52 protein-coding genes (1 of these 52 running past the window's edge) are annotated in these 55704 nt (G+C 66.9%); 25 read left to right on the top strand and 27 right to left on the bottom strand.

The window, feature by feature from the left end:
* Positions 1-85 precede the first annotated feature (85 nt).
* Complete coding sequence (locus KHP16_RS13875; RefSeq protein ID WP_244835794.1) at positions 86-1327, top strand: Clp protease/crotonase-like domain-containing protein; 1242 nt, start codon at positions 86-88, stop codon at positions 1325-1327.
* 10 nt (positions 1328-1337) lie between these two features.
* On the opposite strand, the gene KHP16_RS13870 is transcribed toward KHP16_RS13875, so the two are convergent.
* Positions 1338-2360 (bottom strand): LLM class flavin-dependent oxidoreductase, encoded by a 1023-nt coding sequence (locus tag KHP16_RS13870; RefSeq protein ID WP_211960424.1) that lies wholly within the window; start codon positions 2358-2360, stop codon positions 1338-1340.
* Between the two features lie 67 nt (positions 2361-2427).
* Positions 2428-3411: an alpha/beta fold hydrolase gene (locus tag KHP16_RS13865; protein ID WP_211960422.1), complete on the bottom strand. Its 984-nt coding sequence runs from the start codon at positions 3409-3411 to the stop codon at positions 2428-2430.
* 89 nt (positions 3412-3500) lie between these two features.
* Here KHP16_RS13865 and KHP16_RS13860 point away from each other — a divergent pair, with 89 nt between their 5' ends.
* Both KHP16_RS13860 and KHP16_RS13855 read left to right on the top strand, forming a co-directional pair.
* Positions 3501-3704: a hypothetical protein gene (locus KHP16_RS13860; protein WP_211960421.1), complete on the top strand. Its 204-nt coding sequence runs from the start codon at positions 3501-3503 to the stop codon at positions 3702-3704.
* A complete protein-coding gene (locus tag KHP16_RS13855; RefSeq protein WP_121492636.1) occupies positions 3682-4140 on the top strand; it encodes a DoxX family protein in 459 nt (152 codons plus the stop codon). Before KHP16_RS13860 ends, KHP16_RS13855 begins: the two co-directional genes overlap by 23 nt.
* On the opposite strand, the gene KHP16_RS13850 is transcribed toward KHP16_RS13855, so the two are convergent.
* Positions 4137-5687: a GMC family oxidoreductase gene (locus tag KHP16_RS13850; RefSeq protein WP_179593619.1), complete on the bottom strand. Its 1551-nt coding sequence runs from the start codon at positions 5685-5687 to the stop codon at positions 4137-4139. The two genes, KHP16_RS13855 and KHP16_RS13850, sit on opposite strands and share 4 nt — an antisense overlap.
* Before the next feature lie 171 nt (positions 5688-5858).
* On the opposite strand from KHP16_RS13850, the gene KHP16_RS13845 reads away from it, so the two are divergent.
* Positions 5859-6629: a GAF domain-containing protein gene (locus tag KHP16_RS13845; protein ID WP_211960420.1), complete on the top strand. Its 771-nt coding sequence runs from the start codon at positions 5859-5861 to the stop codon at positions 6627-6629.
* Between the two features lie 16 nt (positions 6630-6645).
* Here the strand turns inward: KHP16_RS13845 and KHP16_RS13840 are convergent, their stop codons facing one another.
* From KHP16_RS13840 to pcaB, 3 genes are read right to left on the bottom strand one after another with little or no spacing between them, the layout of a single operon-like run.
* Positions 6646-7653, bottom strand: coding sequence for a tripartite tricarboxylate transporter substrate binding protein BugD (locus KHP16_RS13840; protein ID WP_415831079.1), 1008 nt, complete (start codon positions 7651-7653; stop codon positions 6646-6648).
* Positions 7654-7697: 44 nt separating this feature from the next.
* Entirely contained in the window at positions 7698-9095 is a 1398-nt protein-coding gene (locus KHP16_RS13835) for a cation:dicarboxylate symporter family transporter (RefSeq protein ID WP_211960419.1), read from the bottom strand.
* Between the two features lie 43 nt (positions 9096-9138).
* On the bottom strand, positions 9139-10509 hold the full coding sequence (pcaB, locus tag KHP16_RS13830) for a 3-carboxy-cis,cis-muconate cycloisomerase (RefSeq protein ID WP_109584319.1): 1371 nt from the start codon (positions 10507-10509) through the stop codon (positions 9139-9141).
* A 120-nt stretch (positions 10510-10629) separates the two neighbouring features.
* Here pcaB and KHP16_RS13825 point away from each other — a divergent pair, with 120 nt between their 5' ends.
* A complete protein-coding gene (locus tag KHP16_RS13825) occupies positions 10630-11373 on the top strand; it encodes a GntR family transcriptional regulator (protein ID WP_211960418.1) in 744 nt (247 codons plus the stop codon).
* A 12-nt stretch (positions 11374-11385) separates the two neighbouring features.
* Here the strand turns inward: KHP16_RS13825 and KHP16_RS13820 are convergent, their stop codons facing one another.
* Together KHP16_RS13820 and KHP16_RS13815 are read right to left on the bottom strand one after the other, a co-directional pair.
* Entirely contained in the window at positions 11386-12204 is an 819-nt protein-coding gene (locus KHP16_RS13820) for an alpha/beta fold hydrolase (protein WP_121492640.1), read from the bottom strand.
* 81 nt (positions 12205-12285) lie between these two features.
* Positions 12286-13260: a GlxA family transcriptional regulator gene (locus KHP16_RS13815; RefSeq protein ID WP_121492641.1), complete on the bottom strand. Its 975-nt coding sequence runs from the start codon at positions 13258-13260 to the stop codon at positions 12286-12288.
* A gap of 224 nt (positions 13261-13484) precedes the next feature.
* Here KHP16_RS13815 and KHP16_RS13810 point away from each other — a divergent pair, with 224 nt between their 5' ends.
* Both KHP16_RS13810 and KHP16_RS13805 read left to right on the top strand, forming a co-directional pair.
* The gene (locus KHP16_RS13810) at positions 13485-14294 is read left to right on the top strand and encodes an SDR family NAD(P)-dependent oxidoreductase (protein ID WP_211960417.1); all 810 of its coding nucleotides are present in this window, start codon (positions 13485-13487) and stop codon (positions 14292-14294) included.
* Positions 14295-14330: 36 nt separating this feature from the next.
* Positions 14331-15089, top strand: a complete 759-nt coding sequence (locus tag KHP16_RS13805; protein ID WP_109584324.1) for an SDR family oxidoreductase — start codon at positions 14331-14333, stop codon at positions 15087-15089.
* A gap of 41 nt (positions 15090-15130) precedes the next feature.
* Here KHP16_RS13805 and KHP16_RS13800 read toward each other — a convergent pair whose 3' ends face one another.
* From KHP16_RS13800 to KHP16_RS13790, 3 genes are all read right to left on the bottom strand, one after another.
* On the bottom strand, positions 15131-16312 hold the full coding sequence (locus KHP16_RS13800; RefSeq protein ID WP_211960416.1) for a fumarylacetoacetate hydrolase family protein: 1182 nt from the start codon (positions 16310-16312) through the stop codon (positions 15131-15133).
* Positions 16313-16342: 30 nt separating this feature from the next.
* Positions 16343-18124, bottom strand: coding sequence for an IlvD/Edd family dehydratase (locus tag KHP16_RS13795; protein WP_211960415.1), 1782 nt, complete (start codon positions 18122-18124; stop codon positions 16343-16345).
* Between the two features lie 97 nt (positions 18125-18221).
* Positions 18222-19259, bottom strand: coding sequence for a LacI family DNA-binding transcriptional regulator (locus tag KHP16_RS13790; protein WP_373561961.1), 1038 nt, complete (start codon positions 19257-19259; stop codon positions 18222-18224).
* Positions 19260-19590: 331 nt separating this feature from the next.
* Here KHP16_RS13790 and KHP16_RS13785 point away from each other — a divergent pair, with 331 nt between their 5' ends.
* The 4 genes from KHP16_RS13785 (at position 19591) to KHP16_RS13770 (ending at position 24949) form a co-directional block, all read left to right on the top strand.
* Complete coding sequence (locus KHP16_RS13785) at positions 19591-20937, top strand: MFS transporter (RefSeq protein WP_115954607.1); 1347 nt, start codon at positions 19591-19593, stop codon at positions 20935-20937.
* Between the two features lie 249 nt (positions 20938-21186).
* Complete coding sequence (locus KHP16_RS13780) at positions 21187-21729, top strand: (2Fe-2S)-binding protein (protein ID WP_109584328.1); 543 nt, start codon at positions 21187-21189, stop codon at positions 21727-21729.
* Positions 21729-22730: an FAD binding domain-containing protein gene (locus KHP16_RS13775; protein WP_109584329.1), complete on the top strand. Its 1002-nt coding sequence runs from the start codon at positions 21729-21731 to the stop codon at positions 22728-22730. The genes KHP16_RS13780 and KHP16_RS13775 overlap by 1 nt, the downstream gene beginning before the upstream one ends.
* Positions 22727-24949 (top strand): xanthine dehydrogenase family protein molybdopterin-binding subunit, encoded by a 2223-nt coding sequence (locus KHP16_RS13770; RefSeq protein ID WP_211960414.1) that lies wholly within the window; start codon positions 22727-22729, stop codon positions 24947-24949. The genes KHP16_RS13775 and KHP16_RS13770 overlap by 4 nt, the downstream gene beginning before the upstream one ends.
* A gap of 21 nt (positions 24950-24970) precedes the next feature.
* Here KHP16_RS13770 and KHP16_RS13765 read toward each other — a convergent pair whose 3' ends face one another.
* The 4 genes from KHP16_RS13765 to KHP16_RS13750 all read right to left on the bottom strand — a co-directional run bounded on the left by KHP16_RS13765 (position 24971) and on the right by KHP16_RS13750 (position 29894).
* Complete coding sequence (locus KHP16_RS13765) at positions 24971-25585, bottom strand: adenylyltransferase/cytidyltransferase family protein (RefSeq protein ID WP_211960413.1); 615 nt, start codon at positions 25583-25585, stop codon at positions 24971-24973.
* 183 nt (positions 25586-25768) lie between these two features.
* A complete protein-coding gene (locus KHP16_RS13760) occupies positions 25769-27097 on the bottom strand; it encodes a c-type cytochrome (RefSeq protein ID WP_211960583.1) in 1329 nt (442 codons plus the stop codon).
* Between the two features lie 45 nt (positions 27098-27142).
* On the bottom strand, positions 27143-29407 hold the full coding sequence (locus KHP16_RS13755; RefSeq protein ID WP_211960412.1) for a xanthine dehydrogenase family protein molybdopterin-binding subunit: 2265 nt from the start codon (positions 29405-29407) through the stop codon (positions 27143-27145).
* Positions 29408-29438: 31 nt separating this feature from the next.
* Entirely contained in the window at positions 29439-29894 is a 456-nt protein-coding gene (locus KHP16_RS13750) for a (2Fe-2S)-binding protein (protein ID WP_109584333.1), read from the bottom strand.
* Positions 29895-30116: 222 nt separating this feature from the next.
* Here KHP16_RS13750 and KHP16_RS13745 point away from each other — a divergent pair, with 222 nt between their 5' ends.
* From KHP16_RS13745 to KHP16_RS13735, 3 genes are read left to right on the top strand one after another with little or no spacing between them, the layout of a single operon-like run.
* Positions 30117-31553 carry a cytochrome ubiquinol oxidase subunit I gene (locus KHP16_RS13745; RefSeq protein WP_211960411.1) on the top strand — a complete coding sequence of 479 codons (1437 nt, stop codon included), beginning with the start codon at positions 30117-30119 and terminating at the stop codon, positions 31551-31553.
* A 3-nt stretch (positions 31554-31556) separates the two neighbouring features.
* Positions 31557-32564: a cytochrome d ubiquinol oxidase subunit II gene (gene cydB, locus KHP16_RS13740; protein WP_109584335.1), complete on the top strand. Its 1008-nt coding sequence runs from the start codon at positions 31557-31559 to the stop codon at positions 32562-32564.
* A 14-nt stretch (positions 32565-32578) separates the two neighbouring features.
* A complete protein-coding gene (locus KHP16_RS13735; protein WP_109584336.1) occupies positions 32579-32713 on the top strand; it encodes a DUF2474 domain-containing protein in 135 nt (44 codons plus the stop codon).
* A 30-nt stretch (positions 32714-32743) separates the two neighbouring features.
* Here the strand turns inward: KHP16_RS13735 and KHP16_RS13730 are convergent, their stop codons facing one another.
* Entirely contained in the window at positions 32744-33424 is a 681-nt protein-coding gene (locus KHP16_RS13730) for a CGNR zinc finger domain-containing protein (RefSeq protein WP_211960410.1), read from the bottom strand.
* A 193-nt stretch (positions 33425-33617) separates the two neighbouring features.
* Between KHP16_RS13730 and KHP16_RS13725 the strand changes: the two genes are divergently transcribed.
* The 9 genes from KHP16_RS13725 to KHP16_RS13685 are packed head-to-tail and all read left to right on the top strand — an operon-like array spanning position 33618 to position 42547.
* The gene (locus KHP16_RS13725; RefSeq protein WP_211960409.1) at positions 33618-34493 is read left to right on the top strand and encodes an ABC transporter substrate-binding protein; all 876 of its coding nucleotides are present in this window, start codon (positions 33618-33620) and stop codon (positions 34491-34493) included.
* 13 nt (positions 34494-34506) lie between these two features.
* On the top strand, positions 34507-35634 hold the full coding sequence (locus KHP16_RS13720; RefSeq protein WP_109584339.1) for an LLM class flavin-dependent oxidoreductase: 1128 nt from the start codon (positions 34507-34509) through the stop codon (positions 35632-35634).
* A 32-nt stretch (positions 35635-35666) separates the two neighbouring features.
* Entirely contained in the window at positions 35667-36818 is a 1152-nt protein-coding gene (locus tag KHP16_RS13715) for an ABC transporter substrate-binding protein (protein ID WP_211960408.1), read from the top strand.
* Between the two features lie 19 nt (positions 36819-36837).
* Positions 36838-37725: a branched-chain amino acid ABC transporter permease gene (locus KHP16_RS13710; RefSeq protein WP_211960407.1), complete on the top strand. Its 888-nt coding sequence runs from the start codon at positions 36838-36840 to the stop codon at positions 37723-37725.
* Positions 37722-38633: a branched-chain amino acid ABC transporter permease gene (locus KHP16_RS13705; protein WP_211960406.1), complete on the top strand. Its 912-nt coding sequence runs from the start codon at positions 37722-37724 to the stop codon at positions 38631-38633. Before KHP16_RS13710 ends, KHP16_RS13705 begins: the two co-directional genes overlap by 4 nt.
* Positions 38630-39349: an ABC transporter ATP-binding protein gene (locus KHP16_RS13700; protein ID WP_211960405.1), complete on the top strand. Its 720-nt coding sequence runs from the start codon at positions 38630-38632 to the stop codon at positions 39347-39349. Before KHP16_RS13705 ends, KHP16_RS13700 begins: the two co-directional genes overlap by 4 nt.
* Complete coding sequence (locus tag KHP16_RS13695) at positions 39339-40094, top strand: ABC transporter ATP-binding protein (RefSeq protein ID WP_211960404.1); 756 nt, start codon at positions 39339-39341, stop codon at positions 40092-40094. The genes KHP16_RS13700 and KHP16_RS13695 overlap by 11 nt, the downstream gene beginning before the upstream one ends.
* A 16-nt stretch (positions 40095-40110) precedes the next feature.
* Positions 40111-41139 carry an LLM class flavin-dependent oxidoreductase gene (locus KHP16_RS13690; protein ID WP_211960403.1) on the top strand — a complete coding sequence of 343 codons (1029 nt, stop codon included), beginning with the start codon at positions 40111-40113 and terminating at the stop codon, positions 41137-41139.
* Positions 41132-42547: an NtaA/DmoA family FMN-dependent monooxygenase gene (locus tag KHP16_RS13685; RefSeq protein ID WP_211960402.1), complete on the top strand. Its 1416-nt coding sequence runs from the start codon at positions 41132-41134 to the stop codon at positions 42545-42547. The genes KHP16_RS13690 and KHP16_RS13685 overlap by 8 nt, the downstream gene beginning before the upstream one ends.
* A 1-nt stretch (position 42548) precedes the next feature.
* Here the strand turns inward: KHP16_RS13685 and KHP16_RS13680 are convergent, their stop codons facing one another.
* Positions 42549-43688, bottom strand: coding sequence for a porin (locus tag KHP16_RS13680; protein ID WP_167468498.1), 1140 nt, complete (start codon positions 43686-43688; stop codon positions 42549-42551).
* A gap of 148 nt (positions 43689-43836) precedes the next feature.
* Between KHP16_RS13680 and KHP16_RS13675 the strand changes: the two genes are divergently transcribed.
* Positions 43837-44562 (top strand): MarR family winged helix-turn-helix transcriptional regulator, encoded by a 726-nt coding sequence (locus tag KHP16_RS13675; RefSeq protein WP_211960401.1) that lies wholly within the window; start codon positions 43837-43839, stop codon positions 44560-44562.
* Here KHP16_RS13675 and KHP16_RS13670 read toward each other — a convergent pair.
* From KHP16_RS13670 to KHP16_RS13625, 10 genes are all read right to left on the bottom strand, one after another.
* Positions 44548-45510 (bottom strand): hydroxymethylglutaryl-CoA lyase, encoded by a 963-nt coding sequence (locus KHP16_RS13670; protein WP_244835792.1) that lies wholly within the window; start codon positions 45508-45510, stop codon positions 44548-44550. The two genes, KHP16_RS13675 and KHP16_RS13670, sit on opposite strands and share 15 nt — an antisense overlap.
* Positions 45511-45523: 13 nt before the next feature.
* Positions 45524-47137 carry an AMP-binding protein gene (locus tag KHP16_RS13665; protein WP_211960400.1) on the bottom strand — a complete coding sequence of 538 codons (1614 nt, stop codon included), beginning with the start codon at positions 47135-47137 and terminating at the stop codon, positions 45524-45526.
* Positions 47134-47928 (bottom strand): enoyl-CoA hydratase/isomerase family protein, encoded by a 795-nt coding sequence (locus KHP16_RS13660; RefSeq protein WP_211960399.1) that lies wholly within the window; start codon positions 47926-47928, stop codon positions 47134-47136. The genes KHP16_RS13665 and KHP16_RS13660 overlap by 4 nt, the downstream gene beginning before the upstream one ends.
* 12 nt (positions 47929-47940) lie before the next feature.
* Entirely contained in the window at positions 47941-49152 is a 1212-nt protein-coding gene (locus tag KHP16_RS13655; RefSeq protein ID WP_109584349.1) for a CaiB/BaiF CoA transferase family protein, read from the bottom strand.
* Positions 49153-49158: 6 nt separating this feature from the next.
* Positions 49159-49890, bottom strand: coding sequence for an enoyl-CoA hydratase/isomerase family protein (locus KHP16_RS13650; RefSeq protein WP_115954585.1), 732 nt, complete (start codon positions 49888-49890; stop codon positions 49159-49161).
* 5 nt (positions 49891-49895) lie between these two features.
* Positions 49896-50852 (bottom strand): NAD(P)H-dependent flavin oxidoreductase, encoded by a 957-nt coding sequence (locus KHP16_RS13645; protein WP_211960398.1) that lies wholly within the window; start codon positions 50850-50852, stop codon positions 49896-49898.
* 40 nt (positions 50853-50892) lie between these two features.
* Positions 50893-51858 (bottom strand): Bug family tripartite tricarboxylate transporter substrate binding protein, encoded by a 966-nt coding sequence (locus tag KHP16_RS13640; protein ID WP_179593634.1) that lies wholly within the window; start codon positions 51856-51858, stop codon positions 50893-50895.
* A 146-nt stretch (positions 51859-52004) separates the two neighbouring features.
* Entirely contained in the window at positions 52005-52790 is a 786-nt protein-coding gene (locus KHP16_RS13635) for an SDR family NAD(P)-dependent oxidoreductase (protein ID WP_109584353.1), read from the bottom strand.
* A gap of 45 nt (positions 52791-52835) precedes the next feature.
* Positions 52836-54035: an arabinose transporter gene (locus KHP16_RS13630; protein ID WP_179593636.1), complete on the bottom strand. Its 1200-nt coding sequence runs from the start codon at positions 54033-54035 to the stop codon at positions 52836-52838.
* A gap of 14 nt (positions 54036-54049) precedes the next feature.
* Entirely contained in the window at positions 54050-55375 is a 1326-nt protein-coding gene (locus KHP16_RS13625; protein WP_211960397.1) for an amidohydrolase family protein, read from the bottom strand.
* A 124-nt stretch (positions 55376-55499) separates the two neighbouring features.
* Here KHP16_RS13625 and KHP16_RS13620 point away from each other — a divergent pair, with 124 nt between their 5' ends.
* Positions 55500-55704, top strand: partial view of a LysR family transcriptional regulator gene (locus KHP16_RS13620; protein WP_115954575.1) — the 5' end (the start) only. The gene runs 695 nt beyond the window's last position; only the first 205 of its 900 coding nucleotides appear in the window; it begins with the start codon at positions 55500-55502; its stop codon lies beyond the right edge, outside the window.

Raw genomic sequence — 55704 nt, 5'->3', positions numbered from 1 at the left:
AGGGATGGGCGGATGGGGCCGATCGGGGCGAGGACCTGTTAGCACGGGGAGCATACGACTTCTGGTACGGTCAGGCTATCTTGGGGTGACGCATGGCGCATTTATCGTGAATTATTTGACGGCGATAATTTATCGGAATACAATAATTTGCGATAAATGGCCGGTTCTTGCGATGACACAGCCTACCCCTGCTTCGACGCGTTATACGTTCCGCCGCCCCGAGCTCGCGGCTAGTTTTTGTGCGGCCCTCAGTGGCGATAGCCTGCTCGATGCCCGCTCCGGGTTGTTTCTGGCGGCGCCCCGTCGGGTGGGGAAATCGACGTTTCTGCGGGAGGACCTCGTGCCTGCCGCGGAGGCGCGGGGTTGGACGACGGTTTATGTGGACCTTTGGTCGAACAAGGCGCATGACCCAGGGGAGCTCATTGCCGATGCCATCAAGCAAAAGCTTGCGGAGTACGCGGGCATCGTCGGCAAGGCGGCGAAGGCGGTGGGGCTGACGAAGGTCACCGTCATGGGCACGCTGGGGCTGGACCTGACGACCACGGGGTTGCCGGCGGGCGTGACGTTGACTCAGGCCCTCACTGCCCTGCACAAGGCCGCCAAACGCCCGGTCATGCTGATCGTGGATGAGGCGCAGCACGCGCTCACGACCGATAAAGGTCTTGAAGCGATGTTCGGCCTGAAGGCCGCGCGCGATGCGATGAATGCTTCGGGCAAAGCCCCCGACCTGATGCTCGTGTTCACGGGCTCCAGTCGCGACAAGCTTGCGCATCTCGTCATGAACGCCCGCATGCCGTTCTTCGGCTCGCTGGTGACGCCCTTCCCTTTGCTGGATCGCAAGTTCACGGACGAGTACACCGCGAGCGTGAATACGGCGCTGGCGTCCGGCAACCAATTCGAGCCGGATGCCGTTTACGAAGCGTTCGAGATGGTCGGCCACCGCCCCGAACTGCTGCGCCATCTGACCTCGACGATCGCCATCGCCAACGAGTCGCCCTATCTCAGTCAGCGGCTGCGGGACGATGCGGGGCTGGTGCAGGAACGCCTTTGGAGCGAGGTCGAAAGCGAATTCGCGTCGCTGTCGCCGTTGCAGCAGGCGGTCATCCGCGCGATGGCGCTAAAGGAAGGCCAGTTCTCGCCATTCGGTGAGGCCGCGATGCGGGCCTATCGAACCTATCTGCCCGCTGGCGCGACGGTGAACAACGCGACGGTGCAGAACGCCATCGACGCGTTGCGGGAGCGCGAGATTCTTTGGAAGGAATCGCGGGGTACCTACGAGATCGAGGATCAGTCGTGGCTGAACTGGCTGCGTTCGCTGCCGCGCTGACGCATCGCATTTAGCGCCACCCCAGTCCGGGCGCGACGTGCTTGAGGATGGCCTCGAGCACGTGGGCGCAATAGTCGACGCCGAGCTGATTGGGAATCGTCAGCAGCAGCGTATCCGCCGCCGCGATCGCCTCGTCTTTCGACAATTGCTCGATGAGGGCATCGGGCTCGCCGACGTAGTTACGGCCGAAGATCTTCTGGACGTCGTCATCGAGAAAGCCGACCGTGTCGGAGGCTTGCGTTCCACGGCCGAAATACGCGCGGTCCTGATCGTTCACGAGCGCGAAGATGCTGCGGGTGACCGAGACGCGCGGCTCCCGTGTGTGTCCCGCCTCCTTCCACGCTTCCCGATACGCCCGGATCTGCGCGGCCTGCTGGACGTGGAGCGGCAAACCCGATTCGTCGTTCTTCAGCGTGGAAGTCTGCAGGTTCATGCCCAATCGTGCGGCCCATTGCGCGGTGGCGTCGGAGCCCGACCCCCACCAGATCCGGTCGCGCAAGCCTTCCGAGTGCGGCTCCACGCGCAACAGCCCGGGCGGGTTGGCGAACATCGGCCGAGGGGCCGGCTGCGCGAAGCCCTTGCCCCGGATGACCTCGTAGAACGCTTCCGTATGGTCGCGCGCCAGATCGGCATGCGTCTCGCCCTCACTGGGCGCGTACCCGAAGTACCGCCAGCCATCGACCACCTGCTCGCCGGATCCGCGGCTGATGCCGAGCTGCAGCCGCCCGCCCGAGATCAGGTCGACGGCGCCGGCCTCCTCCGCCATGTAGAGCGGATTCTCGTAACGCATGTCGATGACGCCCGTGCCGATCTCGATTCTGTGCGTTCGCGCGGCGACCGCCGCGAGCAATGGAAACGGTGACGAGAGTTGCTGGGCGAAGTGGTGAACCCGAAAGAACGCCCCATCCGCCCCCACCTCCTCGGCCGCCACCGCCAGTTCGATCGACTGCAGCAGCACGTCGCCTGCCGACCGCGTCCGGGAGCTTGGGCTATTGCCCCAATGGCCAAAGGAAAGGAAGCCGATTTTTTTCATGGCGGTGTCGTGTCAGGTAGAGAGGCATGCACCCCGCGAGTCTACCGATTTCACCGCCAGCCTGCCGCTACTTGCAGAGCTTCCGGTCGAGGAACCCACGGATCGTCGGGGCCATGACGTCGAGCTTGTCTTCCAGCGCGAAGTGCCCGGTATCGAACAGGTGCATCTCCGCATCCGGCAGATCGCGCTTGTATGGGTGGGCGCCCGACTCGGGGAAGATCTTGTCGTTCTTGCCCCAGACGATCAACGTCGGGGGTTTGCGTTCGCGGAAGAAGGCCTGGAATTTCGGGTAGAGCGGTACGTTGGTGCCGTAGTCGCGGAACAGGTCCAGCTGGATGTCCCGATTGCCTGGCCGGTCCAGTAGCGCCTGATCGATGGTCCAGTTGTCTGGGCTGATGCGGGACAGGTCGCTCATGCCGTCGGTGTACTGGAACTTCGTCGTCTCCAGCGTGACCAGACCGGCCAGTGCATCCCGGCGGGCGGGCGTGTCCTCCGCCCAGTACGCCTTGATCGGATCCCAGAAGGCGCCGAGTCCCTCGGTGTACGCGTTGCCGTTCTGCACGATCAGCGCCTGCACGCGCTCGGGGTGGGCGATGGCGAGTCGGTAGCCGACGGGCGCGCCATAGTCCATGACGTACATGCTGTATCGGGGCGCCCGCAACATGACCGTGAGCTTGTCGATGATGTCGGCGTAGTGCGCGAAGCTGTAGGTGAACGCCGCGCGGTCCGGCATGCCGCTTTGACCGAAGCCCGGGTAATCGGGGGCGATCACGCGGTACCGGTCGGCCAGCAGGGGAATGAGATTGCGGAACATGTGCGACGACGTCGGGAAGCCATGCAGCAGGAGCACCACGGGCCCATTCGCGGGGCCTGCCTCGCGGTAGAACACGTTGACGCCGTCGATCGACGCGGTGCGGTAGTGGATGACCGGCACGGCCTGCGCGGCGCCCGCGCGTGCCGGCTTGGGGCATGCGGCCGGCGCGGCCAGCGCGGTGTCGGCGGCGGCCAGCGCCACCCCCGTTAGCAGTGTTGTCAGCAAGCGGCGCGTCATGGCAATCCCCCAGCGATCCGTTGTCGTGTAGATACCGTATGACCCGGCTTCGGACAATTCACATTAATTCCCGTGAAAGAGGGCCTGCCGTGACCATGCCGCTGATCGCGGCCGTTAACGAAAGCCTGGATGGGAAGCCTGGATGGGAAGCCTGGATGCACGCATGGATTGTTGGCGATTCCCGGAAGCACCTGACAGATTTCACCGGTTTATCGGCGCGCCGTTACCGTCAACAATGGTTCTTGCCTCTAACGACCTCGCTCGATCCCAATGCCAAGCCTCGCGCGCCATGAACCTCTCCTGTATGCCCTGCTCCGCGCGGTCTTTGGTGTGGTGCTGTTCACACACGGGCTGCCCAAGGCTTTGGGCACTTCGCATGGGTCGATGGCCGACCCCATGGCGGGGTCGGTCCGGCTGATCCGGGACGTGATGGGGTTGCCGTTCGCGCCGGAGTTCGCATTTCTCGTCATGCTGCTGGAAACGGCCGGCGCGCTGATGCTGTTGCTGGGGCTCGGCACGCGATGGATTGCCGGTCTCGTGGCGCTCGAGATGGCGGCCATCAGCTATGCGCTGGGTCCCACGTGGCCGTGGATCGATCGCGGCATCGAGTTTCCGGTGTTGATGGGATGCCTCGCGCTGTATATGGCCGCGCGCGGCGGTGGCGTCTATGCGCTGGATGCGGCCATCGGCCGGCGCATGTCGGTCACCTGCCCAACGTCGCCGCGCTAGATCCCGTATGCGGCGCGGATCTGCTCTGCCGCGCGTTCGCCGATGATGACGCAGGGCGCCATCGTGTTGCCGCTGGTGACATGCGGCATCACCGAAGCGTCCGCAATGCGCAGGCCTTCGATGCCGTAGACCTTCAGGCGGCCGTCGACGACCGACATCGCATCGCGCCCCATCTTGGCCGTGGACGACTGATGCCAGTACGTGACCGCGGCATTGCGCACGTATTCCTCCAGTTCCTTGCCGTGACGCTTGCCCGGCAGCGCCTCGCGCGTGACCAGGCCCTGGAACGCCGGGCGGGCGCCGAGCGCGCGAACCAGTTCGATATTGGCCAGCGCGGTCTTCATGTCGTCCGGATGGGACAGCGTGTTGGCCTCGATGATCGGCACATCGCGCACATCGGCACCCGAGAGCCGCACGCTGCCCCGGCTCTTCGGGTGGGCGAGGCCGGCAAACATCGTCCAGCCGTGCAGCGGGACGTCGAGCGCCATGGTTTCCGCGCTCGGCACCGGGAATTCGACCTGGCAGTGGAACATGTCGGGCAGATGCATGCCCGCATCGCTCGACCAGTACAGCGTGGCTTCCGAACCGCCGTAACCAATCGCCTGCGGCGTGGGGTATTCGAAGATCACGCCGAACGACACATGGTCCTGATGGTTCGCCCCGACGCCAGGCAGATGCTGTACCACGGGCACGCGATGCCGCCGTAGTTCGTTCTCGTCGCCGATGCCGGATTGCATCAGCACCTTGGGCGTGTTGACGGTACCCATCGAGAGGATGACTTCCCGGTTCGCATGGAACACGCAGCGCTCGCCGTTGCGGACGGCTTCCACGCCAATGACCGTGGTGCCGCGCAGCACCAGCCGGGACACCAGCGTGTTGGGCAGCACCGTGAGGTTGGGCTGGCCGATTCTCGGATGCACATAGGCGCGATAGATCGACGACCGTTTGCCGTCGCGCACGATCAGGTCGTTGATCGCGGCGCCGCCCCGCCCTTCCATCATCGATCCGTTCGGATTGTCGAAGCTCGGGATGCCGAGGTCGCGCGCGGCATCCACCATGGCCTGGGCGACGGGCTGCGGCTGGCGCGCGGGCGTGACGTGCACCGGGCCGTCCATACCGCGCCGGGCGGGGTCCGGCGTGCCCTGGTAATTTTCCACGCGCCGGTAGATCTTGAGCACCGACTCGTACCCCCAGCCCGGATCGCCGGTCTCCGCCGCGAAGTCTTCCCAGTCATTGCGATGGCCCCGCGCCCACACCATCACGTTGACGCTCGACCCGCCGCCGAGCACCTTGCCCATGTTCAGGGGAATGGAACGCCCATTGAGGTGCGAATTCGGCTGAGCGGAGAAATTCCAGTCGCGCACGCTCCCGAGGTTCATGGGCCATTGCGAGGGATTCGCCACCTCGGGCACGTCGTCGCTGCCCCCCGCTTCGATGAGCAGCACACGCACCTCGGGATTTTCGGCCAGCCGCCCGGCTACGACCGAGCCGGCCGTGCCGGCGCCGCAGACGATGAAATCAAAGGCCAACGCTTCACTCGGGACCATCTCCACTCCTTTTTGCGCGGTTCACGATGACCCGAAGTCTAAATTCAATTCCATCGAAAGTATCAATTTTGTATGATTGATTTTATCGGAACGCACGGTGGGATGCCGACGCCGACGGGAACACGCCGGCGCCGGTACACTACCGACCGACACGCAATACGCATGCATCACATGGAAGACACGGTTCTGACCACCACGCAGGTCGCGAGAATGCTCGGCATCTCGGTCCGCACCGCGCAATTGCTGATCGAGGGCGGCACGCTGACGTCATGGAAGACGCCCGGCGGGCATCGGCGCGTGTTCCGTGCGGAAGTGCAGGCATTGATCGCGCGGGAGCGGCCAGCGTTGACGCCGGAAACGCCCGCTGGCGAGACGACATCGGCTGTCGATGCTGAAGGCGCCTACCCCGTGGCCGCGGACGAAGCACGGCGGCTGCTCGCGGTGGAACGGTCCGGTCTGGTGGATACGGCGCCAGAGACGGCCTATGACCGCATTACGTGGCTGGCCGCGCAAACGCTGTCCGCACCGGTCGCCTTGATGACGGTACTGACCCCCACGCGGCAGTGGTTCAAATCGCGGCACGGCCTGGAGATGACCGAATCCCCGCGCAGCTGGGCCTTCTGCAACCACACGGTCCTGCAGCGGGAAGTGTTCGTGGTGAACGACCTTTCGACGCATCTGGCCTTTGCTTCGAATCCGGCGGTCGCGGGCGCGCCGCATTTCCGGTTCTATGCGGGCGCGCCGGTGCGGGACCCCGAGGGCTACGCGCTGGGGTCGATCTGCGTGATGGATTACGCGCCGCGATGGCTCGATGCGGATCAGAAGAAGGCGCTCGAGGCCCTCGCTGCGTTTGCATCCAGCGAGATCCGGCTGGCGCAGACCGACCGGGCGCTCGTACAACTGCAGGACCATCGCGCGCGCAAGGCGCGCGCCGCCAGATAGCGCTCGAACCCGGCTATCAATCCAGCGAGATATTGGCCTTTGCGGCCAGCACCTTCCAGCGGGCGACTTCCGATTCCGTATGCCTGCCCAGCGCCGCGGCCGTGTATTTCTCGGCGGGCAGTGTCTGGATGGCCTGCGCCGTCAGCCGGTCCGTGAATGACTTGTCGCTCATCACCTTCAGGTAGGCGGCCTGCATCTTGTCGATGGCCGCCTGCGGCGTGCCCTTCGGCGCGTAGATGCCGTACCACGTGGCCGCCTCGAACCCTGGGACGACGGTTTCCGCCAGGGTTGGCACGTCCTTCAGCTGGGCCACCCGCGTGGACGACGTGACCGCGAGCGCGCGGACCTTGGACTCGGTGATCTGCGGCAAGGCCGTGTTGGTCTGGTCGAACATGCCATCGACCTGTCCGCCGATGACGTCGATCAGCGCGGGGCCCGCGCCCTTGTATGGCACCAGCGACACCTTCATGCCCGCCGCCGACGCGAACATCGCCGCGATCAGGTGGGATGTGGACCCCATTCCCGCATTGCTGAGGTTCAGCTTGCCCGGATTCTGCCTGCCGTATTCGACGAACGCCTTCACGTCCTTCGCCGGATGGTCCTTGCGCACCATCAGCACCATTGGCGTATCGGGGAAGCGGAACACCGGCGCGAAGTCCTTCACCGGGTCATAGGACAGCTTCTTGTACAGCGCGGGCGCGGCGCCCATGTAGCCCATATGGCCGACCAGCATGGTATAGCCGTCGTTGGCCGCGCGCGCCGCTTTCGTCGTGCCGACCGTGCCGCCGGCGCCCGGCGAGTTGTCGATGACGATCGACTGCCCGACCTCGCGCGAGACGCGTTCGGCGATGCTGCGTGCGAGCGCATCCGTGGGACCGCCGGCCGCGAAGGGAACGATCCACGTAATGGGCTTGGTCGGGTACGACTGGGCATGGGCGTTGCCGCTTGCCATGATGGTGGCGGTGAGGGTGGCGGTGGCGACCATGGCGCCAAAAAAACGTGCAGGGGTGGCGATGGGATGCATGGGTTGTCTCCTCGGCGGTGTCTATGGGCTGCGGCCAGTGCGTCTTACGCGCGCTTGACCTGAATGCCGGCCGCATGGGCCCGGCTGTCGTCGATGTCTTCTTCCAGCAGGCTGCCGTCGTCCAGCGCCGCATCCGCGGCCGCGGCGTCCGGATACAACTCGGGGTACAGATGCCGGCGGGCGCGCTCGGCGTCGAACGTGCCCGACCACTTGGCGACGACCACGGTGGCCACGCTGTTGCCGATGGTGTTGCAGGTGGAAATCGCCATCGACAGGAAGCGATACACGCCAAAGATCACGGCAAGCCCTTCCACGGGCAGGATGCCGGTCGAGCTCACGGTCGCCGCGAAGACGACAAACGAGCCGCCCGACACCGTGGCCGCGCCCTTCGACGTCAGCAGCATCAGCAGCAGGATGCCGATCTGATGGTCGAGCGACAGCGGCACGCCATAGGCATGGGAGATGAACATCACGCCCATCGCCATAAAGATCGACGTGCCGTCGAGGTTGAACGCATAGCCCGTGGGCAGCACCAGCCCGACGGTCTGCTTGGCGCAGCCCAGCCGCTGGAGCTTGATGAGCAGCCGCGGCAGCGCGCTCTCCGACGACGCCGTGCCGAGCACGATCAGGATCTCGTCCTTGATGTACCGCAGAAAGCGCCACAGGCTGAAGCCCGCGAGCCGCGCGACCAGACCGAGCGCGCCGAGAATGAAGACGATGACCACGGCGTAGAAGCTCAGCACGAACTCGGCCAGCGCGAGCAGCACCGCCGTGCCGTTGCTCCCGACCGAGTACGCGACCGCGCCGAATGTGCCGATCGGCGCGAGCTTCATCACGAGGTTGATGAAGGAGAACAGCACCTCGGAGATGTTGTCGAGGCCCTCGTTGATCCTGACGCGGCGGGTCTCGGGAATCGCGAGGATGCCGATGCCGACCATCACGGCCAGCACGACGACCTGAAGCAGTTCACCCTTCGCAAACGCGCCGACGAAGTTGTCCGGCACGATATGCGCCATGAACTCCAGGAAACCCTGCGGCGCCGCGGCCTTGGCCACCGGCGCCGCCGACGCGGCGCCCACGCTGGCCATGCCCTTGCCGATCTCGAGCACATTGCCGGCGACCATGCCGAGGATCAGCGCGACGGTGGACACCACCTCGAAATACAGGATCGAACGCCAGCCCACGCGCCCCGCGCTGCGGACATCGCCGGCGGACGCAATGCCATGGACGATGGTGAGGAACACCAGCGGCGCCACGCCAGCCTTGATCAGCGAGAGGAACATGTCCCCAAGCAGCTTGAGCTTGGCCGCGAACTGCGGAAAGGCGAACCCCACCGCGATACCGAGGATCAGCGAGACCAGCACCTGCATGCCCAGACGGCGATACCAGGGCAGCCGCGCTGGCTTGGTGACGGTGGGAGGTTGGGAGGCTGTACTGTGCATCTGTGTTTCCTTCAACGGGTACTTCATCCGGAGCGGCGTCCGCTCAGGCCACTTCCTTCGATAGCGCGATGGCGCGGTCCACCATCTGCGGCGAAAGGCCCAGATAGTTCGCGGGATCGACCATCTGCTCGATCGCCGCGCGATCGAAATGCTTCGTGACCTCGGGGAGCGCGAGCAGCGCTTCGGCCAGCGTGCCGCCCTGTTCGTTGACCGTGCGGCAAGCGTCGTAGACCACGTCGTGTGCCTGCTGGCGGCCGATGTGCGGGGCCATGCGCATCATCACGGCTTCCGCGACGATGAGCCCCTTCGAGATGCCGAGGTTATGCGCCATGCGCGCGGTATCCACGATGAGGCCGCCAAGCGCGAACTTCGCCTGATGCAGCGCGCCGGACGTGAGGATGAAACTTTCGGGAATCGCGATCCATTCGGCATGCCACGGTCCCGTGGCGCGCTCGAAGTCCTGCACCATCGCGTCGACCATCAGACCGGCGTGCTGCCGCACGGCCTTGGATGCGGCGAGCATCAGTTCGCTCGAGATCGGGTTGCGCTTCTGCGGCATGGTGCTGCTGGCGCCCCGGCCCTTGACGAACGGTTCGTAGACCTCGGCGAACTCTGTCGACGCCATGATCATGATGTCCAGCGCGATCTTGCCGAGCGAGCCCGTGACGAGGGCCAGCAGGTTCACTGCCTCCGCGAAGCCGTCGCGCGCCACGTGCCAGGTGGTCGCGGGCACGCCGAGGTCCAGTTCTTGCGCCAGCGCGCGCTGCACCTCGAAGCCCTTGTCGCCGAGCGACGCGAGCGTGCCGGCCGCGCCGGCGAACTCCACCACGGCCACGCGCGGACGCAGTTCCGCGATCCGCTGCTGATGACGATCGAACATTGCGAGCCAGATGGCCGTCTTGTAGCCGAAGGTCACCGGCAGCGCCTGCTGGAGGTGGGTACGGCCCGCCATCGGCGTGTCGCGATGCTTGATGCTGAGGTCGGCCAGGATCCCGCGCAGCTCGCGAATGTCCGCGGCGACGCTGTCGAGCGCGTCGCGCACCTGCAGCGCCACAGCGGTGTCCATGATGTCCTGCGTGGTCGCGCCCCAGTGCACGTAGCGGCCCGCCTCCCCGCACATTTTCACCATCTGGTGCACCAGCGGCAGGATCGGATACCCGACAATGTCGGTTTCCTCGCGCATGTGATCGAAGTCGATCCGGTCGATGCGCGACGCACGCGCGATGGCATCGGCGGCCTCCGCCGGGATCACGCCGACACGGGCCTCGGCCCTGGCCAGCGCGATCTCCACGTCGAGATAGCGCTGGACGAGTGCGCCGTCGGAGAAAATCTCGCGCATCTTCTTCGTGCCGAAGGCATCGCGGAACAAGGCGGAGTCGACGACGGTGCTGGCGGCGGGAATGGTGTAGGTCATGGCGTGTGGTCTGGTAATCGGGCGGGAACTGGTATATGTTCGAACTTATTCGCTATTAAATATGTTCGAACATATTTGAGAAATTGGTGTTAACCCTTGGCGCGGGAAGACAGGGCATCCATGAGCAAGATGAACTTCGCCGAGATCAGCACGGAACTGCTGGAAGGCATTACGACGGGACGTTTCCCGGTGGGGGCGCTGCTGCCGACGGAGCTCGAGATGTGCGAGCAGTTCGGGGCGAGCCGCTACACGATTCGCGCGGTGCTTCAGGACCTGCAGGAGAAGGGGCTGGTCTCGCGCCGCAAGAACGTGGGGACGCGCGTGGAAGCGTCGCGGCCAAAGACGGTGTTCCGGCCGACGCTGGCGTCGATCGAGGACCTGATGCAGTTCGGGGGGCAGCACCGGCGGGTGGTGCAGTCAGTGGAAACCGTCACGCCGCCGGCGGAGATCGCCGCCGTGCTGGATCGCTGCGATCGCCGTGACGGCGATGCCGGGGGGAACGTGTTACGGATTTCCAGCGTGCGATTGGACGGCGCCGCGCCCATCGCGTGGACCGATGTCTATATCGACGCGGCCTACGCGGATCTCGGCCCCATCGTGCGCGACACGCCGGACGTGCTCGTCAGCGCGTTGATCGAATCGCGCTATGGGCGGCAGATCGCCGAGATCGAACAGGACATCCGCGCGTCGACGCTGCGCGATGCGCGCATTGCGGACGCCCTCGGCCTCGATCCCGGCGCCGCGGTACTCAGGATCGTGCGTCGATATCTCGATGCCGACGGCAAGACGTTCGAGTTGTCAGTGACGATCCATCCGGCGGAGACGGTGTCGGTGACGACGCGGATGCAGCGCAACGTCCGGTAGTCCGGTCGGAATTCAGGCCAGAAACCGGTCGATCTCCGCCGCGAAGTCCTCGATCTCCTGGAACAGGAATGCGTGGCCGGCATCGGGATACAGCACCAGCTTTGCATACGGCGCCTGTTGAGAGAGGACATACGACCGGTACGCGGGAAGCATCACGTCCTGCGCCCCGTTGGCCACGAGGATCGGCAGCCGCAGCTCGGCCGCGCGATGCAGGACGCCCTGCCATGACGAGATGGCCTTCACCTGCGCCATGAAGGCTTCGGCCGTAACGCGCGGGCCGCGATCGGGTTGCGCGGCGATGCGCGCGAGCGATGCCCTTCCCGCGGCGACGGCCGTCTCCGACTCCGGATAGAACAGAAAGAGAAAGTCCTCGGCATCGTTGACGGCATGCGTCATGACCTGCGGCACGCGCGGATGCGGCTGCGGTCCGTCGGTGATGCCGCCCGGACTCGATCCCGCCACGATCAGCCGGCGCACGAGGTGCGGTGCGTCGAGCGCCAGTTGCTGGGCGACCACGCCACCGAGGGACCAGCCGAGGACATCGGCCTGAGCAAAGCCCAGCGCGCCGATCGCCGCGTCGATCACTCCGCCCGCGATCGCCGCCATGCCGCCGACGGTGTCCGGCACCCTGCCCCCGGACCGGCCGATGCCCGCGCTATCGAACCAGATTACGCGGCGCTCGGCCGAGATCGTCTCGATGAACGCGGGATCCCAGTCGTCCATCGTGCCGCGAAACCGCTGCAGCAGGAGCAAGGGGATGCCGCCGTCCGGACCGCTTTCGCGCAGGGCGATGCGGCCGTGAGGGGTGTCGAGGTCGAAGGATCGGGCCATAAGGCGTCTCGTTGTTATGGGAATCCTTCCAGCGTATGGCCGCCCTTCCTCCGGCGCCTGACAAATACACTGACCTTTCGGTCATTCTGCATCGTTCGTCGCCAGCGAGGGCTTCAACGCGGGCTCGGCAGCCGTGTCGTTGCGGCGCAGGCTGCTGGGCGGCTGGCCATAGGCGCGCACGAACGCGCGCCGCATGCGGTCGCGGTCGGCAAAACCCGTGTCGCGCGCCACGGTTTCCATCGGATGCCGTCCGCTTTCCAGCATCGCGCGCGCGGCTTCGAGCCGCAGCATCTCCACCGCCTTTGCTGGCGACTGGCCCGTCTCCTCGCGAAAGAGCCGGCTGAACTGTCTCGGGGACAGCCGTGCCGCATCCGCGAGTTCCTCGACCGTCAGCGCGTTGCGCAGATGTTCTTTCGCATAGATCAGGGCGCGCTTGACGCGGTCGCTGCGCGGCTCCAGTTCCAGCAGCGTCGAGAACTGCGACTGCCCGCCCGGCCTGCGGTAGTAGACGACGAGGCGGCGGGCAACGTTGCGCGCCAGCGCGGGACCGTGATCGTTCTCGATCAACGCCAGCGCCAGGTCCATGGCCGCCGACATGCCGGCGGAGGTCCACACGTTGCCGTCCTGCACGAAGATGCGGTCCTCATCGACATTGACGCCCGGATAGCGCTCCTGTAACCGCCTTGCATGCAGCCAGTGCGTGGTCGCGGTCCGGCCGTCGAGCAGGCCCGCTTCCGCGAGCGCGAAGGCCCCGGTGCAGATGCCGGCCACACGCCGGGCTTCGCTTCCCGCGCGATGGATATAGGACTTGAGGCCCGGCGGCAGCGGCCCCGGAATGCGGATGCCCGCGACCATCAGCGTGTCCGGCATGCTGCTCAGGGGCACGGTCTCGATGCCGAGTCCGACCGTGGACCGTACGAGGCCGCCGGACTCCGAGAGGATGGCCATGCGATATCCGTCGCCGCCCAGTTCCGTGTTGGCGAGCTCGAACGCGGATAGCGCCGAGAGACCGATCACTTGGAACCCCTCTTCCAATATCAAACCGATTTGCCGCATAAGTTGTATTCCGCTACGCAAGCGGGCCGACCAATGGCCACGCTTCCGGGGCAATTTATTCGCGGCACCGGATGGCGTCAAGGCCGCTCCCCGGTACGGACGCCGCTTACCGGCACGATGTCCGGAATCTCCGCGAATACGTCAGTCCGCGACGAGGTGATTTCCCTATTCTTGGTCCACTCGTCAGACCACTTCTCTCACCTCTCGAAAAAACAGGGACAGACATGCCAGCACAAGCCGTAACCGCTCTCGTCACCGGCGCGTCGTCGGGTATCGGCGCCGTCTACGCCGACCGCCTCGCCGCGCGCGGCCACGACATGATTCTCGTCGCGCGCAATGAAGAACGCCTGCGCGCGCAGGCCGACAAGCTGTCCCGCCGCCATGGCGTTGCGGTGGACCTGCTCGTCGCCGATCTGAACCGGCTCGCCGATCTGCGCCGCGTCGAGGCGCGCCTGACGAGCGACGAACGCATCGGCATCCTGGTCAACAATGCCGGTTTCGGCGGCGCGGGCACGCTCGCGCAGTCGTCGGTGGACGATATGGAGCGAATGATCGGCGTGAACGTGACCGCGGTCATGCGCCTCGCCTATGCCGCCGCGCCCGCATTCGCGTCCCGCGGCGCCGGCGCGATCGTCAACATCGCATCGATCGCCGCGATCGCGCCCGAAGTGCTCAATGGCGTCTACGGCGGCACCAAGGCCTTCGTGCTGGCTTTCAGCCGATCGCTGAAGAAGGAGCTCGCCGAGCAAGGCGTCCACGTGCAGGTCGTGTTGCCCGGCGCCACGGGAACCGAGTTCTGGGACATCGCCGGACTGCCTTCGTCGAATCTGCCCGAAAGCTGGGTGATGACCCCCGAAACGCTCGTCGACGCCGCCCTTCTCGACCTCGACGCGGGCGTGTTCGCGTCGATTCCGTCGCTACAGGACGAGTCGCAATGGGAGGCATGGGAGCGCGCGCGCGAAGCGATGCTGCCGAACCTGTCGTCGCGCGTCGCGGCGCCGCGCTATGCGTCGGCCGACGTCCACGAAGGCTGAGGCGATATTCGACTGGGAAGCGACAGGAGACCGAGCATGCAACTCACGGGCAATACGATATTCATCACGGGCGGGACGTCGGGCATCGGGCTCGCGCTGGCCAGGGCATTCCACGAACTCGGCAACAAGGTCATCGTCGCGGGACGGCGCAAGGCGCTGCTCGCGGAGATCTCGGCCGCGCATCCGGGCATCGACGGCATCGAGCTGGACATTGCCGACGCCGATGACATCGCGCGCGTGGCCGCCGAACTCATCGCGAAGTATCCGACGCTGAACGTGCTGGTGAACAATGCGGGGATCATGCCGTTCGACGACCCCTCGACCGTCGTCGATGACGCGGGTTCGCGCCGTATCCTCGATACGAACTTCCTCGGCGCGGTGCGCATGACGTCGGCGCTCGTCGAGCATCTGAAGGCCCAGCCGCGCGCCACCATCCTCTACAACAGCTCCGTGCTGGCCTACGTGCCGATCGCCACGAACGCGGTGTACTCGGCCTCGAAGGCCGCGGTGCATTCCTACGCGCTGTCGCAACGGTTCATGCTGCGCGACACCAGCGTGACGGTGCAGGAAATCGCGCCGCCGTGGGTGGATACCGACCTGATCCGGAAGAGTGGCGATCCGCGCGCCATGCCCCTCGATGCGTTTATCGAGGAAACCATGCGCGGGCTCGCCACGGACGCGCCGGAGGTGTTCGTCGAAGGGATTCGCGCGATGCGGAACAACCCGGGCCTCGGCGAGCACGAACTCGTGCACGCCTTCAACCAGAGCATCGCCGAGAATCCCATTCCGGTCTGAGCCCGCCGGGTTCAGCGCGCCCGAAATTAGCGCGTCAGAACTTAGCGCGTCAGCAAGCCGCGCGCCGCCAGATTGCCGTAAAGCGCCCGGACGCCGAACGTCCAGGGCGCGATCTCCGTGCACAGGCGCACCGTGTTCACGAGCGCGCCCAGCGACGGGGTGGCGATGGTGACACGGTCGCCGAGGTGGTGGGTGAAGCCGGCGCCCGGCGCATCGCGGTCCTGGATCGGCGAGAACATTGTGCCGAGGAACAGCATGAAACCGTCCGGGTACTGATGATGCGCGCCGAACGTCTGCGACACCAGATCCGCCGGGTCACGGCTGATTTCGCGCATATGGCTGATGCCGTCGAGCACGAAGCCGTCGTCGGCGCCGTCCACGCGCAGCGTCAGGCTGGCCGCGCGCACGCTGTCCAGCGTGAACGTCTCGTCGAACAGCCGCACGAACGGGCCGATGGCGCACGACGCGTTGTTGTCCTTGCACTTGCCCAGCAGCAGCGCGGAACGCCCTTCGATGTCCCGCAGGTTGACGTCGTTGCCCAGCGTCGCGCCGACGATGCCGCCCGCGCTGTTGACGGCCAGCACGATCTCCGGCTCGGGGTTGTTCCAGACGGAGACCGGCAGGAGCCCCACATCCGCGCCGAAGCCCACCGACGACATCGGCTGGGATTTGGAGAACACCTCGGCGTCGGGACCGATGCCGACTTCCATGTATTGCGACCACGCGCCGCGCCGCTCGAGCTCGGCCTTCAGCCGCTGCGCGGCCTCGGAGCCCGGGACGATCTTGGACAGGTCGGTGCCGATGGTCGCCGCAATCGTCTCGCGCACGTCGCGCGCCCTGGCGGGATCGCCGCCGGCCTGCTCCTCGATCACGCGTTCGATCAAGCTGACCGCGAACGTGACGCCGCACGCCTTGATGGCCTGCACGTCGCACGGCGCCAGCAGCGCGTGGCGCGGCTTGCCGCCATCCAGCGCCGGCTGCAGCAGGTCTTCCACGCGGCCGAGCCGCTCGCCCGGCGCATGACGCGCGATGTCCACCACGTCGGCGCGATCGAACAGGTCGGCCGTGGTCGGCGCCTCGCGCGTGATATCGAAGACGTCGCCGTTGCGGATGGCGACGACACTGGGGCCGGGATGGGCGACGTCGTCGCGCCAGACACGGCCGATGAGCAGCGCCTGCGCGAGATCCCGCGGCAGGCAATCGGAAACAGGGATGGGATGCATGGTCAGCTCGCTACAGGTTGGCGTCGATCGTCAATGCGAGTGGCGCGGATTGCCGCGCTGCTCGATCACCTTCAGGTACAGCGTCGCGGGCTCGAGGCAGCCGCCCGTCGACAACTGGCCCACGGTCTGACGGTACAGTTCCTGCCACGGCGTCTGCGCGGGCGGCACCGTGAAGGTCGCGGTCTGGCGGCGGCGTTCCAGTTCGTCGGCATCCACGAGCACGTTCACGCTGCGATCGTTGAGATTCACGCGAATCCGGTCGTTCGTCCGCAGCAGCGCCAGTCCCCCGCCGACGGCCGCCTCGGGTGACATGTTGAGAATCGACGGGCTGGCCGACGTTCCGCTTTGCCGTCCATCGCCCATGCAGGGCAGCGACGTGATGCCCTTGCGCACGAGGTCGGCGGGCGGCGCCATGTTGACGACTTCCGAACTTCCGGGATAGCCCACGGTCCCGCATCCGCGGATGACGAGGATGCACCGTTCGTCGATCTCCAGCGAGGGATCGTTGATCCGCGCGTGGTAATCCTCGGGGCCCTCGAAGACGATGGCCCGCGCTTCGAACGTGTTCTCGGCGCCGGGCTCGCTCAGGTAGGTGCTGCGGAACGCCTCGCCCACCACGGACATCTTCATGATCGCGCTGTCGAAGAAATTGCCCGACAGCACGATGAAGCCGGCGCCATGCTTGAGCGGCGCCTCGGCCGTCCGAATGACATCACGATCGGCCTCGGGCGCCTTGTCCGCGATGTCGCCGAGGTGCTGGCCCGATACCGTCATGCAGTCTCGGCGCAGCAGACCCGCGGCATCGAGCTGGCGCAACACCGCGGGCACACCGCCCGCGCGATGGAAGCTCTCGCCCAGATATTCACCCGCGGGCATGCAGTTGACGAGCAGCGGCACCTGCTCGCCAAAGCGCTGCCAGTCTTCGAGGCTCAGGTCCACGCCCATGTGACGCGCGATGGCGATCAGGTGCGGCGGACAGTTGCTGGAGGCGCCCAGCGCCGACGCGACGGCAATGGCGTTCTCGAACGCCGCGCGCGTCATGATCTTCGAGGGGCGGAGATCCTCGCGCACGAGTTCGACGGCGCGCTTGCCCGTGGCATAGGCCATCTGCCCGCGCTCCCGATACGCGGCGGGAATACTGGCGCAGCCGGGCAGCGACATGCCCAGCGCTTCGGCCAGGCTGTTCATCGACAACGCGGTGCCCATCGTATTGCAGTGGCCGATCGACGGCGACGACGCGGTGGTCAGCGCCATGAAGCCTTCGTAGTCGATATCGCCCGCGGCAAGCAGATTGCGCGCATGCCAGATCACGGTGCCCGACCCGACGCGCTTGCCCTCGTGCCAGCCGTCGAGCATCGGGCCGCCGGACAGCACGATGGCGGGCATATCGACGGTCGCGGCCGCCATGAGGCAGGCCGGCGTGGTCTTGTCGCAGCCGGTTGTGAGCACCACGCCATCAAGGGGAAAGCCGTGCAGGACCTCCACCAGTCCGAGGTACGCGAGATTGCGGTCGAGCGCGGCGGTCGGGCGGCGGCTCTGCTCCGCCAGCGGGTGCACGGGGAATTCCATCGGAATCCCGCCTGCATCGCGAATGCCCGCCTTCGTGCGCGCGGCCAGTTCGATATGGTGGCGGTTGCACGGCGCGAGATCGCTGCCGGTTTGCGCGATGCCGATGATCGGCCTGCCCGACTGGAGTTCTTCGCGCGTGAGCCCGTAGTTCATGAAGCGCTCGACGTAGAGCGCCGTCATGTCGGCATGCGAGGGGTCATCGAACCATTCCTGACTGCGCAGGCGGCGTGGGGTATCCGACATCGTTGCTGTCTCCTGTCTGGAATCTCTTGTCCGGATAGTTACCGGTAACATTGTTTGCCGATGGTAGCACGGAGATTTCCACGGGGGAAGCGAAACGTCAGGCGCTTTCGCGCGCGACGATTTCGAAGTCGATGCGGATGCTTTGCGACGCGGCCTCCACGCCCGCGTCACGCGCCTCGAGCGCCGCCAGCAGCGCTTGGCCCGTGCGCAGGCCAATGCCGTACGGATCGACCGAAACGGTCGTGATGGTGGGATGGCAGCAGGCGGCGACCTCGAAGTTGCCAAAGCCCGCCACCGCCATGTCGCCGGGCACGGACAGCCCGCGCCGATGGCATTCCATGATCGCGCCGAAGGCCGACATGTCGCTCACACACATCACGGCGTCCGTGTCCGGCCATTGCGAGAGCAGCGCCGCCATGGCGGGGGCGCCGTGGCTCATGGTGATGGGCGAGTCGCCGAGGCGCACGACGCGGGGTTCGCCCAGGCCCAGTGCCTTGATTTCCGCGCGGTAGCCCTTGAGCCGGTCCAGGCCGCGGGTGTCCAGCGCGCTCGCCCCGCCGAGAAAGCCGATGCGCCGATAACCGCGGTCGGCCAGGTGACGCACCATCGCGCGGGCGGCGCGGACGTTGGAGAAACCGACCGCGGTATCGATCGGCTGCGAGGGCAGGTCCCACATCTCGACCACCGGAATGCCCGATCGCTCGAGCAGCTTGCGTGTGGCGTCGGTATGTTGCGCGCCCGTCAGCGCGATGCAGCGCGGCTGGTGGCGCAGGAGCGAGCGCACGAGGCGCTCTTCCCGGTCGAGCGCGTAGTCGGTATCGCCGAGCAACAGTTGCAGGCCATGCGGTTCCAGCGCCGTGGTCAACCCGCGCACGGTATCGGAGAAGTTGGAACTCGACAGCGAAGGCACCAGCACCGCGACGAACTCCGAACGGCCGGAAGACAGCGCGCCCGCCGCCGCGTCGGCCACGTAGCCAAGCTTGTCAATGGCCTGGCGAACGCGCTCACGCGTCTTGTCGGCGACGCGATGACCGGCCAGCACGCGGGACACCGTCATCTTGGACACCCCCGCCACACGGGCGACATCGGACATGCGGGGCGGTCCGGCATGCCGGGATGCGTTGGAGCTGGTCATCGGATTCGCGAGCGGAAAAGCTGTAAAGCCCACATCATACCGTCCCGCCCTGCCCGCCCGACTCAGCGGGGAACCTGACCTTGACACTAGGGAAACTACCCGGATACCGGGCCTTGTAGCGCAGCGACGCCGCATGCTACCTTAGTTTTTGTTACCGGTAACGTTGACATGCATATCCATGGGCAACGTCGAGCCAACCGGTTGCCGCGCCGCTCCACCGGCGTTTTTTTGGGCGCCGAAATGTTATCGGTAACTAATGGTTTCGGTGGCAAGCACCTCGTAGCATCCTCGCCGCCCCATACAAGACACAGAAAGAAAAAGGAGACGCCTCATGCCAACCATTACCCAGACCGCTGCCGCGCCGGCCGTGGCGGACGCGTCGGAAGACGCCCTCTACCGCAAGGTCATGCGGCGCATCCTTCCGCTGCTGTTGCTCTGCTACGTGGTGGCCTATCTGGATCGCGTGAACGTCGGCTTCGCGAAACTGCAGATGCTCGACGACCTGAGCCTGAGCGATAGCGTGTACGCGCTCGGCGCGAGCATCTTCTTCTGGGGATACTTCCTGTTCGAGATGCCCAGCAACCTGCTGCTGCATCGCTACGGCGCCCGGTTCTGGATCGCGCGGATCATGATCACGTGGGGCATCGTGTCGTCGTCGATGGCCTTCGTCGTGCCGCTGGCCAACTTTTTCCACGTGCAGACATCGACGATGTTCTACGCGCTGCGCTTTTTGCTCGGTATCTGCGAAGCCGGCTTCTTCCCGGGCGTCATCCTGTACATGAACTACTGGTTCCCGGCGCGCCGCCAGAGCGTGGCGATGTCCGGTTTCCTCGTCGCGATTCCGCTGAGCCTGACCCTGGGCAGCGTGGTGTCCGGGTGGCTGATGGAACAAACGCACGGCCTGTCCGGCATGAGCGGATGGCAATGGATGCTGCTGCTGGAAGGTCTGCCCTCGGTGCTCGTGGCCTTCATCGTGCTGGCCTTCATGGGCGACGGTCCGGCCAAGGCAACGTGGTTGTCCACCCATGAGAAGGCCGTGCTGGCGCGCAACCTCGAGCGCGAAGCCGTGCACAAGTCGCACAGCGTGGGCGCCGCGCTGCGCAGCCCTCGCGTCTGGCTGCTGACCTTCATCCTGCTGACGTTCAATACGGGCTTCTACGGCCTTGCCTTCTGGCTGCCGTCGATCATCCGGGCTTCCGGCGTCCAGAGTCCCCTGCATATCGGCGTGCTGACCGCCATTCCTTACCTCACTGCGATTTTTGCGATGCTCTGGAACGCCGCCCATTCGCGCAAGACCGGGGAGCGCCGCTGGCACGCCGCCATCCCCGCGCTGATCGGCGGCGTGGGCCTGATCCTGAGCGCCGCCTTCGCCCATCAGGTTGCGCTGTCGATCGTGCTGCTGACGATCGCGACCTGCGGCATCCTGTCGCTGATGCCGATCTACTGGACGTTTCCCGGACAGATCCTGTCCGGCACCGCGGCCGCGGCCGGCATCGCCCTGATCAATTCGGTGGGCAACCTGTCCGGCTTCACCGGCTCGATGATCACGGGCGTGGCCAAGGAGATGACCGGCAACATTAACAACGGGACCTATGCGCTCGGCGCGTGCCTGTTGATCAGCTGCGTGCTGATCCTGCTGATTCCCAAGGCCGTCCTGCATCCGCCGGCCGAACGTTAAGACATTGCCCGACCTGCAGGGGAACATGGAGCGAGCGCTTTCGTCGGCACTTGCTCCTTCGTTCTTGCCAAAGCGCATTTTCTGACCAACAGTAAGAGCGCGGCGGCAAAAGACCGCTAGTTGGTGATACCCCGCCTTTCGTTGGTAACGCCCAGCATAAAGGCGGTGACGTCGACAAGTTGACACCGACCCTAAGCGCGGTTTCCCCGAAGTTTCCCCACAAGGCGATCCCCGCCTTCTGCAGGAGGGATGATGACCCACTCCAACACCACCGGAGCGGAGGGCGACGGCATGGCCGTCACGCTCATCGTCAACGGTGTCTCTCATCGCGTGACCGTCCCGGCCAACGCGATCTTGCTCGATACGCTGCGCGATCAGCTGCGGCTTACGGGCACCAAGAAAGGCTGCGATCACGGGCAGTGCGGCGCCTGCACGGTCCATGTCAACGGTGTGTCCGTCAATGCGTGCCTCTCGTTGTCCGTGATGCACGATGGCGACCGGATCACCACCGTCGAAGGCCTCGCCGCCGAGGATGGCGCGTTGCATCCCGTGCAGGAGGCGTTCTGGAATCACGATGCCTACCAGTGCGGGTACTGTACCGCCGGGCAGATGATGAGCGCGGTTTGCGTCCTGCGGGATGCGCGCATTCCAGCCGATGACGCGTCGCTGCGCGAGGCGATGAGCGGCAATATCTGCCGCTGCGGCGCCTACAAGAACATCGTTGCCGCGATACAGGAAGCACGTCAGGACGCCCGCGCAAGGGTGGCCACCGAAGCCGGGAGGGACGCCTGATGCGAAATTTCCACTATATGCGCGCGGCCGATATCGACCAGGCCATCGCGCTGCGCGCGCAGAGCGCGCAACCGGCCGAGACGGTCTTCCTCGCGGGCGGCACGATGCTGCTGGACCTGATGAAGCTCGATGTCATGCGGCCCGTGCAGGTCATCGACATCCACCGCGTCGGCCTCGACCGCATCGAGGTCCTCGACGATGGCCGCGTACGGATCGGTGCGATGGTCACCAACACCGAGCTTGCGCGGCATCCGCATATCGTCGCGCATCACCCGTCGCTATCGCAGGCGATCCTGTCCGGCGCGAGCACGCAGCTGCGCAACAAGGCGACGACCGCCGGCAACATCATGCAGCGCGTGCGCTGCGGCTATTTCCGCGACGGCGTGTCGCCGTGCAACAAGCGCGAGCCGGGCACGGGATGCAGCGCGATCGACGGACTGAACCGCAACGTGCATGCGGTGCTCGGCGGCAGCGAGCATTGCATCGCCACGCATCCGTCGGACATGTGCGTGGCCATGATCGCCATCGGCGCGACCCTACACGTGCAGGGCCCGAACGGCAAACGCGACCTGCCGTTCGAAGGCTTCCATCTGTTGCCCGGCGATACGCCGTGGAAGGAGACGGCCCTCGACGACAAGGAGCTCATCACCCATGTCACGCTCGATGCGCCGATACCCGACGGCCGCTCGGCCTACCTGAAGCTGCGTGACCGCACGTCCTACCAGTTCTCGCTGGCGTCCAGCGCGGTGATCGTCGCGATGGACGGCAAGACGATACGGGAGGCACGCATCGCGCTCGGCGGCGTGTCCACGCGCCCGTGGCGATCGCCCGACGCGGAGGCCGTCCTGCGCGGGCAGCCCGTGTCCGAGGCGTTGCTATCGAAGGCAGCCGCCGCGGCCATGACCGGCGCGAAGTCCTATGGGCAGAATGGCTTCAAGATCCTGCTCGGACAGCAGGCCGTGATGCGTAATCTGTCGAAGCTGCTCGGGAGCCCGTCATGACCGCCGTGAATCCCACCGCCATTGGCACCTCCCCGCGCCGCATCGACGGCCGCCTCAAGCTGACCGGCGCCGCGCGCTACACCGCCGACTACGACCGCCCGGGCATGGTGCACGCGTACGGCGTCTACAGCACGATTGCCGCAGGCCGTCTGACGGGCCTCGACCTCGACGACGCACGGCGTGTGCCCGGTGTCGTCGACATCCTGCATCACGGCAATGTGCCACGGCTTTACCGCGCGCCGAAGCAGCCCATCTCCGTGGCGACGATCCTGACCGCGGCGATCACGGACGAGCACCGGCTCCCCTTCGAGGACGAGACCATCCACTATGGGGTGCAGATGATCGCCCTCGTCGTGGCCGATACGTTCGAGCACGCGCGCGAGGCCGCTTACCGCGTGCGCGCCAGCTACGAAGCCGCCACGGCGGTGTTCGACCTCGAGCACGGCGTCGAAAACAATGGCCTGAAGGATGCCGGCGCCGGCCACACGCGCGGCGACGCCGCCAAGGCGTTCGATGCCTCGCCGGTGCGCATCGATGCCCTCTATCGCACCCCCGTGGAAGCGCACAGCCCGATGGAGCTGCATGCGACGCTGGCATGGTGGGAAAACGGCCATCTCTACGTTCATGAGGCCACGCAGGGGGCTACGGGCCATCGCAACACGCTCGCGCAGATCTTCGGGCTGTTGCCGGAACAGGTCACAGTCGACTGCGCGTTCCTGGGCTCCGGCTTTGGGTCGAAGCTGTTCCTGTGGCCGCATTCGGTGGCGGCCAGTGCCGCCGCGCAGATGACGGGCCGGCCGGTCAAGCTGGTGGTGCCGCGCATGGCCATGTTTTCCACGACGGGCCAGCGGCCGGAAACGCGCCAACGTCTGCGATTGTCCGCCGGCACCGATGGCAGGCTCACATCGATGCGGCACGAATCGGTCAATACGACGTCGTTCGTCGATCAGTACGTGGAAACGTGCGGCAGCATGACGCAAAGCGCCTACGGATGCGCCAATGTCACGGTGACGCACCATACGACGAATGTGCATCGGGGGGCGCCGACGTCGATGCGCGCGCCCGGCGCGGCGCCCGGATTGTTCGCGCTCGAGTCGGCCATCGACGAACTGGCGCTGGCGTGCAAGATGGATCCCGTGCAGTTCCGCCTGCTGAACATCTCCACACGGGACGAGAGCCAGGACCTGCCGTGGTCGAGCAATCATCTGCGCGAGGCCATCGAGACGGGCGCGCGCGAGTTCGGCTGGGCCGAACGCGATCCGCGGCCGGGGGCGATGCGCGATGGCACCGAGTTCGTCGGCTACGGCATGGCGGGCTGCAACTGGGATGCGTGGCGCACGCCCGCCGAGGCGCGCGTGCTGCTGCGCGACGACGGGACGGCGCTCGTGTCGTGCGCGGTGCAGGACATCGGCACGGGCATGTACACGATCGTCGCGCAGACGATCAGCGAGCTCACCGGGCTGCCCTTCGACAAGATCGACGTGCGCATCGGCGACTCCTCGGCACCCGCCGCGCCCGTGGCCGGCGGCTCGTGGGCGACGGCGAGCGTGCTGCCCGCCGTGGCGGAAGCCACGCGGCAGGCGATCGGCGAACTGCGCAAGTACGCTACCGAGGAAGGCGCGCCGTTCGCGGGCGCCAAGCCCGACACGCTCTCGATGAAGGAAGGCCGGCTCACGGACGGCAGCCGCGCCATGGACCACGGCGAGATCCTCAGGGGGCGGCGCTATGCCAGCGCCGAAGGCTTCGCGCATACCGGCGGCACGCCGACCAACGAGGTGGCCTTCATGTCCTTTGGCGCGCATTTCGTGGAGGTGCGCTGGGACCCGGGCATCTCGCGGCTGCATGTCTCTCGCGTGGTGAGCGTGATCGACGTCGGCCGCGTCATCCATCCGGTCACCGCGAAGAACCAGGTCGAAGGCGCCATCGTCATGGGCATCGGCATGGCGTTGTTCGAGGGCACCGAGTATGACGAGCGCAACGGGATGCCGGGCAACAACAACTACGCGGAGTATGCGGTGCCCGTGCATGCCGATCAGCCGGACATCAACGTGATCCTGCTCGACTACCCTGACCTCGCGTTCAACGAGTTCGGGGCGCGCGGGATTGGAGAGATCGGCATTACGGGGCTGGCGGCCGCGGTCGCCAATGCGGTCTACCACGCCACGGGCGTGCGGATTCGCGACCTGCCCATCGTGAAGGAGAAGCTGATGGAGCGTTGAGGTGGCCGCCGCGCCGGTCGCTCAGCCGGCGTAGGCGGCGTAGGTGGCGGCAAGACGTTCGCGCGTGACGGGAGGCCGCTGGTGGGCGACCGGCTTGGCCGGTTGCGGCCACTGCGGTTCCCAAGTGGCCAGCCGCACGGGCTCCGGTGTACGGTAACCGGCGGGCATCATGTTCGCCGCCACCGCCGTGACGCTGACATCGGCGCCCCCTGTCGCCCTTGCGTTGCCGTCGAGATACCGGATCTCGCACAGGCCCGCGAGATGGTCGCAGCGCGAGCGGCAGCCGAAGCCGACCACGAGCACATCGATATCGTAGGCCAGCAGGTCCAGGACCCGCTGCTCCCAGCCGGTTTCCGGAATGACCGTATCCACGCCGGGAAAGGTACGGATCCTCGCCACCCGCTCCGCGTAGCGGGCGATGGGCGGTTCGCCCTTGCGCGCGGCGAATTCGTCGGTCGAGACGCCGACGATGATCGTGGTGCCCATCTCGCAGATGCGCGCCAGTTCGCGCGCGTGCCCAGAGTCGAACCGGTCGAACGTGCCGTATGTGATGACGGCGCGGGCGGGGCGGTCAGGGCGGCTGGGGCCGGTGTCGGCGTGGCGGAGGGGCATGATGGCAGCGGGCGTCGTGGTCATGGAGGCTTCCATGCCCATGAGCGCAACCTGTGTGCCAGCCGCCGGCAGTTGGCGAAATACCGGCAACGGCAGCCAACACCACCGGTTTTTCAGGCTTCACACTACCAACTCGCCGCCGGGGATGGCGGCGAACTCCGCGCGGAACGTTACGCGTTACGTAACGTTCCGCGGGCGGGGAACACCTCAGTCCGCTCCCTGCCCCGTCGCCTTCCGGATCTTGGCGACGTCCTTTTCGGTGACGGCACCCGCCTTGTTGTTCCAGCCCTGCCGGATGAACGTCAGTACGTCGGCGATCTCCTGATCGCTGAGGACCTCGGCGAACTTTGGCATCGGATACGGCGATGGCATGCCCTTGATGACCAGTTCGTCGGAGCCATTGAGCGTGACATTGATCAGGGACACCGGATTGCTCTCGATCACGTTGGGGTTGCCCGCCAGCGGCGACAACAGCGGCGAGTACGCGCGGCCATCGGCGCCATGGCAGTACATGCAGTACGTCGCATACACCTTGGCACCCGCATTGCCGGCGGGCTTGCGCAGCGATGTCTGGGTGATGGCGCCATCGTACGCGTATGGCGGCGATCCGTTCCCGCCGACGCCAGGCAGCGACTTCAGGTAGCGCGCCATCGCCGTCAGGTCCTGCGGGGTCATCTCCTGCAGGCTGTGGTTGATCACGCTGACCATGCCGCCGAACGCGCTCGCATGCCTGTTCGCGCCCGTGCCCATGAACTCGACGACGTCCTGCTCCGACCAGCGGCCCAGCCCGACGTTCGGGTCGCCAGTCAGGTTCGACGCGAACCAGTGCTCGACCACCGCGCCGGTCAGGTACGGCTTGCCCTTCTCGCTCAGCGCCTTCTCCTGAAACCCGACGCCGCGCGGGGTGTGGCACGCCCCGCAATGGCCGAGCCCTTGCACGAGGTAGGCGCCACGATTCCAGACCGCGTCCTTCTGCGGATCATCCTTGTATGGCGTCTTGTCGAGGAAGACCATGTTCCAGAACTTGAGCGGCCAGCGCATGTTCAGGGGCCAGGGTATCTCGGACTGCAGGTTTGCCTGCCTGACCGGCTCCACGCCATGCATGAAGTACGCATACATCGCCTTGATGTCTTCCTGCCGGACCTTGGCATAGGACGGGAACGGCATGGCCGGATACAGCGTGTGGCCTTCCTTCGCCACGCCCTCTCGCACCGCGCGGTCGAAGTCCTGCTCCGTGTACTTGCCGATGCCGGTCTCGGGGTCGGGCGTGATATTCGTGGCGTAGATCGCGCCCATCGGCGTGACCATCTTGAATCCGCCCGCGAACGGCTTGCCGCCTGGCGCGGTGTGGCAGGCGATGCAGTCACCGGCCTTGGCCAGGTATTCGCCGCGCTGGATCAGCGCCGCATCGGGTCCGCCCGCCGCGGGCGCGGCTACGGGTGATGAGGCGGATTGCGCGACGCTCGGTGGCGCGCCGAGGGTGAGCCAGCCGAGCGCGAGCGCGCCCAGCGCCGTGGCGCCGGCGATGGCGGCCATCCGTACGGGAAATTTGCGGGGGCGTTTTTGCATGGCGGGCTCCCCTTATACGGTCTTGCTGGCTGTCTTGCCCGCGGGCGTCTTGAGCTGCCGGACCAGCGGCAGCGCGCGCAGGCGCCGCCCCGTGGCGGCATAGACCGCGTTCGCCAGCGCGGCCCCGATCGCGGAGGTACCCGGCTCGCCGATGCCCCCCGGCGCCTCCGCGCTCTTGACGAGGTGCACCTCGATCTTCGGGGTCTCGTGGATGCGGAGCACGCGGTAATCGGCGAAGTTGGTCTGCTGGACCCTGCCGTCGGCGATCGTGATCTCGCCCCACAACGCGCCCGTAATGCCGAAGATGATCCCACCCTGCATCTGCGCCTCCACGGTTTCCGGGTTGACCAGCATGCCGGCGTCCACCGCGCATGCCACGCGCTTCACGAACACGTCGTTGTTCTTGTCCACCGTAACTTCGGCCACCATGCACATGAAGCTGCCAAACGCATGGAGCACCGACACGCCGCGGCCCGAGCCCTTGGGCAGCGGCGTGCCCCAGTTCGCCATCCTGGCCGCGATATCGAGCACGTTCTTCGCGCGCGGCGTCTGTCCCAGCAGACTCTGACGGTACTGCACGGGGTCCGCGTTGGCGCGGATGGCCAGCTCGTCGATCAGGCTTTCCACCACGAACGTCGCCCGCGTGGGGCCGACGCCGCGCCACCAGCCCGTGGGAATATGCCGCGGTTCCTGCCGGATGTACTCGATCTGCTGGGTGCCGATCGCGTACGGCAGATCGGTCAGCACCTCCACCGCATCGATGTCCACGCCGTCCTTGAACAACGGCGGCGCGAAGCGGGCGATGATCGAGGAACCGATGACCTTGTGGTGCCAGGCGACCGGCTTGCCCTTGGAATCGAGGCCGACGACGACTTCGTCGTAGTAGCAGGGCCGATAGATGTCGTGCTGGACGTCCTCTTCGCGAGACCAGATCACCTTGACGGGGCCGTTCACGCGCCTGGCGACGGCCGCGGCCTTGTACACCATGTCCGCCTCCAGCCGCCGGCCGAAGCCGCCGCCGAGCAGGTGGTTGTACAGCACGATCTTGTCCTTCGGGATGCCCGTGGCGCGGTTGACCTCGTCGACGGCGCGGGTGGGGACCTGCGTGCCCGTCCAGACCTCGCAGCTGTCGGCCTTGACGTGCAGCGTGCAGTTGACGGGCTCCATCGGCGCGTGCGCGAGGAACGGCTGTTCATAGGCGGCATCGAACCGCGACGCCGCCTTGTCGAGGCCGTCTCGGATATCGCCGACCGACTTGGCGACCGCGCCCTGCTTTTTCGCCGCGCGCTTCATGTCGTCGAAGAGGTCGCGCGTGCTGACCTTGCCGTTCGGACCATCGTTCCAGCGGATCTTGAGCGCCGAGGCGCCGCGCTTGGCGGCCCACGTATGCTCGCCGACCACGGCGACGATGTCGTCGAGCACGACCACCTGCTTCACGCCGGGCACCTTCTTCGCCACCGAATCGTCCACGCTCGCGACCTTGCCGCCAAAGACCGGGCAATTGACGATGATCGCGTATTGCATGTCCGGCAGCCTCACGTCCATGCCGAACACGGCGGTGCCGTTGCCCTTGGGCACGCCGTCAAGCCGCTTCGTGGGTTTGCCGATCACGCGGAACTGGTCGGGACTCTTGAGCTTGACGTCCTTGGGCACGGGTTGCCTGGCCGCATCGGCCACGAGGTCGCCATAGCCCAGCCGCCGGCCCGAAGCGGCGTGCAGCACCGTGCCGTCTTCCGCCTTGCAGGTGGACGGGTCCACCTGCCAGCGTGCGGCGGCCGCATTGACGAGCACGGTGCGCGCGGTCGCGCCGGCCTGCCGCATCGGGTCCCATGCGTAGCGGATGGACGTGGAACCGCCCGTGAGCTGCCCGCCGAGCAGGGGATCGAAGTAGCGCTTCTCGTCCGGCGGCGCGTGCGCGAGCACCACGCGGGACAGCGGGACCTCGAGCTCCTCGGCGATCAGCATCGAAATCGCCGTGTAGATGCCCTGCCCCATCTCGACCTTCGACATGATCAGCGTGACCTGGCCATCCGTGCCGATCTGGATGAACGCATTCGGTGCAAAGACGCCCTGCGGGGGCGAAGCGACGTTGACGAGTTCGTCGGTGACCCCGGCGCGCAACGGCGGGCCGCCCGCCGCGGGCAGGCTGAAGCCGAGCAGCATGCCGCCGCCGGCGCCGGTGGTAAGGAGCACGCCGGCCTTCAGGAAGGTACGGCGGGACGCATTGACATGGACGGCATCCGGGGAGGCCGTGGAACCGGAGGAAGCCTGGGACATGGGGGACGTATGGTTGTGGTTCGGCGACATGTCAGCCCTCGTTGGCAGCCTGCTTGATCGCCGCGCGGATGCGCACGTACGTCCCGCAACGGCAGATGTTGCCGGCCATGGCCGCGTCGATGTCTTCGTCCGACGGATTGGGATTCGACGCGAGCAAGGCCGCCGCCGCGACCACCTGTCCCGACTGGCAGTAGCCGCACTGCACCACGTCCAGCATCGCCCACGCGTTCTGGACCTTGCGGCCGGCCGGCGTCGCGCCGACGGCCTCGATGGTCGTGACCTTGCGCCCCTGTACCGCGCCGACAGGCAGCACGCACGAACGGGTAGCAACCCCATCGACCTGCACCGTGCACGCGCCGCATTGCGCAATGCCGCATCCGAACTTCGTGCCTGTCAGCCCTATCACGTCGCGCAGCACCCAGAGGAGCGGCATGTCGTCCGGGACCGAGACGTTCCGCGTCTCACCATTGATATTCAGGCTTGCCATGTCAGTTTCCGGGTAGAGTTCGACCATGACCGATATACGCCGCGGTGCATACGTTGTCACCACAACCATCGTATGGTTTCGATCGCACCAAAGAGTCGTCGCGCAGGCGCGAGGAGGCGCCTAGGATCGCTCCATGCTGGGCACGAATGCGCGTGCCCATCCATAGCGCTTACCCCACGCGCCCCACCCCGGGTGCACGCCTGGACAGAAACAGAGACCTCGATGCCCAATCTCGAAGCCCTCGATCTCGCGCGATTCCAGTTTGCATTCACGGTCTCGGTGCATATCGTGTTCCCCGCCATCACGATCGGCATGGCGGCGTACCTCGCGGTTCTTGAGGCGTGCTGGCTGCGCACCCGCAACAAGGTCTACCGCGACCTCTATCACTTCTGGTCCAAGGTCTTCGCCCTGAATTTCGGCATGGGGGTGGTCTCCGGCATCGTCATGGCGTACCAGTTCGGCACCAACTGGAGCTTCTTCTCGGAGTTCGCGGGCGGCGTCACCGGCCCGCTGCTCGCCTACGAGGTGCTGACCGCGTTCTTCCTCGAAGCTGGGTTCCTGGGGGTCATGCTCTTCGGCTGGAAGAAGGTCGGCCCGGGCCTGCACATGTTCGCGACGGCGATGGTGTGCATCGGCACGCTGATCTCCTCGACGTGGATCCTGGCATCGAACAGCTGGATGCATACGCCGCAGGGCTACGAGATCATCGATGGCCGCGTGGTCCCGATGGACTGGTTCGCGGTCATCTTCAACCCGTCTTTCCCGTACCGGCTCTGCCATATGGTGATCGCCGCGTTCCTGTCCACCGCGCTGTTCGTGGGCGCGTCCGCCGCGTGGCACCTTCTGCGCGGCAACGACAACCCGGCCATCCGCAAGATGCTGTCGATGGCGATGTGGATGGTGCTGATCGTCGCGCCGATCCAGGCCGTGGTCGGCGATGCGCACGGCCTGAACACGCTCGAGCACCAGCCCGCCAAGATTGCCGCGGTAGAGGGCCACTGGGAAGCCGACGCCCCGGGGCCGCTGCCCCTGCTCGTGTTTGGCTGGCCGGACATGCAGCGGGAGGAAACGCGCTATGCCATCGCGATTCCTCGCCTTGGCAGCCTGATCCTGACCCATACCTTCGACGGCTCCATCAAAGGCCTGAAGGCCTTCCCGCCGCAGGACCGGCCGAACGCGACGATCCTGTTCTGGACGTTCCGCACGATGGTCGCCCTCGGCATGCTGATGATCCTGCTGGGCGTGCTGGGGCTGCTGTTAAGGCGGCAGGGCCGGATATTCCGGCACCGCGGCTTCCTGCGGATGGCGCTGCTCATGGGGCCGGCGGGGCTGGTGGCGCTGCTGGCCGGTTGGTTCACCACCGAGATCGGCCGCCAGCCCTGGGTCGTCTACGGCCTGATGCGCACCGCCGATGCCGTGTCGCCGCACAGCGTCGGGCAGCTGACGATTTCTCTGGCGCTGTTCATCGTGACCTATATCTTCGTCTTCGGTGTCGGCATCGCCTACATGCTGCGCCTCGTGCGCAAGGGGCCGCAGCCGAACGAAGGGGATGCCTACGAGATCGAGCCGCCGGAACCCGCCGCGCACCAGAAGCCCGCGCGTCCCCTCTCCGCCATTCCCGACGGCCATGCCGTTGTCGCCGAACACAAAGGGAGCTGATACATGGGCATCGATCTCTCGCTACTCTGGATCGTCATCATCTTCTTCGGCGTGATGATGTACGTCGTGATGGACGGCTTCGATCTCGGTATCGGCATCCTCTTTCCATTCGTGCCGGACCGCCACGACCGGGACGTGATGATGAACACCGTGGCACCGGTCTGGGACGGCAACGAGACCTGGCTGGTGCTGGGCGGCGCGGGGTTGCTGGCCGCGTTTCCGCTGGCCTACTCGGTGCTGCTCTCCGCGTTGTATCTGCCGCTGGTCCTGATGCTGCTGGGGCTGATCTTCCGCGGCGTGGCGTTCGAGTTCCGCTTCAAGGCCAACGACCGTGAACGCCCGGTGTGGGATCTCGCGTTCTCGGGCGGCTCCTTCGTCGCCGCGTTCTGCCAGGGCATTGCGCTTGGCGCGTTCATCGACGGCCTGCCCGTGCGCGACGGCGCCTACGCGGGCGACGCCTTCAGCTGGCTCGCGCCGTTCCCGCTGTTCTGCGGCGTCGGCGTGATCGTCGCCTACATGCTGCTGGGGGCGACGTGGCTCATCATGAAGACCGAAGGTGAACTGCACGCACGCATGAAGCATCTGGCCGCGCCACTGATCTGGGTGATGCTCGCCTGCATCGTCGCCGTCAGCATCTGGACGCCGATGGCGCACGCGCGGATCTCGGAGCGCTGGTTCACCTTTCCGAACCTGCTCTGGTTCTCGCCCGTGCCGATCCTCGTGGCGCTCGGCGCGATCCTGCTATTGCGCTCGCTGCGCGCCGAGGTCCATTCGCAGCCCTTCCTCTACACGCTGGGCCTGATTTTCCTCGGATACAGCGGGCTCGCCATCAGCACGTGGCCCAACATCATTCCGCCGTCGATCTCCATCTGGACCGCGGCCGCGCCGCCGCAGAGCCAGGGCTTTGCGCTCGTCGGCGCGCTGTTCGTGATTCCGTTCATCCTCGTCTACACCACCTGGTCCTACTACGTATTCCGCGGCAAGGTCAGGCTCGGCGAGGGCTATCACTGACCTGGAACCTCGCCATGGCACGTCCTACCGAACGCCTGCGTCAAGTCGGCTGGCTCATCGCCATCTGGGCCGGCAGCGTCGCCACCCTTGGCGTGGCGGCAATGCTGATCCGCGTGCTGATGGAAGCGGCCGGCATGCGCAGCCATTAGTCACGCTCAGCCGCAGACGTTCAGCCCCGCTCAGTGCTGGCTGACGCAGAAGTCGCGGTCCTCGTCGGGCTCCCTCCCAGCCAGCCGCAGCCGGTACTTCGCGCTGGCGGACCGAGATCCGCACGCCGCGGAGCACCAGATACGCCCGCCATGCCGGGAGCGATCGACAAACAGCACCGGGCAGCGCGGCCGCGCGCAGACGCGGATCCGTTCGCGCAACGGCCCGCCGAGCAGCGAAATCGCGTCGAGCGCGATCATCGCCAGCACCTGGGCATGCGTGACGCGATCCGATATCGACCATCGGTCCGCCGCCGCTGACAACTGTGGCGCCGCCAGCGCCGTGCGGGCGAACCGGTTCACGGTCTCCACATACCCCGCCTCCGGCAACACCCCCGTTCGCACCGCCTGCGCGATCTCGTAGATCGCGCGCCGCAGCTCGCGCATGCGCGCCAGCTCGCGCGACGTCGCCCGCCGTGCCGGCACGGGCAGCTTCACGAGCCCGATCCATTCCTGCCATCGATCGGCATCGTAGACGCGCTCGTACTGGCGGCCGGTCCACTCTCCCAGCGTTTCGACGAGGTACAGGCTTGGCGTGCCGCCGCGCAGCTTGAACGCGAGCGCCTCCGCCGTGACGGGCGCGTCGTGGACTTCCGTGGGCATGGCATCAATGGTTGCGGTCATGGTCTCGATGCGTTCGATGTCGGATGTCATGTTACCTCCAGTTGGCGCCGCCCTGAGGCGCCCAGTCGACGCCGGCTGCGCATATCCATAGCCGAATTCGTTGGTTTGGGCGCCGCGCGTTGCCTCTTACACTCGGCATACGGTCTGCGTCATGGGTTTAACCCATGATACGCGGTTCACCCAGCATAACCGACACCCTCTTCCACTCGCTACGGTAGTTGCCATGACGTTAATCGTGGGGGTCCACCCACAGAATCCATCGCTATCGATCCTTGCCCGCCGGCCCGAACACGTGGCCGCGTTGCGCGCGCAGGGCATCGCCTTCTTCGTCTACAGCGCGGGCGCCGCGACCATCCCGCTGATGCGACTGGGTGTCATCCAGCTGGCGGGCACCGGGGCCACGCCGCCGATCCTCGCCAAGGCCGAGGGGCTGGATGTGGCCGTGTTCGGCATGTCCGAGCCGCGCCACGAGCGCGGCGGGCTGGTCGTTCGGGCCGATTCGCCTTACCAGACGCTGGCGGATCTGCGCGGCCGCGGCGTGGCATTGATGCCGATCTCCTGGCATACGCAGTTTCTCGCCGCCGAGCTGGACAAGGCAGGCGTGGCGTGGCGGGAGGTCAATGCGGTGGAACTGCTGCCCGCCACGGCCCGGGATGCTCTCTATCAGGGGCTCCTCGACGCGATCGTCGCGACGGACCCGCTGCTTGCCGAGATCGAATCGGCCGTGAAGGTGCGGATCCTCGCTCGGCCCGGCGCCGCCTTCTCCAACCGCTCCGTGTACTGGGGCCGGCAGGACGTCCTGCGCGACCATCCGCAAGCCGTGCAGGCGCTCGTGGACGCGCTCAGCGACTCCGATGCACTGACCGCCGCCGACCCGGAGGGCGCCGCCCAGCTGCTCGCGGGCCTCAACGGGCATGGCGCCGCGGGCTGGCTCGCCGCCATCACCGCGCGCCCGTGGGGCGTGCATCTGCCCGATGCCGGTTTCCTTGCGGAGCAACAGCACCACGCCGACATCTTCGCGCGCTTCGAACTGATTCCCGAACGCATCGCCGTGGACGACACGGTGACCCACTGCTACCCCGCGGCGGTAGCCGCCTGACAGAGGAAACGCAATGGAAGTCCTGTGGTACCTGACCGGCCCCGATGGCCGTTATCCCTGGCGCGCGGACGGCGCGCGCCAGCTGAGCTACCCCTATTTCCAGCAACTCGCCCGCGCCGTGGACCACCTCGGCTACACCGGCGCGCTGCTGGCCACCGGCACGCACGACGCGTGGGTACAGGGCGCGTCCCTGATTCCGTACACCGATCGCTTCCAGCATCTGATCGCCGCGCATCCGCCGCTGCTCTCGCCGACGCTGCTGGGCAAGATGATCACCACCTTCGATCAGTTCTCGAAGGGCCGGCTCCGCATCAACATCGTCAACGGGGACGCGAAGCTGATGGCACAGTTCGGCGTGCATCTGAGCCACGACGAGCGCTATGCGTACACCGACGAGTACCTGACCGTGCTGCGCGCGCTGCTGCGCGGGGAATCGGTGACGTTCAAGGGCAAGTACATCCATGTGGTGGACGCCGGCCTGCCGCTGCAGCCGCACGGCGGCCGCGTGCCCGAACTGTGGTTTGGAGGCTCGTCGCCCGCCGCGCACGAGGTCGCGGCGAAGCATATCGATACCTACCTGTCCTGGGGCGAGACGGTGTCGCAGGCGGAAGCGAAGATCCGCGAAGTGCGCGAGATCGCCCGCCGGCATGGCCGCGCGGACAAGATTCGATTCGGCATCCGCCTGTACGTGATCGTGCGTCCGACCGAAGCCGAAGCATGGGCCGCCGCGCAGGATCTGTACGACCACATGGACGATGCCGCGATCGCGGGCGCGCAGTCGTATGTCGCCGGCATCGATTCGGTCGGCCAGCAGCGCATGTCCGCGCTGCATGGCGGCCGCAAGCCGAAGGACCTGCGCGAACTGGAGATCGAGCCCAACCTCTGGTCCGGCATCGGGCTGGTGCGGCATGGGCCCGGCACCGCACTGGTCGGCAGCCCGCAACAGGTGCTCGCGCGCATCCAGGAGTACCGCGACGCCGGCATCGACGTGCTCATCGTCTCGGGCATGCCCTTGCTGGAAGAAGCCTACCGCTTTGCCGAACTGGTGCTGCCGCATCTGCCCGTGGATCGCGAAACCGAAGCCGGCGCGACGTCCGCATGGACCGCCGATCGCGACGCCGCGTGGCGCAAGCAGGCCTGATACCTCCTGACTCCTTATTATCGAGAACGCATATGACATCCTTCGGCAAGACCATCGCTTCGCTCGCCCTGATCGGGGCGGCCAGCCTCCACGTACCCACCGCCGTCGCACAGGTGATCAAGGTCGGCGTGGTGCAGACCACAACGGGCGGATCGGCCGCGCTCTACGGCATCGAGCAGAAGAACGCCATCGAGCAGGTAGTGGAGCAAGCCAATGCCAGCGGCAAGCTCGGCAAGCTCAAGATCGAGCTCGTCCATTACGACGATGGCGCGGACCGCAACCAGACCGTCAATATCTTCCAGCGCCTCATCGGCAAGGACAAGGTCTCCGCCATTCTCGGACCCACGCTGACGACGTCCGCATTGGCGGCCGATCCGCTCGCGCAGAAGGCCGGCATTCCGATCATTGCGTCGTCGAACACCGCGGCCGGCCTCACGCAGCGCATCGGCGACCGGCTGTTCCGCGTCAGCCCGCCGGAGGACATCGTCACGCCGGGCGTGATCAAGCGCGTGGTGGCGCAGAACAAGATCAAGCGGGTGGCGCAGATCTACGGCATCGACGACCAGCTGACGAAATCGGCCTATACGGTCCAGAAGCAGGCGCTGGCCGACAACGGCGTGAACGTCGTGGCGACCGAGACCTTCCAGCGCGGCGATGTCGACTTTGCCGCGCAGCTCACCAAGATCAAGGCGCAGAATCCCGATGCGATCGTCATCGGCGCGCTGGCCGAAGAGGCCGCGGCCATCGTGCGGCAGGCGCGGCAACTCGGCATTCCGCAGCAGGTGCTGTTCGTCGGCACGCAATCGGCCATCTCGACCAAGTTCTTCGAACTCGGCGGCGCGGGCGCGGAAGGCACGATCGTCGGTACCGCGTGGTATCCCGAACTCGATAACCCCGTCAGCCAGTCCTTCGTACGCGACTACGAGGCCCGCTACAAGCGCCGGCCCGACATCTATGCCGCCTACGGCCACGATGCGGCCGCGCTGCTCGTCGAGGCGATCCGCCGCGCGCAGTCGGGCGACAGCGCGCGCATCCATGCCGAGCTGACGGCGATCAAGGGATATCCCGGCGTGCTCGGTCCGATCGGCTTCGATGCCAATCGCGAGCCGACGGTCGAGCCGAAGATCCTCGTCGCGCGCGGGGGCAAGTTCGTGCCGCTCGACGGCAAGGGCGCGGACAAGTAAGCGTAAGCAGGTAGCGATCATGGAGGTATTCCTGCAACAGACGGTCAACGGGCTCGCGCTCGGCGCCACCTATGCGGTGTTCGCCGTCGGGTTCACGCTGCTCTTCGGCGTACTCAATGTGCTCAACCTCGCCCAGGGCGCCATCCTTATGGTTGGCGCGTTCGCGGGCATCGAACTCACCACCGAACTCGACTGGCCGCTGCCCTTCGCGTTTCTCGCGGCGATGCTGGTATCGGCGCTAACCGCCATGGCCAGCGAGTGGTTCGTGTTTCGCCCGCTCGAGGCCCGCGGCGCCAATCGCTGGATGGGTCTGGTCGCGAGCCTTGCGCTCGCGCGGCTGCTGATCGCGGTGGTGCAGGAGGTCTTCGGCACGCAGGTGCGACGCTTTCCGCAGAGCGCGTGGACCGAGCATGCATGGGACGTCCTTGGCGTCCGCGTGCAGAGCCTGCAGCTGATCGTGATCGCCTCGGCCGTACTGCTGATGCTCGCGCTGGCGTATACGCTGCGCCGCACACGGATCGGACTCGCCATCCGCACGATTGCGTTCAAGCCGGGCGTCGCCCAGCTCGTCGGGATTCCCGTCACGCGGCTCAAGCTGCTGACGTATGGCATGACGGGCGCGCTCGCGGGCGCGGCCGGCGTGCAGCTCGGCGTGCTGTACAACGCGGTGTCGCCGTTCATGGGCGACAACATCCTGCTCAAGGGGCTCTCCGCGCTGATCCTCGGCGGCCTCGGGCAGGTTGCGGGGGCCGCCATTGGCGGGATCGTGCTGGGCCTGACCGAGGTCTACAGCGTGGCCTATCTGCAATCGTCGCTGCGCGATGCCATCGCATTTGGCGCCATCTTTCTGGTGCTCGTGGTGCGTCCCACGGGTTTCTTCGGTACGTCCGCAAGGCAGCGCGCATGATGGACTTCCTGCTGGCTTATGAAAACGTGATCGCGCTGGTGTGCATCAATGCGATCCTCGGCATCGGCGTCTACCTGATGCTCAGCGTCAATCGGTTCTCGCTCGCCACGGGCGGGCTCGTCGCGGTGGGCGCGTACGTCTCCGTCCTCGTTTCCCTCCACACCGCGTTGCCGTTTCCAGCCGCGCTGGCGGCGGGCACGCTTGCCGGGGCACTGATGGCGCTCTTGCTCGGCGCACCCGTGCTGCGGCTCGAAGGCGACTACTTTGCGCTCGCGACGCTGGCCTTCACCGAAGTCATGCGCGTCATCGCGTTCAACTGGGACACGGTGACCGGAGGCGCGCTCGGACTGGACGGCATTCCACTCGCGACCACGCTGCCGTTGCTGGCGGCCACGGTGGCCGCGCTCGTCGCGGTGATCGTGATCGCGCGGCGTGGCCGGACCGGTCGCGTGCTCGAGGCCACGCGCCTCGACGACATGCCCGCCCAGGCGCTGGGCATCGACGTGGCGCGCGTGCGGCTCGCCGTATTCGTGTTCAGCGGCGCCGTCTGCGGCCTCGGCGGTGCGTTGCTCGGGCATCTCAACGGTTTCATCGGGCCGAACGACTTTGGCCTGCAACGCAGCCTCGATGCCATCGCCTATGCGGTGCTCGGCGGGCTGGGCCACGTCTCGGGCGCGCTCGCCGGCGCGACGATCTTCACCGCGCTGCCGGAAGCGCTGCGGTTCTCCGCGCAGGCGCGGGAGATCGTCATGGCGACGATCCTGCTGCTGGCCGTGGTGTTCCTGCCGCGCGGCATGCTGTCGATCGGTCAGCCGCTGCGTGGCGCGCTCGGCCGCATCTCGGGCTCGACGCGTCGCGCGGCGCCTGCCGGGGAAACCGCCCCGATCAACACCGAGGTGCGCCCATGACCCACCTCCTCGAGATCGACGCGCTCAGCAAACGCTTCGACGGCGTCCAGGCGCTGGACGGACTGTCGCTGCGCGTGGACGCGGGCACCGTCACCTCCGTCATCGGGCCGAACGGCTCCGGCAAGACGAGCCTGATGAATATGGTGACCGGTTTCTACCGTCCCGATAGCGGCGCCATCCGGTTCCATGGCCGCGAGATCGGCGGGCTTGCGCCCGCGCGCATCGCCCGGCTCGGCATCGGCCGCACGTTCCAGCAGATTCGGCTGTTCCAGGGGCTCAGCGCGCGGGACAACGTGCTGCTCGGCGCCGAACGGCGCGGCCGGCGCGGCGCCGCGCAGCGTGCCGGGGAACTGCTGGAGCGGCTGGGTCTGAGTCATGCCGGCAGATGGCCGGCCGAAGCGCTGCCGTACGGCCACCAGCGCCGGCTGGAAATCGCGCGCAGTCTGGCCGCCGAGCCCTCGCTGCTCATTCTCGACGAGCCCGCCGCCGGCATGAACCCGAGCGAGAAGCGCGAACTCGATGCGCTGCTGCGCGATGTGCGCGGCAGAGGCGTGACCGTGCTTCTGGTTGAACACGATATGGAACTCATCATGGGAATCAGCGATCGCGTGATCGTCATCAATGCGGGGCGCGAGATCGCAGCCGGTACGCCGGCATCGGTACAGGCCGATCCCGCTGTCATCGAAGCCTATCTGGGGGTGCGACATGACGCGTGAGGGGAACGTGCTGCTATCGGTATCGGGACTGTCCGCCGCTTACGGCAAGCGCGCGGTCCTGCATGGTATCTCGCTGGAGGTGCGTCAGGGCGAGATTGTCGCGCTGGTCGGAGCGAACGGTGCCGGCAAGACCACGACCCTGTCGGCCATCATGGGGCTGCTTCCGGCGGTGAGCGGCAGCATCGAGTTCGACGGCACGTCCTTTCTGGGGCAGACGGAGCCCGCAGCGGGGCTGGCGGTGGAGCGGCGTGTCGCGCGTGGCATCAGCCTCGTGCAGGAAGGACGGCAGACCGTGCCGCAGCTCACCGTCGCCGAGAACCTCGCGATCGGCGCCTATCTGCGGCGCGACGCCGACGTGGCGGCCGACATCGCGCATCTCTACGCGCTGTTTCCGCGTCTCGCGGAGCGTCGGCGCCAACTGGCCGGAACGTTATCGGGCGGCGAACAGCAGATGCTCGCCATCGGACGCGCGCTCATGGCGCGCCCTCGCCTGCTGCTGCTCGACGAGCCATCGATGGGACTCGCGCCGAAGATCATCGCGCAAATCTTTCGGATCATCGAGCAGATCCGCGCCGAAGGCACCACGGTGCTGCTTGTGGAACAGAACGCGCGGGAGGCGCTCGCCATGGCGGATCGGGCCTATGTCCTCGAGCAGGGGCGCGTGGTGCTGTCGGGCGACGGCGCTACCGTCGCGGCCGATCCCGCCGTGCTCGATGCCTACCTTGGCGGGCGTCAGGCCGCCTGAACCCCTGGACCCTACCATGAAGCATCCTCCTGATTCATCCGGCGGGCGGCGGCCGCTCGTCGCGGGTGTCACGCTCGCCGCCCTGCGCGCCAGCGACCACGCCGCGCTACCGTTCAACCCTTTCCGGCTCGATGCGACGCTGGCGCATGTGCAAGCGCTCGAACCGCTCGGCGTCGACTTCGTGGTGCTCGAGGACTCGGCCATCGACACCGCTGGCGTGGCGGCGGGCGACGCGGCGCTCGCGCTGGAAGCGTTTACGCTCGCGGCCTATCTTGCCGTCTCCACGCGTCATATCGGGCTCGTTCCCGTCGTCAACACCAATTACACGCAACCGTTCGCGGCCGCGCGCCTGATCGCGTCGCTCGACCATGTCTGCCACGGCCGTGCGGGATGGCTCGCTGTGGCCGATGAAACCGGAAACGCCGCTGCAAACCATGCCGCCGCGCCGGCAACCGAAGCGCTGCGCCTTGCCCGCCAACGCGAGTTTATCGACGTGGTCGAGAAACTGTTCGACTCGTGGGAGCCCGGTGCATTCGTTCGCGACAAGGCCAGTGGCGACTTCGTCGACCTGAGCCGCGCGCACGTCGTCGGGCACGAGGGGCCGGCGTTTCAGGTCAAGGGCCCGCTCAATATCGCGGCATCGCCGCAGGGCCGGCCGCCGCTGCTACTTCCGGACGGCACCATCGGGACCGCGCCTTCGGCACTGGCGCTGCGGCGCGTGACGCCCTATGTGGGGGACACGCACGATGCCGCGGCCGCGCGCGTCCCCGGCGATCGGGACGACGCGTTCGCGGGCACATGGTCCGAATGGGCGGCGCATGTCGATATGCTCCGCGCACAGGGGATCGATGGCGTATGGCTGACCCCGCCGCCCGCACTCACGCGGGACGTCGTCTACCTGGCGCGCCTGCTCGAACCGTTCGGGCTCACGGAGCCGCCCGCCGCGGCGACCATGCTGACCGCGCGCCTCGGCCTGCCTCCCGCCATCAACCGGCATGCCGCGCATCGCGCCACGGCCCGCCCGACACAGGACGTCCATGCCTGACACCCGCCATCGTCAACTCCACCTCGGCCTGATGTTCTGGGCCACCGGGACCCATTCGGCAGGCTGGCGTCACCCGCTGGCGCGCGCGGATGGCGCATTCGATATCGCGTTCATCCAGCAGATCTGCCGCGATGCCGAGGCATCGTGCTTCGACTTCATCTTTCTCGGCGACCGCCTCGTCGCGGACCCCGCGCTGGCGAAAACCAATCCCGGACAGATGGCCAGGCTGGAGCCGTTCATCGCGGCAAGCGCCATCGCGGCCGCCACCGAGCGCATCGGCATCGTGGTCACGACCAATACCACGTACAGCGATCCGTTTACAGTGGCGCGCATGCTGTCGTCGCTCGACCACATCAGCGCTGGCCGCGCGTCGTGGAACATCGTCACGGGTGCCGATCCGGCCGCGGCATTGAACTTCAGCCGCGCGGCGCATTCGGACAACGAGGCCCGATACGCGCGCGCGGAAAGCTTCACGCGTCAGGTGCGCGCGCTGTGGGACAGCTGGGGGCCGGACGCATTGACCGACGATGGCGGGCAGCTAGCGATGCACAAGCAACAGATCCGCGCAGGGGGCGCCGCCCTCCCGCGCTCGCCGCAACATCATCCGATCATCCTGCATGCGGGCACCTCCGAACGCTCGCTGGACTTCGGCGCGCGTCATGCGGACGTGATCTTCACGGGCGATGCGCGGTTCGACGTGGCGCGCGACTTCTATCGCGAGGTCAAGGCACGCGCGGCCGCATATGGCCGCAACCCCGACGACCTGAAGGTCGTGCCCGGCCTGACGGTCATCGCCGAGCCGACGACCGACGCCGCCGTGGCGACGTACGACGCGCTGAATCGCCTGCTGACGCTCGACCCAGAGGACCATGCTGCCGACGGTGCCTGCCCGGCCGATGCCAGTGCCGCGGACTTCCAGTACGTCGGCATGGGGCGCGGCGCCAGACGCAACCTGTCGCTTGCCAGCGATATGCTTGGCGTCGACGTACGCGGAAATGCCTACGATGCGCTGGTGCCCGCGGATCTCGCGGCACGCGCCAGCGAGCGCGGCCGACAGATCCTTGCGTATATCACCCGGCTGACACGGCGCGACCTCGTCGCGGACGACCCCGCGCGGCGCATCACGTACCTCGATCTGATCCACGCCTCCATCGCGCAGAGCTCGGCCGTGGTCGGCAACCCGGAAGAGGTCGCCGACTACATGCAGTGGTGGTTCGAAGACGGCGCCGCGGACGGGTTCAACATCTTCATGCCGTTCCTGCCCTACGCCATGGACCGCTTCGGCGCGCTGGTCGTGCCGGAACTCCAGCGTCGCGGCATCTACCGCCGCCGCTACGCCGGCCCGCGCCTGCGCGATCATTTCCACCTTCAGCACCTGCCCGCCACGCCGTCGACGGTGGCCGCCTAGTTCAGAAGCGGTGACGCATCCCGAGGAACACGCCGATACTGTCATTGCGGCCGGCGTAGGCGCCGCTCAGGGCCGACCCTACGCGATTGTAGGAAGTGGCCAGATAGGTATCGGTGCGCTTGGAAAAGAAATAATCGCCGATCAGGAACGCCGACAGCTTGTTGCCGCTCTGGCCCGCGGGGTTGACGTCGCGCGCCGCGTCGTAGATCACCGCAGCCTTCAGGACCCATGCCTGCGTAGCCTGGTACGTGGTGCCGAACTGGAATACGTGGTCGGTGCGCGGCGCCGTGCTGCTGCCCGTGCCGGTCATGCCCGGATTGGCGTAGTACTGCGCATTGGTGCCGTAGGTTGGCAGAAAGTCCTGGCTTGCCGAAGGGGCGAATGCGCCGTCGCGGCGCGTGTACAGGTAATAGCCGTGCAGCGTGACCGGGCCGATTGCGTACGCCGCGCCCACACCGGCGTTGGTCTGCTTGTTCCGGTTCGGATCGCGCGCCTGCTGCCCCACCGCGCCGAGCACGAGCGGACCGCTCGTGTAGTTCAGGCCCGCCGAGTAGATCGCCCCCGCCGACGCCCCGCCCGCGAACTCGCCGAACGTGTACGCCGCTTCGATCTTGAGCGGTCCGACGTTCTGCTGGTACTTGAGCGAGTTGTCCATGCGCGAGCCTTCCAGCAGTTGCACCCACACATCGCTCGCGCCCGTGTTGCCCCAGCCGATCGTGTCGAACGGCAGCAGAATATCGAACGGCACGCTGTACTGGCGTCCGAACGTGATCTGGCCATAGTCGGCATTGAGCCCGACCCATGCCTGCCGGCCGAACAGACGGCCACCCTGTAGCGACACCCCGGTATCGGGGCTGAAGCCGGCCTCCAGCCGGAACACCGCCGTCGTACCGCCGCCAAGATCCTCGCTACCGAGCATGCCCCAGCGTGAACCGTTGAAAAAGCCCGGCACGATGCCGACCGCGCTGCCGCTGCGCGTGGCGCGGCCAGCCGCGTTGGTCGCCGCGATCTGGTGGGTCTGGAATGCGATGGCCGTATCGATCAGCCCGTAAAGCTGGACCGAACTTTGCGGAATCAGGGACTGCGCCTGCGCGGCCCCCGCCATCGTCAGCACGATGCCCAGCGTCGAAACCTTCTTCATTGTCTCCTCCTTGTAAATTGGTTTCGAATGTAAACCACATGATGGACAACGTAAACTATATGGTTGCGGATTCGGGTTGCCCATGTGTCTCGCCGGCGACAATGGCGTTAGAATTGTTGACAGTGACAACCATTCGGAGCCGCACCCCATGAGCGCAACGACGTCCGCGAAGACCGCGAAGACCACCAAGTCCGCCAAGTCCGCGAGCAAGACCGCCGCAGCCCCCGTCGCTGCCCCGCGCATCATCACGGACCTGCTCTCCTCGCGCCTGCACAACCTCGCCGGGCTCTCGGCGGCCAGTGCGTCGCTGCGCGTGCAACGCAAGTTCGGCCTGACGCTGCTGGAATGGCGGTCGATCGGCATGCTGGGCGCTTACGCGCCGTTGTCGCTGAAGGAGCTCGCGCGCCGCGCCGCGCTCGACAAGAGCTATGCAAGCCGTACCGTGTCGGCGTTGATCGAACGCGGATTGGTCGTCAGCGAGCGCAGCGATACCGATGCGCGCGCCGTGCTGCTGAGCCTGACCAAGGCCGGAGACGCGCTCTATCGCAAGGTGATCGTCGACGCGAACGCGCGCAACGAACGGCTGCTGCGGCCGTTGAGCCCCGAGCAGAGGAAGATGCTGATGGAGATGCTGGCGGTGCTGACCACGAGCGCGCGCGATGTGCTCGACGAAGAGCGCCGCGCGGCGGCTGGCGGCGCCACCGACGAGAGCGACGAGAGGGACGAGCGCGAAGCAGATCCGCCCGTACCGGTGGCCGGCACCACGCCGGTGGAGACCGGCGGCGGCGCGGAACTCGATCTTGCCGAGATCCGCTCGCTGGTGTCGCGGCTGAACCGGCTCGTGGGCGAGCCGGGCGGATCAGGCAGCCTGTAACGCCGCGCGCAGCGGATTGAGCCCGCTGCGCAGCACGCGACTGTGGAGCTGACGGCCAAGCACGGTTTCGCACGCGCGCCCGGCCTCGAGCATGCCGTCGAGGTCGATGCCGGTCCGCACGCCCATCGCATCGAGCAGCGCGACCCAATCCTCGGTGCAGACATTGCCCGTATGGCCGCCGCCATATTGCACCTTGGCCGGATGGCCGCCCACGCCGCCCATCGCGCAATCGAAGTGGGTCACGCCCGCCTCCAGCGCCGCCACATAGTTGACGAGCCCCGTCCCGCGCGTGTCGTGAAAATGCGCGATCGGCGTGACGTCCGGAAAGTCCCGCCGCATCTTGCGAAACAGGGCGCGCACCGTCTGCGGCGTGGCCATGCCCGTGGTATCGCCGAGCGTGACCAGCGTCACGCCGAGATCGCGGAAGCGGCCCACATCGCGTAGCACCTGCTGCGGGTCTACCGCACCCTCGAATGGGCAGCCGAACGCCACCGAGATGGTGCCAACCATGCGGAAGTTGCCGCGCGCGGCCTCGGCCATCGCGCGAACGTTCTCCCATTGATCGTCGCGACTGCGCTTGAGGTTGCGCTCGGAGTGCGAGGACGAGGCCGAGACGAGCAGGCTCACCTCGTTGGCGCCGATGCCGTCCGCGCGGTCGGCCAGCGCGCGGGACACCGCATGGCCGTTGGCGCAGGTAGCCTTGTACATGACGCCATCGCGGCGCGGCAGCGCGCGGAGCAGCGCCGTCGCGTCACCGAACTGCGGCACGACCTTCGGGTTCGAGTACGACGTGGCTTCCACGCGCGGAAACCCGATCGCGGCGAAGCGGTCGATCAGTCCGGCCTTCGTCTCGGTGGCCACGAAGTCGGGTTCATGCTGGAGTCCGTCGCGCGCGAAGCATTCGCAAAGGACGACTTCGATGTCGTGCAGATGGATGTCTGGTGTCATGGCCTTGCCTCGATCAAAGTCCAAAGCGCGCCATCGCATGCTCGCGCAGCTTGTTCTTCTGTACCTTGCCGCTCGCGGTCATTCCGATGCGCTCGAAATCCACCACGACATCGGCATAGCGCGGCGTCCGGAAATTGGCCATGCGCGGCTTGCACCAGCCAAGCAATGCCTCGGCATCGAGCGTCATGCCCGGCTTGAGCGTGACGAATGCGGCCGGCACTTCGCCGAGGCGCGCATCCGGCACGCCGACGACCTGTGCCGATGCGACAGCCGGATGCGACAGCAACACCTGCTCCACCTCGGCCGGCGCGACGTTCTCTCCGCCGACGCGAAACACATCCTTGAGCCGGCCGACCAGACGCAGGCGGCCGTCGGCACGCAGCGCACCCAGGTCGCCGGTGCGCAGCCAGCCGTCGTGGGTGAATACCTTGGCGTTCGCCTCGGGCTGCTTGTAGTAGCCGCGCATCACGCCCCAGCCGTTCACCTGAATCTCCCCCACCTCGTCCGTCGCACAGACGGCCCCGGTAACGTCATCGACGATACGCACGCCCACGCCGTCGTGCGGCAGCGCGAAGCCGCCCACACGCAATGCCTCGTCATCGCGCCAGTCGTTGAGCACGACGTTGGGCGACGCTTCGGACAGGCCATAAGCCCAGCAGATGCGCGCGATGCCCATCTCGTCGATGATCTTCCGCATCGTATCGGGACCTGCCGCGGCCCAGCCGCCGCGCAGATGCAGGCGTGAGCGGTCGAAGGTTTCGTGCGAGATCAGCAGCTGGAACAGCGTTTCGTTGCCCGAGATAAACGTGCAGCGCGCCTGATCGAGCATCCGCAGCGCGGCGCCCGCCTCAAACGTGGGCAGCGTGGCGATGCTCGCGCCCGCGCAGAGCGCACACAGCAGCGACAGCGTGGAGCCCGCCACGTGAAAGAACGGGCGGCAGTTGAAATAGCAGTCGGCCGGACCGATGCCGAGGCGCTGGCCTACCGCCGTCGCGTTGCGCAGCATATTGTCGTGCGTGAGCATCACCCCCTTCGGATGCGCGGTGGTACCCGAGGTGAACTGGATCAGCAGCAGATCGTCGGCAACCACGGCCTGCATCGCGGCATCGAGTTCGTCGTCGGAGACCACGTCGCCATCGGCCAGGAACGCCTCCCATCCGAGGCCCCCGCGCGGCACGTCGTCGCCGATCACCACCACATGGCCGAGCAGCGGCAGCAACTGGCCCGGCAGCGCGCAATCGACGGCGGGCTCGGCCTCGCGTAGGTACCCCACGAAGTCGATCTTGAGAAAGCGATCGGCCAGAATCAGCAGCCGCACATCCGATTGCCGCAGGCAATAGCCGATCTCTTCGGCCTTGAAACGCGTGTTGACGGGCACCGTGACCGCGCCGATCATCGCCGCGCCATAGAAACTGGCGACCCAATGTTCGTCGTTGCCGCACAGCAGCCCGACAAAGTCGCCGCGCCGAATGCCGCGCGCGAGCAAGGCGCGAGCGACGCGGCGAGCCTGGATCTCCAGCTGGCGCCACATGGTCGCGCCGGAAGGCGTGACGAGCGCGCGCTGCGTGCCGCGCTGGCTGGCCTGCAGCGCCAGCACGGCGGACAGGGTACGGGGTTCCCAGCTCATGCCTTGCCTCCCTCTGACTGACCGGTACTGCTGAATCCGCTGATGCCCGAGCGCCAGTCGGAGCGTGACAGATTCTCTTCGATGGCCAGCAGTTCCTCGGCTAGCGCACCGCGCGGACCGAGCTCGATGCCACGGTCGATGCAACGCTTGGCCAGCCGCATGCCCAGCGGCGGCGCCTTGGCGATGGAGGCGGCCATGCTTGCCACCTCCGCCTCGATACCGTCGCGCGCGACGATGCGCGTGACGAGGCCCACTTCCAGTGCGTCCGCGGCGGTCAGCCGGCGGCCCGTGAACATCATGTCCTTCGCCAGCCGCTTGCCGACGATGCGCGCAAGCCGTTGCGTCGCGCCCACGGTGCCCCATTGCGCCTCCGGCGTCCAGAACGCGGCATCCGGCGTGGCGATGGCAAAGTCGCAGGCAGCGGTGATCTCCACGCCCGATCCGGCCGCAGCGCCTTCGACCACGGCGATCGTTGGCATCCGCAAGGCTTCCAGTGCGTCATAGGCAAAGAAGCCGCGCATGCGGCGGGCGAGCACCTGCGCCTCGTCCATCGTCTTGCGTTCCTTGAGGTCCGCGCCCGCGCAGAACGCGGGACCGGCGCCACGCACGAGTACGACGCGTACGCCGGGGTCGGCTGCCGCGGTGGCGGCGGCGCGCTGAAGGCCTTCGCACATGGCGAGGTTCAATGCGTTGCGGTTCTCGGGCCGGTTCAGCGTGATGGTGGCGATGCCGGCATCGACGGCATACAGCACCGGCGGCGCTCCAGCGGCGGATAAGGTGGTGTCGGTCATGATATGTCCTGCTCAGATTGCCTTCGCCTCGCGCAGGGCGAGCACGCGTTCCGCGTCCATACCCAGCCGCTCGCGCAGCACGGTTTCGGTATGCTCGCCAAGCAGCGGCGGCCGCCCAACGAGGGGGTCGTCCCACCCGTCGAACCGTAGCGGCACCGGCAGCGCCGGAAACGTGCCGATCTCCGGGTGATCGAAATGCGCGACCATGCCGCGCGCCTGGACGTGCGGATCGGTGAGGACTTCGTCGACCGCGTTGATCGGGCCTGCCGGAACGCCCGCCGCATCCATCGCATCGCACAAGGCGTCGCGGTCCCACGAGGCGATAGCCTTGGTCAGATGCCGCATGACTTCGTCGCGGTGCGCCACGCGGCCCGCATTGGTCTGCAACGCGGGATCGGCGCCCCATGCTTCTATACCAAGCACGCCGCACAACGGCGTCCAGTGCTGGTCGCTCGCGGTGACATGGAGCCAGCGGCCACCTTGCGCCTGAAAGCTTGCCGACGGCACCCGGCCCGGATGCTCGGTGCCCAGGCGCGGCGGTACCTCGTTCAGCGCAAACCAGCGCGCGGCCGCCAGCGTGAGCAGGCTGACCTGCGCGTCGAACATGGACAGATCGATATGACACCCCTGCCCCGTCGCGCTGCGCCCCTCCAGCGCCGACAGCAGCGCGATGGCGGCCCACAGCCCCGACGTCAGATCCGCGACGGGCAGGCCCGGCTTGACCGGTCCGCCCTCGCGCTCGCCAGTCAGGCTCATGATGCCGCCCATCGCCTGAAACACCGTGTCGTACCCCTTGCGCGAGGCATAGGGCCCAGTCTGGCCGAACCCTGTGCATGACAGGTAGACAAGTTTCGGGTTGATCTCGCGCAACCTGTCCGCGTCGAGGCCGTAGCGCTTGAGCGTGCCGACGGGAAAGTTCTCGATCACCACATCTACGCCGGCGGCGAGATCGCGCACGATCTGCTGGCCCTGCTCGCTGCGCAGATTGACCGTGATCGACTGCTTGCTGCGGTTGAACGCCATGTAGTACGCGCTCTCGCTGCCGCGATGGCCGGCGTCCTTCCCTGCCACGCGCGGCTCGAAGCTGCGCGTTTCGTCCCCTGTGCCGGGCTGCTCCACCTTGATGACGTTCGCGCCGAGCTCGGCGAGAATCATCGAGGCGAACGGACAGGCGAGGACCCGCGACAGGTCGAGAATGGTGATGTGTTCGAGTGGCCTGGCCATGGCGCGTTACCGTTCCATCCGCACGAAGCTGCGCATGCGCTTGTTGGCTTCCCGACCCACTTCGAGGCCCTGCGCAAGCGGCAGATCGACGACCTCGTGAAACGTCTTCTTGGTGGTCGCCATCGCGGCACGGCTGACGGCGGCCATGCGAGTGGCCATTGCCATCGCTTCGTCCATCAGCGCGGCATCGTCATGGACCGCGTTGACCATGCCAAGCTCGAGCGCACGATCCGCATCGATAGTCTCGCCCGTGGCCACGAGGTGGAACGCCGCCTTGCGGCCGATCTGGCGCGTGAGGTTCGGCAGCACGATGGCCGCGACGATCCCGTGCTTGACCTCCGGATAGCCGAGGCGCGCCGAGCGGCCCGCGATGGCGAGATCGCAGGCGATGGCCAGGCCCGCGCCGCCCCCCATCGCAAACCCGTTGATCGCCGCGATAACGGGCTTGCTCATACGCGATACGCTCAGGTGCAATTGCATCGTGAGTTCCGCGCGCTCTTCCACACGCGACATCTGGTCGGGTGTCAGATCCTTGAACTCGGTGATATCGGCGCCCGCGCAGAATGCGGCGCCGTTGCCGGTAAGCACCACCACATGCACGGTGTCGTCGGCTTCGGCAGCGGCCAGCGCATCGACGAGCCCGCGGGTCAGCGCGTTGTTGAGCGCATTGCGCTTCTCAGGCCGGTTCATGCGCAGCACGCGGACCTGACCTACGTCTTCGATCAGCAGTTCGTTCATTGTGATTACCTCGATAATCCTGCAATGTTCGCCATCGCCTCGTGCGTCTCCGCCACGATGCGCTCGACCAGAGTCGCCGCCGGCACCAGTTCGTCGATCAGCGCAGCGCTTTGGCCGGCTTCGACCTTGCCCTGTTCCACGTCCCCATCGACGGCGGCCATGCGTAGCGTGCGACTGCCGAACAGCGCCTCGAGCGCTTCACGCGGTTGTCCTTCCCGCTCGGCGGCCTCGTATTCGGCCGTGAACGCGTTACGCACGGCGCGAATGGGCAAGCCGCGCCAGCCCACGAGCGTGGTGTCGCCGACGCCCGCGCCAAGGACCTTGTCCTTGTAGGCATCGTGCAGCGAGGCCTCGGGCGTCAGCAGGAAGCGCGTCCCCAGCTGTGCCGCATCGGCACCGAGGCACAGTACGGCCGCGACACCGGCGCCGTCGGCGATGCCGCCGCCCGCGACGATCGGCAGGTTCACCGCCCGTGCGATCAGGCGCACGAGTACCAGCGTGCTCGTGCCGCTCGGCGGCGGGTGGCCGCCGGCTTCGCCCCCGACCACCACAAGGCCATCGACCCCCGCGTCGGCGGCCTTCCGCGCGTGGTCGGGGTGGGCGACGACATGCAGCCATTTGACGCCGGCGGCCTGAAAGCGCGCGACATGCTCGCGCGGGCTGCCCTGAGAGGCGATCAGCACGGGGACGCGTTCGTCGAGCACGATCTGCAGATGCTCGGCCGCGCGCTTGTTGTATAACGCGACGTTGACCGCGAACGGCGCGTCGGTGATCTCGCGCACTTCGCGGATCGCCTGGCGCAGGTCGTCTGGACGCATCGGTCCCGCGGCGATCACGCCCAGGCCGCCGGCCTTCGATACCTCACCGGCGAGCCGGGAACTGGAGGAGGCCCAGCTCATGCCGGCCTGAATGATCGGGTAGCGGATCCCGAGCAGTTCGGTGATGCGCGTCTTGAAACTCATGTATCGGTCCCTCTGGATTTCCGTGTAGAAACGTGTGACGCTATTCCGCGGTGATGCCGGCCGCCTTGATGATCGGACCCCAACGCCCCTGTTCGGCTTTGACCTGATTGCGATACGCATCGGGCGTGCTGGACTGCGCGATGCCGCCCTGCTCGGCGAATTTCTCCACGACATCGGGCGTCCGCAGCGCGGCGGTAGCCGCGTCCACGATCTTCGCGGCGATATCGTTGGGCAGACCGTGCGGCGCCACGATGCCGTAGGCGCCGGCCGCCAGGACCTTCGGCAGACCCACGTCGGCCGCGGTCGGCACGTCGGGCAACGCGGCAAGCCGCTTGCTGTCGGTGACCATCAGGCCGCGCAGCTTGCCGGCCTTGATCAGATGGGCCACGGCGGGGACTTCGGCGATGAACATGTCCACCTGACCGCCAATCAGGTCCTGCACGGCGGGCGCCCCGCCCTTGTACGGCACGTGACGCAGCCTGATACCGGCCTCTCGCTGGAACAGTGCGCCCACCACATGGGTACTGCTCCCCACGCCGGCGGATGCGACGGTGTATTTCTCCGGCTCGCGCTTCGCGGCAGCCATGAGGTCGGCGGCGGTCTTGAATGGGGAGCTCGCGCTGACGACGAGCAGGTTCGGCGTCGATACCATCGTCGTGAGGTACGTGAGGTCCTTCAGCGGATCGAACGGCATCTTCGGCGAGATGAATGGCGCGTAAACCATCGCGCCCGTGCCGGCCATGCCCAACGTGTAACCGTCAGATGCGGCGCGTGTGACGCCCGATATCCCGACGAGGCCGCCCGCACCGGGGCGGTTCTCTACCACGATGGTCTGCCCGAGCTTCGTGCCCATCGATTTCGCCAGTGTCCGCGCCATGACATCGGCGGGACCGCCAGCGGCGAAAGGCACGATCAGGACGATCGGCTTCTCGGGATAAGCCGCTCTCGCCGACCCAAAGGCCAGCAAGGCGGCCACGCACAACATGCCCCTCATCACGCGCAACATCTTGTCTCCTTCGTCTTGTACTGCTTGTTGTTGGTGGACACTGTATTGGATATCGTTGTGTTTGTCCACTAGTTATACGTACGACGCTGGAAGGGCAGTGCGCGATGAGGTGCTGGCCGGCATGGAATCCTTCCGGCCTTGAGCGTTCAAGCCGGTGGCACTTCCACGCCCGACAGTTCGGCGCACGTTTCCAGCAGGCGCCGTTGCAGGACGGGGTCGTGAGCCTGCGGATTCGCGGCCATGCGTTTGAGGTGATAGAAGTACTCGCCGCTGACGCGGGCGCGCGGGTCGTCGCTTGTGGCTAGCCATGCCTGCGTCAGATGGGCCTGCTGCATGTCGTCCGGCGCGCCGGGACCGCCCATGCGCGTGGGCACCCAGCCGGGTTCGAGCGCGTTCGACAGAACGTCGGGCCAGCGTTTGGCGATGGCAAAGGCGAGTAGCGTGTCGTGCAACTTGCTTTCCGCGTAGGCCGTCGCGCCGTTCCAGCGGCGCTGCTGCCACAGGATATCGCCGAGGTTGGCGTCCGCGTCGTGGTGCATGCCTGAGCTGAGGTAGACGAGGCGCGATGGACGGTGGATCAGCGCGGTGAGGATGTAGGCCGATAGTGTGTTGATGGCGAACAGGTGTGGCAGGCCGTCTGACGTCTTTCGGTATGGCTCGCGGTAGCCGACGGCGGCATTGTGGATCACCGCGTCGAACGCGCCGCGTTCGTTGACGTGTTCGTTGACCTGCTCGGCGACGTGCCTCGCGCCGGCGATGGTTTCCAGGTCGCCGGTGACGACGGCTTCCGCCGATGGCAGCGCGGCGGCGGCGTCTTTGGCGCGGGCGGCATCGCGGGCGTGGAGGACCACGCTATGGCCGTCCGCCGCGAGTTTTTTGGCGGCCATCAGGCCCAGGCCTGTGGAGGAGCCGGAGATGAAGACGCGGGACATGTTTTGCTCCTTCGCTAAGACAGATTCATGGAGATTAGCTGGCGCTCAGTGCTGCTGCCTGCTGGCGGCGAAGACGAGCGCGCCGCCTAGCGCCGCGCATGCCGCGCCGCACAGGTAGACCGCCGCGTAGCCTGCTCGGGCCGCGATCATGCCGGCAAGCGGACCCGAGACGCCGTATGCAATGTCGAGGAACGCGACGAACGCGCCCATCGCGCTGCCTCGGTTGGCGGGCGGCACGCGCTTGAGGGCTTCCACGCCGAGGGCCGGGAAGATCAGCGCGCAGCCGAGCCCCGTCACCAGCGCGCCAGCCAGCGCCATCGCTTCCTGCGTGGCGGCCCACACCATCAGTTGGCCGCCGGCTTCGATGGCGAGCGAGCATAGCGCCACCCGGTAGCCGCCGATCTTGTCGGGCAGGTGGCCCGCCACGAGGCGCACCGCGATGAAGCCGATGCCAAAGGCGGTCATGACGAGGCCCGCATTGCCCCAGTGGCGGGCCGCGAAGTACAGCGACGCGAATGCCGTGAGCCCCGCGAGGCCTACGCCCTGCAGCATCAAACCCAGCCCTTCGCGCCAGATCTGCGCGATCACGCGACGGAATGGCAAGCGCTGGCCGCCGGCCGCGTGATAAGGGCGTGCGGCGACGGCGATGGCGGCGGCCACCGCGGGTGCCGCCGCGCAGGCGGCCATTGCGGTCTGGAAGCCCCATTGCTGGTAGAGCGCCATGCCGGCCGGCGCCCCGATGGCCAGGGCGGCGAACATCGCGATGCCCGTCCACGACATCGACAGGCCCGCGCGCTGCGCGCCGACCGAGGCGATCGACCATGAGACGCAGCCCGTGACGAACTGGCTCTCGCCGAACCCCGCCGCGAGCCGGCCGGTTGCGATGATCGCGAGGCTCGCGGCCGGGGTCAGCGCGGGCAGCGCCGCCGCGGCGTACAGCAGGCCGCCCAACGCGCAGAACGCCGCGCCCTGCAGCGCCGCGCGCTTGCCGCCCTTCCGGTCCGCGACCGCGCCCGCGTAGCCCCGCGTCAGCACCGTGGCGAGAAACTGAATGCCGATGACGAGGCCTACGATGACGTTGCTGAAGCCGAGCTTGTCGTGCACGAACAGCGGCATGACGGGCAGCGGCAGGCCCACAGCGAGGTAGCCGGCGAACAGCGCGGCGATGACGGCCACGGATGGCCGGCGGAGATGCCCCGCCGCGGGCGCCGTGCCGCGTGCGGGTTCGATGATCGATGTCGGCATGACGGACTCCCCCCTCAAGCGCTGGCGAACAGCGACGTCCGGTAGCCGCTCGCATCCAGCAGGTAATCGCGCGACGCAATCGCTTCGGATTGGAGTTTCGCGACATCGACATCGATGAGCCGGCCGCCCTGCTTTCGCAGCTTCCCGGCGACCATCACCGTATCGACGTCCGAGCGTTCGACCGCCTGCACGATGGTGCCCACCGCGTCCGCCACGGGGAACACGGCGACCCCGTCTGTCCGGACCATGATGATGTCCGCCTGCTTCCCCGGCGTCAGCGAGCCAATCGCATGGGACAGGCCCGCCGCCCGCGCGCCGTTGACCGTCGCGGATTCCAGCACGGCCTGCACCGAGATCGGCGCGGGCACGTCGGCCTCGCCTCGAAAGCGGCGATAGCGCATGGCCGAGCGCTGCTGTCCGAACAGCGCATGCATCTCCCCGAACAGGTCGCTGCCGAACGCCGTATCGAGGTCGATGCCAATGGCGGGCTTGAGCCCGAGATCGACAGCCTGCTGCCACGCAAACCGGTCGTCGTCGAAGCCGAACAAGGCATCCGACCGCGGATTAATGGTCACGTTGACGCCCGCCGCGGCCAGCAGTTGCCATGTCTCGGCCGGCAATCGCGTGCAGTGGTTGAAGATGTTGTGCGCGCCGAGCACCCCCGGCGCCGCGAACTCCGGCCCGAGCTTCGCAAGGTCGCCGATGAATTCGGTCAGGATCCGCATGTCGAGCCGCCGCGCGGCCTGCCACCATTCGAGGTTGAACTGCCCGAACAGCCCCACCTGCACACGGCTCCCCATCCCGTTCCAACGCCGGGCCAGCCGCTCGAGATCGTGCGGCAGATGCGCATTGGAGGCGCGCTTGTCCATCGCCGCGCCGACCATATGCAGCGCGCGGATGCCAGACGCTTCCAGTGCATCGAGCGCGGCATCGGTATGCAGCGGGCTGCGCGAACTGTGGCAGGCGTCGATGATCGTCGTGATGCCAGCATCGAGCGAGGCCACGGCGGTCAGCCGCGTGCTCGCATACATGTCCTCGGGGCGATAGTGCACGCCGAGCGTTTCGGCGGCGACGTCGATATAGGCGAACAGGTCGTCCACGTTCGGCATCAGGCGGCGCATGACGCCAAGCCACGCATGGTGGTGCGCGTCGATCAGCCCCGGCATGACGATGGTCCCCGTGGCGTCGATGACCCGCGCGTCGGCCGAGACGATCTCCTCGCCGACCATCGCGATGCGGTCATCCTCGACGAGGACGTCGCCCACGGCGAGATTGGGAACATTGGCATCCATCGTGAGGACGGTGCCGCCTTTGAACAGCGTGCGTTGGATATGGGACATGGTTGCGCTCCAGCGAATGGTTTCGGTAAGCCGGCACCCGGTGCGGGCGTCGTTGGAGCCAAGATTAGGGTTCGGATGACTTTTGATTAAGATAGGGGCTCTCAAATCATCTTTGCGAAAAGTCATGAATCCACGCGCGGGTGTGTTGTCGGGGATGAGCGTGCTGGCCGCCGTGGTCGAGACCGGCAGCTTCACGCGGGCAAGCGAGGTGCTAGGCCTATCGGCATCGGGGGTGAGCCGCGCGGTCTCGCGGCTCGAAGAGCGAATCGGCGTGCGGTTGCTCGACCGCACCACGCGCGCGCTGCATCTGACGAGCGAAGGCGCGCGCC

Origin of the sequence: Cupriavidus plantarum (genome assembly GCF_905397285.1) — a bacterium.
Classification (GTDB): Bacteria; Pseudomonadota; Gammaproteobacteria; order Burkholderiales; family Burkholderiaceae; genus Cupriavidus; species Cupriavidus plantarum.
Note: the sequence above shows the minus strand (reverse complement) of the source record. Positions and strands in the feature narration are given on the sequence as shown.

What these genes read in the sequence shown, in the direction of transcription:
- KHP16_RS13665 (WP_211960400.1), bottom strand. Translation starts at nt 47,137, where the DNA reads ATGAGCTGGGAACCCCGTACCCTGTCCGCCGTGCTGGCGCTGCAGGCC.
- KHP16_RS13635 (WP_109584353.1), bottom strand. Translation starts at nt 52,790, where the DNA reads ATGTCCCGCGTCTTCATCTCCGGCTCCTCCACAGGCCTGGGCCTGATG.
- KHP16_RS13785 (WP_115954607.1), top strand. Translation starts at nt 19,591, where the DNA reads ATGCCAACCATTACCCAGACCGCTGCCGCGCCGGCCGTGGCGGACGCG.
- KHP16_RS13675 (WP_211960401.1), top strand. Translation starts at nt 43,837, where the DNA reads ATGAGCGCAACGACGTCCGCGAAGACCGCGAAGACCACCAAGTCCGCC.
- KHP16_RS13765 (WP_211960413.1), bottom strand. Translation starts at nt 25,585, where the DNA reads ATGACCACGACGCCCGCTGCCATCATGCCCCTCCGCCACGCCGACACC.
- KHP16_RS13670 (WP_244835792.1), bottom strand. Translation starts at nt 45,510, where the DNA reads ATGACACCAGACATCCATCTGCACGACATCGAAGTCGTCCTTTGCGAA.
- KHP16_RS13625 (WP_211960397.1), bottom strand. Translation starts at nt 55,375, where the DNA reads ATGTCCCATATCCAACGCACGCTGTTCAAAGGCGGCACCGTCCTCACG.
- KHP16_RS13810 (WP_211960417.1), top strand. Translation starts at nt 13,485, where the DNA reads ATGCCAGCACAAGCCGTAACCGCTCTCGTCACCGGCGCGTCGTCGGGT.
- KHP16_RS13850 (WP_179593619.1), bottom strand. Translation starts at nt 5,687, where the DNA reads ATGGTCCCGAGTGAAGCGTTGGCCTTTGATTTCATCGTCTGCGGCGCC.
- KHP16_RS13725 (WP_211960409.1), top strand. Translation starts at nt 33,618, where the DNA reads ATGACGTTAATCGTGGGGGTCCACCCACAGAATCCATCGCTATCGATC.
- KHP16_RS13835 (WP_211960419.1), bottom strand. Translation starts at nt 9,095, where the DNA reads ATGCACAGTACAGCCTCCCAACCTCCCACCGTCACCAAGCCAGCGCGG.
- KHP16_RS13705 (WP_211960406.1), top strand. Translation starts at nt 37,722, where the DNA reads ATGATGGACTTCCTGCTGGCTTATGAAAACGTGATCGCGCTGGTGTGC.
- KHP16_RS13805 (WP_109584324.1), top strand. Translation starts at nt 14,331, where the DNA reads ATGCAACTCACGGGCAATACGATATTCATCACGGGCGGGACGTCGGGC.
- KHP16_RS13855 (WP_121492636.1), top strand. Translation starts at nt 3,682, where the DNA reads ATGCCAAGCCTCGCGCGCCATGAACCTCTCCTGTATGCCCTGCTCCGC.
- KHP16_RS13690 (WP_211960403.1), top strand. Translation starts at nt 40,111, where the DNA reads ATGAAGCATCCTCCTGATTCATCCGGCGGGCGGCGGCCGCTCGTCGCG.
- KHP16_RS13685 (WP_211960402.1), top strand. Translation starts at nt 41,132, where the DNA reads ATGCCTGACACCCGCCATCGTCAACTCCACCTCGGCCTGATGTTCTGG.
- KHP16_RS13825 (WP_211960418.1), top strand. Translation starts at nt 10,630, where the DNA reads ATGAGCAAGATGAACTTCGCCGAGATCAGCACGGAACTGCTGGAAGGC.
- KHP16_RS13745 (WP_211960411.1), top strand. Translation starts at nt 30,117, where the DNA reads ATGCCCAATCTCGAAGCCCTCGATCTCGCGCGATTCCAGTTTGCATTC.
- KHP16_RS13645 (WP_211960398.1), bottom strand. Translation starts at nt 50,852, where the DNA reads ATGAGTTTCAAGACGCGCATCACCGAACTGCTCGGGATCCGCTACCCG.
- KHP16_RS13770 (WP_211960414.1), top strand. Translation starts at nt 22,727, where the DNA reads ATGACCGCCGTGAATCCCACCGCCATTGGCACCTCCCCGCGCCGCATC.
- KHP16_RS13840 (WP_415831079.1), bottom strand. Translation starts at nt 7,653, where the DNA reads ATGCATCCCATCGCCACCCCTGCACGTTTTTTTGGCGCCATGGTCGCC.
- KHP16_RS13865 (WP_211960422.1), bottom strand. Translation starts at nt 3,411, where the DNA reads ATGACGCGCCGCTTGCTGACAACACTGCTAACGGGGGTGGCGCTGGCC.
- KHP16_RS13650 (WP_115954585.1), bottom strand. Translation starts at nt 49,890, where the DNA reads ATGAACGAACTGCTGATCGAAGACGTAGGTCAGGTCCGCGTGCTGCGC.
- KHP16_RS13730 (WP_211960410.1), bottom strand. Translation starts at nt 33,424, where the DNA reads ATGACATCCGACATCGAACGCATCGAGACCATGACCGCAACCATTGAT.
- KHP16_RS13795 (WP_211960415.1), bottom strand. Translation starts at nt 18,124, where the DNA reads ATGTCGGATACCCCACGCCGCCTGCGCAGTCAGGAATGGTTCGATGAC.
- KHP16_RS13870 (WP_211960424.1), bottom strand. Translation starts at nt 2,360, where the DNA reads ATGAAAAAAATCGGCTTCCTTTCCTTTGGCCATTGGGGCAATAGCCCA.
- KHP16_RS13820 (WP_121492640.1), bottom strand. Translation starts at nt 12,204, where the DNA reads ATGGCCCGATCCTTCGACCTCGACACCCCTCACGGCCGCATCGCCCTG.
- KHP16_RS13735 (WP_109584336.1), top strand. Translation starts at nt 32,579, where the DNA reads ATGGCACGTCCTACCGAACGCCTGCGTCAAGTCGGCTGGCTCATCGCC.
- KHP16_RS13750 (WP_109584333.1), bottom strand. Translation starts at nt 29,894, where the DNA reads ATGGCAAGCCTGAATATCAATGGTGAGACGCGGAACGTCTCGGTCCCG.
- KHP16_RS13790 (WP_373561961.1), bottom strand. Translation starts at nt 19,259, where the DNA reads ATGACCAGCTCCAACGCATCCCGGCATGCCGGACCGCCCCGCATGTCC.
- KHP16_RS13630 (WP_179593636.1), bottom strand. Translation starts at nt 54,035, where the DNA reads ATGCCGACATCGATCATCGAACCCGCACGCGGCACGGCGCCCGCGGCG.
- KHP16_RS13800 (WP_211960416.1), bottom strand. Translation starts at nt 16,312, where the DNA reads ATGCATCCCATCCCTGTTTCCGATTGCCTGCCGCGGGATCTCGCGCAG.
- KHP16_RS13700 (WP_211960405.1), top strand. Translation starts at nt 38,630, where the DNA reads ATGACCCACCTCCTCGAGATCGACGCGCTCAGCAAACGCTTCGACGGC.
- KHP16_RS13755 (WP_211960412.1), bottom strand. Translation starts at nt 29,407, where the DNA reads ATGTCCCAGGCTTCCTCCGGTTCCACGGCCTCCCCGGATGCCGTCCAT.
- KHP16_RS13640 (WP_179593634.1), bottom strand. Translation starts at nt 51,858, where the DNA reads ATGTTGCGCGTGATGAGGGGCATGTTGTGCGTGGCCGCCTTGCTGGCC.
- KHP16_RS13660 (WP_211960399.1), bottom strand. Translation starts at nt 47,928, where the DNA reads ATGACCGACACCACCTTATCCGCCGCTGGAGCGCCGCCGGTGCTGTAT.
- KHP16_RS13720 (WP_109584339.1), top strand. Translation starts at nt 34,507, where the DNA reads ATGGAAGTCCTGTGGTACCTGACCGGCCCCGATGGCCGTTATCCCTGG.
- pcaB (WP_109584319.1), bottom strand. Translation starts at nt 10,509, where the DNA reads ATGACCTACACCATTCCCGCCGCCAGCACCGTCGTCGACTCCGCCTTG.
- KHP16_RS13695 (WP_211960404.1), top strand. Translation starts at nt 39,339, where the DNA reads ATGACGCGTGAGGGGAACGTGCTGCTATCGGTATCGGGACTGTCCGCC.
- cydB (WP_109584335.1), top strand. Translation starts at nt 31,557, where the DNA reads ATGGGCATCGATCTCTCGCTACTCTGGATCGTCATCATCTTCTTCGGC.
- KHP16_RS13655 (WP_109584349.1), bottom strand. Translation starts at nt 49,152, where the DNA reads ATGGCCAGGCCACTCGAACACATCACCATTCTCGACCTGTCGCGGGTC.
- KHP16_RS13680 (WP_167468498.1), bottom strand. Translation starts at nt 43,688, where the DNA reads ATGAAGAAGGTTTCGACGCTGGGCATCGTGCTGACGATGGCGGGGGCC.
- KHP16_RS13710 (WP_211960407.1), top strand. Translation starts at nt 36,838, where the DNA reads ATGGAGGTATTCCTGCAACAGACGGTCAACGGGCTCGCGCTCGGCGCC.
- KHP16_RS13780 (WP_109584328.1), top strand. Translation starts at nt 21,187, where the DNA reads ATGATGACCCACTCCAACACCACCGGAGCGGAGGGCGACGGCATGGCC.
- KHP16_RS13815 (WP_121492641.1), bottom strand. Translation starts at nt 13,260, where the DNA reads ATGCGGCAAATCGGTTTGATATTGGAAGAGGGGTTCCAAGTGATCGGT.
- KHP16_RS13715 (WP_211960408.1), top strand. Translation starts at nt 35,667, where the DNA reads ATGACATCCTTCGGCAAGACCATCGCTTCGCTCGCCCTGATCGGGGCG.
- KHP16_RS13845 (WP_211960420.1), top strand. Translation starts at nt 5,859, where the DNA reads ATGGAAGACACGGTTCTGACCACCACGCAGGTCGCGAGAATGCTCGGC.
- KHP16_RS13775 (WP_109584329.1), top strand. Translation starts at nt 21,729, where the DNA reads ATGCGAAATTTCCACTATATGCGCGCGGCCGATATCGACCAGGCCATC.
- KHP16_RS13760 (WP_211960583.1), bottom strand. Translation starts at nt 27,097, where the DNA reads ATGGCCGCCATCGCCGGCGCCACGGCGCTGGGCGCGCTCGCGCTCGGC.